The sequence below is a fragment of the Maribacter sp. Hel_I_7 genome, assembly GCF_000688315.1.
In the GTDB taxonomy this organism is placed as follows: Bacteria; Bacteroidota; Bacteroidia; order Flavobacteriales; family Flavobacteriaceae; genus Maribacter; species Maribacter stanieri.
Genome location: NZ_JHZW01000003.1, coordinates 2,076,170 through 2,133,840, shown reverse-complemented (window position 1 = coordinate 2,133,840; position 57,671 = coordinate 2,076,170). Strand labels below are relative to the sequence as shown.

46 protein-coding genes and 2 riboswitches (2 of these 48 running past the window's edge) are annotated in these 57,671 nt (G+C 35.0%); of the genes, 39 read left to right on the top strand and 7 right to left on the bottom strand.

The genetic code is table 11. From position 1 onward, the window contains the following. Window positions 1–2,341, top strand: the 3' portion of a protein-coding gene (locus P178_RS0120910; RefSeq protein ID WP_027068075.1) for a sodium-translocating pyrophosphatase. Its footprint begins 83 nt before the window's first position; 2,341 of the gene's 2,424 nt are visible here — the last part of the coding sequence; its start codon lies off the left edge, out of view; the stop codon is at window positions 2,339–2,341. Between the two features lie 60 nt (window positions 2,342–2,401). Here the strand turns inward: P178_RS0120910 and P178_RS0120905 are convergent, their stop codons facing one another. After that, window positions 2,402–3,103, bottom strand: a complete 702-nt coding sequence (locus tag P178_RS0120905) for an energy transducer TonB (protein WP_027068074.1) — start codon at window positions 3,101–3,103, stop codon at window positions 2,402–2,404. Between the two features lie 207 nt (window positions 3,104–3,310). Here P178_RS0120905 and P178_RS0120900 point away from each other — a divergent pair, with 207 nt between their 5' ends. Next, window positions 3,311–4,339, top strand: coding sequence for an App1 family protein (locus P178_RS0120900; RefSeq protein WP_316930017.1), 1,029 nt, complete (start codon window positions 3,311–3,313; stop codon window positions 4,337–4,339). A 3-nt stretch (window positions 4,340–4,342) separates the two neighbouring features. Here P178_RS0120900 and P178_RS22490 read toward each other — a convergent pair whose 3' ends face one another. The 3 genes from P178_RS22490 to P178_RS0120885 are packed head-to-tail and all read right to left on the bottom strand — an operon-like array spanning window position 4,343 to window position 6,544. Next, window positions 4,343–4,945, bottom strand: a complete 603-nt coding sequence (locus P178_RS22490) for an aminotransferase class IV (RefSeq protein WP_051638387.1) — start codon at window positions 4,943–4,945, stop codon at window positions 4,343–4,345. After that, window positions 4,929–5,903, bottom strand: coding sequence for an aminodeoxychorismate synthase component I (locus P178_RS0120890; protein WP_027068072.1), 975 nt, complete (start codon window positions 5,901–5,903; stop codon window positions 4,929–4,931). Before P178_RS0120890 ends, P178_RS22490 begins: the two co-directional genes overlap by 17 nt. A gap of 26 nt (window positions 5,904–5,929) precedes the next feature. Continuing rightward, window positions 5,930–6,544 (bottom strand): deoxynucleoside kinase, encoded by a 615-nt coding sequence (locus tag P178_RS0120885; protein ID WP_027068071.1) that lies wholly within the window; start codon window positions 6,542–6,544, stop codon window positions 5,930–5,932. Window positions 6,545–6,739: 195 nt separating this feature from the next. Between P178_RS0120885 and P178_RS0120880 the strand changes: the two genes are divergently transcribed. The 10 genes from P178_RS0120880 (at window position 6,740) to P178_RS0120835 (ending at window position 24,642) form a co-directional block, all read left to right on the top strand. Next, window positions 6,740–7,591, top strand: coding sequence for a GLPGLI family protein (locus P178_RS0120880; RefSeq protein ID WP_051638386.1), 852 nt, complete (start codon window positions 6,740–6,742; stop codon window positions 7,589–7,591). Between the two features lie 40 nt (window positions 7,592–7,631). Continuing rightward, complete coding sequence (locus P178_RS0120875) at window positions 7,632–10,310, top strand: TonB-dependent receptor (protein ID WP_027068069.1); 2,679 nt, start codon at window positions 7,632–7,634, stop codon at window positions 10,308–10,310. A gap of 262 nt (window positions 10,311–10,572) precedes the next feature. After that, window positions 10,573–11,829: a methionine adenosyltransferase gene (metK, locus tag P178_RS0120870; protein ID WP_027068068.1), complete on the top strand. Its 1,257-nt coding sequence runs from the start codon at window positions 10,573–10,575 to the stop codon at window positions 11,827–11,829. Window positions 11,830–12,252: 423 nt separating this feature from the next. Further along, window positions 12,253–12,450: a hypothetical protein gene (locus tag P178_RS0120865; protein ID WP_027068067.1), complete on the top strand. Its 198-nt coding sequence runs from the start codon at window positions 12,253–12,255 to the stop codon at window positions 12,448–12,450. 426 nt (window positions 12,451–12,876) lie between these two features. Next, on the top strand, window positions 12,877–14,820 hold the full coding sequence (locus tag P178_RS0120860) for a CocE/NonD family hydrolase (protein WP_036147271.1): 1,944 nt from the start codon (window positions 12,877–12,879) through the stop codon (window positions 14,818–14,820). Window positions 14,821–14,884: 64 nt separating this feature from the next. Continuing rightward, window positions 14,885–16,312 (top strand): amidohydrolase, encoded by a 1,428-nt coding sequence (locus P178_RS0120855; RefSeq protein ID WP_027068065.1) that lies wholly within the window; start codon window positions 14,885–14,887, stop codon window positions 16,310–16,312. A 78-nt stretch (window positions 16,313–16,390) separates the two neighbouring features. Then, a complete protein-coding gene (locus P178_RS0120850) occupies window positions 16,391–18,013 on the top strand; it encodes a sulfatase (RefSeq protein ID WP_027068064.1) in 1,623 nt (540 codons plus the stop codon). Window positions 18,014–18,402: 389 nt separating this feature from the next. Beyond that, window positions 18,403–18,506, top strand: a riboswitch (SAM riboswitch). 119 nt (window positions 18,507–18,625) lie between these two features. Beyond that, the gene (locus P178_RS0120845) at window positions 18,626–19,900 is read left to right on the top strand and encodes an O-acetylhomoserine aminocarboxypropyltransferase/cysteine synthase family protein (protein WP_027068063.1); all 1,275 of its coding nucleotides are present in this window, start codon (window positions 18,626–18,628) and stop codon (window positions 19,898–19,900) included. A 146-nt stretch (window positions 19,901–20,046) separates the two neighbouring features. Further along, window positions 20,047–23,433: a bifunctional aspartate kinase/homoserine dehydrogenase I gene (gene thrA / locus P178_RS0120840; RefSeq protein WP_027068062.1), complete on the top strand. Its 3,387-nt coding sequence runs from the start codon at window positions 20,047–20,049 to the stop codon at window positions 23,431–23,433. Between the two features lie 36 nt (window positions 23,434–23,469). After that, complete coding sequence (locus tag P178_RS0120835) at window positions 23,470–24,642, top strand: trans-sulfuration enzyme family protein (RefSeq protein ID WP_027068061.1); 1,173 nt, start codon at window positions 23,470–23,472, stop codon at window positions 24,640–24,642. Window positions 24,643–24,711: 69 nt separating this feature from the next. Here the strand turns inward: P178_RS0120835 and P178_RS0120830 are convergent, their stop codons facing one another. Further along, complete coding sequence (locus P178_RS0120830; protein ID WP_027068060.1) at window positions 24,712–25,239, bottom strand: lipocalin family protein; 528 nt, start codon at window positions 25,237–25,239, stop codon at window positions 24,712–24,714. Window positions 25,240–25,327: 88 nt separating this feature from the next. Between P178_RS0120830 and P178_RS0120825 the strand changes: the two genes are divergently transcribed. The 21 genes from P178_RS0120825 (at window position 25,328) to P178_RS0120725 (ending at window position 50,136) form a co-directional block, all read left to right on the top strand. Further along, complete coding sequence (locus tag P178_RS0120825) at window positions 25,328–25,738, top strand: RrF2 family transcriptional regulator (protein WP_027068059.1); 411 nt, start codon at window positions 25,328–25,330, stop codon at window positions 25,736–25,738. A gap of 198 nt (window positions 25,739–25,936) precedes the next feature. After that, window positions 25,937–26,200, top strand: coding sequence for a DUF2061 domain-containing protein (locus tag P178_RS0120820; protein WP_027068058.1), 264 nt, complete (start codon window positions 25,937–25,939; stop codon window positions 26,198–26,200). Window positions 26,201–26,214: 14 nt separating this feature from the next. Further along, entirely contained in the window at window positions 26,215–26,838 is a 624-nt protein-coding gene (locus P178_RS0120815) for a phosphoadenosine phosphosulfate reductase family protein (protein ID WP_027068057.1), read from the top strand. Window positions 26,839–26,885: 47 nt separating this feature from the next. Then, on the top strand, window positions 26,886–27,836 hold the full coding sequence (gene cysD / locus P178_RS0120810) for a sulfate adenylyltransferase subunit CysD (protein ID WP_051638385.1): 951 nt from the start codon (window positions 26,886–26,888) through the stop codon (window positions 27,834–27,836). 83 nt (window positions 27,837–27,919) lie between these two features. After that, window positions 27,920–29,167: a sulfate adenylyltransferase subunit 1 gene (locus P178_RS0120805; protein WP_027068055.1), complete on the top strand. Its 1,248-nt coding sequence runs from the start codon at window positions 27,920–27,922 to the stop codon at window positions 29,165–29,167. Between the two features lie 113 nt (window positions 29,168–29,280). Continuing rightward, window positions 29,281–31,371 (top strand): HEPN domain-containing protein, encoded by a 2,091-nt coding sequence (locus tag P178_RS0120800; protein WP_027068054.1) that lies wholly within the window; start codon window positions 29,281–29,283, stop codon window positions 31,369–31,371. 3 nt (window positions 31,372–31,374) lie between these two features. Then, entirely contained in the window at window positions 31,375–32,193 is an 819-nt protein-coding gene (gene cobA / locus P178_RS22485; protein WP_051638384.1) for a uroporphyrinogen-III C-methyltransferase, read from the top strand. A gap of 94 nt (window positions 32,194–32,287) precedes the next feature. Next, the gene (locus P178_RS0120790) at window positions 32,288–33,349 is read left to right on the top strand and encodes an NAD(P)/FAD-dependent oxidoreductase (protein ID WP_027068053.1); all 1,062 of its coding nucleotides are present in this window, start codon (window positions 32,288–32,290) and stop codon (window positions 33,347–33,349) included. A gap of 158 nt (window positions 33,350–33,507) precedes the next feature. Further along, window positions 33,508–33,620: riboswitch (SAM riboswitch) on the top strand. 118 nt (window positions 33,621–33,738) lie between these two features. Next, entirely contained in the window at window positions 33,739–34,743 is a 1,005-nt protein-coding gene (locus P178_RS0120785) for a homocysteine S-methyltransferase family protein (RefSeq protein WP_027068052.1), read from the top strand. 48 nt (window positions 34,744–34,791) lie between these two features. Then, entirely contained in the window at window positions 34,792–35,139 is a 348-nt protein-coding gene (locus P178_RS0120780; RefSeq protein ID WP_027068051.1) for a four helix bundle protein, read from the top strand. Further along, complete coding sequence (gene metH, locus P178_RS0120775) at window positions 35,136–37,865, top strand: methionine synthase (protein ID WP_027068050.1); 2,730 nt, start codon at window positions 35,136–35,138, stop codon at window positions 37,863–37,865. The genes P178_RS0120780 and metH overlap by 4 nt, the downstream gene beginning before the upstream one ends. 176 nt (window positions 37,866–38,041) lie before the next feature. Then, entirely contained in the window at window positions 38,042–38,995 is a 954-nt protein-coding gene (gene metF / locus P178_RS0120770; RefSeq protein WP_027068049.1) for a methylenetetrahydrofolate reductase [NAD(P)H], read from the top strand. Between the two features lie 215 nt (window positions 38,996–39,210). After that, a complete protein-coding gene (locus P178_RS0120765; protein ID WP_027068048.1) occupies window positions 39,211–40,308 on the top strand; it encodes an acyloxyacyl hydrolase in 1,098 nt (365 codons plus the stop codon). Between the two features lie 10 nt (window positions 40,309–40,318). Then, on the top strand, window positions 40,319–41,113 hold the full coding sequence (locus tag P178_RS0120760; protein WP_155941679.1) for a head GIN domain-containing protein: 795 nt from the start codon (window positions 40,319–40,321) through the stop codon (window positions 41,111–41,113). Then, window positions 41,110–42,240: a serine hydrolase domain-containing protein gene (locus P178_RS0120755; protein WP_027068046.1), complete on the top strand. Its 1,131-nt coding sequence runs from the start codon at window positions 41,110–41,112 to the stop codon at window positions 42,238–42,240. The genes P178_RS0120760 and P178_RS0120755 overlap by 4 nt, the downstream gene beginning before the upstream one ends. Window positions 42,241–42,313: 73 nt before the next feature. After that, on the top strand, window positions 42,314–43,633 hold the full coding sequence (locus P178_RS0120750) for a hypothetical protein (protein WP_027068045.1): 1,320 nt from the start codon (window positions 42,314–42,316) through the stop codon (window positions 43,631–43,633). Window positions 43,634–43,932: 299 nt separating this feature from the next. After that, the gene (locus P178_RS0120745; RefSeq protein ID WP_027068044.1) at window positions 43,933–44,760 is read left to right on the top strand and encodes a prephenate dehydratase; all 828 of its coding nucleotides are present in this window, start codon (window positions 43,933–43,935) and stop codon (window positions 44,758–44,760) included. Then, entirely contained in the window at window positions 44,757–45,905 is a 1,149-nt protein-coding gene (locus P178_RS0120740; RefSeq protein ID WP_027068043.1) for a pyridoxal phosphate-dependent aminotransferase, read from the top strand. The genes P178_RS0120745 and P178_RS0120740 overlap by 4 nt, the downstream gene beginning before the upstream one ends. A gap of 32 nt (window positions 45,906–45,937) precedes the next feature. After that, the gene (locus P178_RS0120735; RefSeq protein WP_027068042.1) at window positions 45,938–46,804 is read left to right on the top strand and encodes a prephenate dehydrogenase; all 867 of its coding nucleotides are present in this window, start codon (window positions 45,938–45,940) and stop codon (window positions 46,802–46,804) included. A 5-nt stretch (window positions 46,805–46,809) separates the two neighbouring features. Further along, window positions 46,810–47,892, top strand: coding sequence for a bifunctional 3-deoxy-7-phosphoheptulonate synthase/chorismate mutase type II (locus P178_RS0120730; RefSeq protein WP_027068041.1), 1,083 nt, complete (start codon window positions 46,810–46,812; stop codon window positions 47,890–47,892). 153 nt (window positions 47,893–48,045) lie between these two features. Beyond that, the gene (locus P178_RS0120725; protein WP_027068040.1) at window positions 48,046–50,136 is read left to right on the top strand and encodes a DUF5723 family protein; all 2,091 of its coding nucleotides are present in this window, start codon (window positions 48,046–48,048) and stop codon (window positions 50,134–50,136) included. Between the two features lie 61 nt (window positions 50,137–50,197). Here the strand turns inward: P178_RS0120725 and P178_RS0120720 are convergent, their stop codons facing one another. Together P178_RS0120720 and P178_RS0120715 are read right to left on the bottom strand one after the other, a co-directional pair. After that, entirely contained in the window at window positions 50,198–50,638 is a 441-nt protein-coding gene (locus P178_RS0120720; protein ID WP_027068039.1) for a hypothetical protein, read from the bottom strand. A 193-nt stretch (window positions 50,639–50,831) separates the two neighbouring features. After that, complete coding sequence (locus tag P178_RS0120715) at window positions 50,832–51,644, bottom strand: hypothetical protein (protein ID WP_027068038.1); 813 nt, start codon at window positions 51,642–51,644, stop codon at window positions 50,832–50,834. A gap of 107 nt (window positions 51,645–51,751) precedes the next feature. On the opposite strand from P178_RS0120715, the gene rsgA reads away from it, so the two are divergent. From rsgA to P178_RS0120690, 6 genes are all read left to right on the top strand, one after another. Continuing rightward, complete coding sequence (gene rsgA / locus P178_RS0120710; RefSeq protein ID WP_027068037.1) at window positions 51,752–52,705, top strand: ribosome small subunit-dependent GTPase A; 954 nt, start codon at window positions 51,752–51,754, stop codon at window positions 52,703–52,705. Continuing rightward, complete coding sequence (dtd, locus tag P178_RS0120705; RefSeq protein WP_027068036.1) at window positions 52,702–53,154, top strand: D-aminoacyl-tRNA deacylase; 453 nt, start codon at window positions 52,702–52,704, stop codon at window positions 53,152–53,154. Before rsgA ends, dtd begins: the two co-directional genes overlap by 4 nt. A 78-nt stretch (window positions 53,155–53,232) precedes the next feature. Then, window positions 53,233–55,125 (top strand): DUF3857 domain-containing transglutaminase family protein, encoded by a 1,893-nt coding sequence (locus tag P178_RS0120700; RefSeq protein WP_027068035.1) that lies wholly within the window; start codon window positions 53,233–53,235, stop codon window positions 55,123–55,125. 5 nt (window positions 55,126–55,130) lie between these two features. Continuing rightward, the gene (locus tag P178_RS22825; protein WP_051638382.1) at window positions 55,131–55,517 is read left to right on the top strand and encodes a hypothetical protein; all 387 of its coding nucleotides are present in this window, start codon (window positions 55,131–55,133) and stop codon (window positions 55,515–55,517) included. 38 nt (window positions 55,518–55,555) lie between these two features. Next, a complete protein-coding gene (locus P178_RS22480; protein ID WP_051638381.1) occupies window positions 55,556–57,148 on the top strand; it encodes a hypothetical protein in 1,593 nt (530 codons plus the stop codon). Window positions 57,149–57,220: 72 nt separating this feature from the next. Further along, window positions 57,221–57,671, top strand: the 5' portion of a protein-coding gene (locus tag P178_RS0120690; RefSeq protein ID WP_027068034.1) for a DUF3857 domain-containing protein. 1,526 nt of this gene lie beyond the right edge of the window; only the first 451 of its 1,977 coding nucleotides appear in the window; it begins with the start codon at window positions 57,221–57,223; its stop codon lies off the right edge, out of view.

Below are 57,671 nucleotides of genomic sequence, written 5' to 3'. Positions count from 1 at the left end.
GAAACAACATGCCGGAGATGGAAAAATGAAAGAAATTTCAGATTATATTTATGAAGGCGCCTTAGCTTTCTTAAGTGCAGAATATAAGCTTTTGGCTGTATTCGTAGTAATTGTAAGTGTTTTGCTTGCTATTGTTTCTTTCGTAGTGCCAACTACACATTGGTTAATTGTTGTCTCATTTATTTTCGGAGCTATCTTTTCTGCTTTTGCAGGAAATATAGGAATGAAAATCGCTACAAAAACAAACGTTCGTACAACACAGGCAGCCCGTACAAGTTTACCTAACGCATTAAAGATTTCTTTTGGTGGTGGTACGGTAATGGGACTAGGTGTTGCAGGTTTGGCTGTACTTGGACTTACTGTATTTTTTATCGCGTTTTTTCAATTCTTTATGGGAGGTGTTTGGACATCTACTATGGATATGACTATCGTTTTAGAAACCCTTGCAGGTTTCTCTTTAGGAGCAGAGTCAATAGCATTATTTGCACGTGTAGGTGGTGGTATTTATACCAAAGCTGCCGATGTAGGTGCAGATTTAGTAGGAAAAGTAGAAGCAGGGATTCCAGAAGATGATCCACGTAATCCTGCTACAATTGCAGATAATGTAGGTGATAATGTAGGTGATGTTGCGGGTATGGGAGCAGATTTATTTGGGTCTTATGTAGCAACAGTGTTAGCTGCCATGGTTTTGGGAAATTATGTTATTAAAGATATGGGTGGTAGTATTTCTGATGCTTTTGGTGGTATTGGTCCTATTCTATTACCAATGGCAATTGCAGGTGTAGGAATCATAATTTCTATCATCGGTACTATGTTGGTGAAAATAAAAGATAACGACGCAAAGGAAGCTCAAGTTATGGGAGCTTTAAATATAGGTAACTGGACATCAATTATTCTTGTTGCTATTTCATGTTACGGATTGGTGACATGGATGTTGCCTGAAACTATGAAAATGGAGTTCTTTGGTGAAGGGGTATTGGAAATATCTTCTATGAGGGTATTCTATGCTACTTTGGTAGGTTTAATTGTAGGTGCGGTAATTTCTTCGGTGACAGAATATTATACGGGTCTTGGTAAACCTCCTATTTTAAAAATTGTACAACAATCTAGTACAGGTGCAGGTACCAATATTATTGCTGGTTTGGCTACGGGAATGATCTCTACTTTCCCTTCTGTGTTATTGTTTGCTGGTGCTATTTGGGCATCTTATGCCTTTGCTGGTTTTTACGGTGTTGCATTAGCGGCATCTGCAATGATGGCAACTACGGCTATGCAATTGGCTATTGATGCTTTCGGACCAATTTCGGATAATGCTGGTGGTATAGCTGAAATGAGCGAACAAGAACCAATTGTAAGAGAAAGAACAGATATTTTAGATTCAGTGGGTAATACTACTGCTGCAACTGGAAAAGGTTTTGCCATCGCTTCGGCGGCATTAACGTCTTTAGCATTGTTTGCAGCTTATGTAACTTTTACGGGAATTGACGGAATCAACATTTTTAAAGCTCCGGTATTGGCCATGTTATTTGTAGGTGGTATGGTGCCTGTAGTATTCTCGGCATTAGCTATGAATGCAGTAGGTAAAGCGGCAATGGAAATGGTGCAGGAAGTTAGACGTCAGTTTAAGGAAATTCCGGGAATTATGGAAGGTACTGGGAAACCAGAATATGATAAATGTGTGGCTATCTCTACACAAGCTTCTTTGAAAGAAATGATGTTACCTGGTTTATTGACGATTGGTTTTCCGTTGGTAATCGCATTTTTTCCTATGTTATTTGGAATGAATAAACTGGCGATTGCAGAAATGTTAGGTGGCTATATGGCTGGTGTAACGGTATCTGGTGTATTGTGGGCTATCTTCCAGAACAACGCTGGTGGTGCTTGGGATAACGCAAAGAAATCATTTGAAGCAGGTGTTGAAATTAATGGTGAAATGACTTACAAAGGTTCTGAAGCACATAAGGCAGCAGTAACTGGTGATACTGTTGGTGATCCTTTTAAAGATACTTCTGGTCCTTCAATGAACATCTTAATTAAATTGACTTGTTTAATTGGTTTGGTAATTGCTCCAATATTAGGTGGGCACGCAGAAGAAGGCGTTGCTATGCTGAATAGTACTAATGAGGTTGCTATTGAAATGAATGTAGAAAGTGCAGATCTAGCGGAAGCTATTGTTACATATTCTACAACTGTTAATGGTGAAGCTATAACTGAAAAAGTAGTCTTTAACGGAACAAAAGTAGAAGTTGAGGCTCAACTAGTTGAATTCGAAAAAGCGAATGGTGAGAAAAAAGGAACTGCGACGGAAGTAACTATAGAAAAAGTAGAGATTAATAAGTAATTTATTTACATTCAATATATAAAAACCATCAGCAAAGCTGATGGTTTTTTTGTTTTAGAGCTATTGTAATTGAAATGTTATCGGAATAGCGAAAGAAACTTTTACGGCTGAACCTCTTTGTTTACCAGGAGTCATTTTTGGCAGTTTAGACAAAATTCTAACAGCTTCTTTTTCTAGTACATCATGCGGGCCTCTTTTTCGAATAGTACCGATAGTACCATCATTGTTGATCATAAATGTAGTATTGACTCTACCTTCAATGTTCATTTCTTGGGCTAATTCTGGGTAGCGAAAGTTTTTGCGAATATGCTTTTGCATCATCTCATTAAAACAGGCTCTTTTATCTTTTTCATTCTCACAACCAGGAAAAACAGGAACTTCTTCAATTGTACTCCAGATAACTTTCACCTCTTCCTCTTCTTCTACAACTTCAAAATCTTTAACGTCTACAATCTCGGTTTCGATGTTGACTTCAATAGCTATGATTTCTGTTTCTTCAACCTCTGTATCATTCTCTTCAATTTTTATTTCTTGAGGTAAAACTTGTTTTATTTTGGGTTGTTCAATTTCAAATTTTTCAATATGTTCTTCTTCAATTCCATCCTCTGGGGTATTCATTGCGAAATCGATATTGATATCCGACTCAAATGATTTCCATTCTAAGGCGGTGTATACCATAGTTAGTACTAATAATAGTCCGACTACAAAGAACATTCCGCTCTTTTTGTTCAGGTCTTTCTGTGGATTCTTTTTTGGTTTCATAATGTTAAAATTTAGACTTGTGTAAACAAGTAGGGTTATTATTCATTTTACTTATCTAAATCTATATCAAAGAGCGTTGGTAGAAAATGAGTAATGAGTTAACGCTGCTTTTGAATGAGTGAAAGAGATATTCATTTAAAACAGACGCACAGAATGATTGTTTGTAGGTAGTAAAATCAATAATTCTTGAAATAAAAATTTTAAAGGTTGCGGAAAGACCGTAATTTTAACGCCATGGGTATTTTTAAGAAAGATAAACTTCAAATTATCAACTTCCAATCATACGGTAATGCTACTCGACTGTACGCGAGAGGTAGGGCTATTGAAGATGAAAATATCGATTTGGACCAAAAAGGTATTTTTAATTTAATGCAGAATACTTGGAAGCGGTTTGAAACTGATGAAATAAAAAACTCCCTAGTTAAGATTACTTTTTCTAATGGTCATACGGTAGAAGGTAAAACCGATAATGATGGTTATTATTTAATTGATGAGCATGTAGAAGGACTGCAGAGTCTTGCAAATGATGAGGGTTGGGTGAATTTTGAGCTGTCTTTTGCGAATACAAAACTAAAAAGGGAAATATTGCTTCAAAATCGTTTTCCTGGCGAAATGTTAATACCAAGCATTCATGCCAAGTTTGGGGTAATTAGTGATATAGACGATACTATTTTACATACTGGAGTAGTGTCTTCTTTAAAATGGAAGGTGATTATCAACACCATGTTTAAAAGGGCAACCAAGCGATTGCAATTGGAAGGAGCATCTGATTTCTACACAAAACTTCATCAGGGAAAAACCGGGCAAGAAGCTAATCCCATATTTTATGTAAGTCACAGTCCGTGGAATTTATATAGATATCTTGAGCTCTTTTTAAAGACGAATAACTTCCCTAAAGGTCCTATATTATTGCGAAGTATGGCAAGTTTTAAAAGGAGGTCTAAAAGTGATGAAAAGCCTCAAAAGCAAAAAGAAATTAATAATTTATTAAAAGCCTATCCTGATCTGCCATTTATCTTAATTGGTGATAGTGGTGAAAAGGATGGGGATATTTATCAAGAAATTTCTACATTATTTCCTGGTAGAATAAAAGCCATTTACCTACGTAGCGTAAATCATTCTAAGCGAATGAAACGAGTTGAAAATCTATTTTCTGACTTTAAGGATATTCCCTTTTTAATGGTGAATAAAACGGAAGAAGCAATTGAACATGCTAAGAAAAACGGTTTCATTTAAAAATTAACCTCTTTGTATGTTAGAAATTGGTACCCATCTAGTATCATCAAAATCATTTAAAGCATTTACTAATTGAAAGCTTTTAAAATTTTGAATGTCACTTTCTAAAATGTGAGCTTCGGTAATTTTGTTATCATCTAAAAGTCTAGCTCTACATGTACCTTGAAGCAATGGGGTAGAAGGCGTAGTTATTAGCTTGCCATCTGTAAAAAGGATGTTAGAGTAAGAGGCGTCTGTAATCAATCCATTTCTTACAATAAGCACATCTTCAGAGTTTCCTCTTTGATCAAAAAGTTGATTTAGTTTTTTACGATTATTCCTTTTTAAAGAATAATTTATGGTGTCATCATTTACTAATTGTAATGATGTAGGTATGCTGTTTTCGTATAAGGAAATAGAATAGCGGGTACCATGTTGCTTGTAGCCAATTCTCAACTTATATTTTAGAGCGTTGTCTAAATTAGTTAAATGAATTCCGTCAAATAAAGAGTAGTTAGGGTGGGTTTTGTATTGTTGAATATAGGAACTTCTAAATCGGGATTCGTGGTAATGTTCATTCTTAATTTGACTATTTTCAATGCAAACAGATTCAAATAATGGGTACATAAATTTTTTCTAAAAGTTCTTGATATTCTTCTTTCATCTCGCTTAAATGGGTAATTCCACCGCCACTTTTGTAAAAAAGCTTTTTGTTGATTTTTTCGATAAACCGAATGCTTACGGCACTGTCAATTTGTTGACCATCAAATATTCCAAAAATACCTGTGTAAAATCCACGTGGCGCAATTTCTGCTTTTGAAATAATATCTAGGGTTTTCTTTTTAGGTGCCCCGCTTATGGAACCTGCTGGTAATGTTTTTAATAATAACGACGAAAATTCATCTTTCCAGTTCTCAGGTAACTTTCCCTGTATTTCGGTACTGGTCTGCAGCAGTTCTTGATTTCCTTTTTTAATCGTGTTTACAAATCTAAACTTATTTACGCTAACATTTTTGGCAATCATAGAAAGATCGTTTCGTATGAGGTCAACAATGGTATTATGTTCGTATAATTCCTTTTTATTAGAAAGTAATAATTCTTCGGCATTGGGCACACTACTATTTATTGTGCCTTTCATAGGATAAGAGAATACGTTGCCGTCCTTAATTTTTAAGTAGCATTCTGGCGAAAAAACAACAAAGTTATCTTTATAGAGAAGCTTATATGGAGCATGTGCTTTTTTGTAAATTTCGTGAAGTTCTACGTTGGTATCAAGCGCGGTAGGAAAAGTAAGGTTTAGCAAAAAACTATTACCATTGTTTAATTCCTGCTTAACCGTGTTAAAGGCCTTCTCATAAATATCTTTAGAAATGAGTGTAGGTTTTAAATCTATAATTTTATCGTCTAACTGATTAAACGTAAGGTCATTGTCATTACTAACACCGTTTATGTTAAAGTAAATTTTTTCTTGTAAAGCCTCTTCAAACGTAAAAACTTGTTTTACAGATTTTTCAAAATCGATAATGAAGAAAAAAGGAGTTTCATCTTGAAGAAAGCGCGTGACTTTTTTTTCAAAATTTTCCAAATTTTTAGGGTTTTGAGAAGATGAACTTAAAATAGACCGTTTATTTGAGCGTCAATTTTATTCAAAATAATACCTAAGTCTTCAGGTTTATCAACAAAGTCTAAATCATCTACATCAATAATCAACAAGTTGCCTTTTTCATAACCATGTACCCAAGCTTCATAACGTTCATTTAATCGGCTTAAATAGTCAATTGAAATTGTGTTTTCATATTCTCTACCTCTTTTATGAATTTGCTTCACCAAGTTTGGAATAGAGCTGCGTAGATAAATTAGAAGATCTGGCGGATCTACCAGACTCTCCATTAAATCAAACAAGCTAGAGTAGTTTTGAAAATCACGGTTGGTCATAAGACCCATTGCGTGTAAGTTAGGAGCAAAAATATGTGCATCCTCATAAATAGTTCTATCCTGAATAATTTCCTTTCCACTTTCTTTAATCTGTAGAATTTGACGGTATCTACTATTTAAAAAGTATATCTGAAGGTTAAAACTCCAACGTTCCATTTGATTGTAAAAATCATCTAAATATGGGTTCTCAACTACATCTTCAAAATGAGGTTCCCAATTATAATGTTTAGCAAGTAATCTAGTTAGGGTCGTTTTTCCTGCACCGATATTTCCGGCAACTGCTATGTGCATAGACGTAAATTGATTAATGGTTGTGTTCTAATTCTCAACAAGATTAGATGGTACAAGATACAAGATAACTACAGGAAGTAAAAACATATTTGTTGTATGGCACAAAAAAAATGACCTCAATCCAATTCTTTGCAAAATGCAATTAAACCAAAATCATATTTTGATGTCATACTACCATTCTAATACATAAGCAAGATGAGATATAAGTGGTTCATAGGTTTAATGATTGTATGCATGGGCGTAAGCTTACAAGCGCAAGATTTTCAAGGCAAGGCAATTTACCAAAGTAAAACACCGGTAAATTTCGATTTTGGAAATAGAAACATTCCTGAGGATAGAAAAAAGGAAATGATGGAACGCATGAAAAAAGCGAACGAAAAAACCTTTATTCTTAATTTCCATAAAACGGCATCTATTTATAAAGTAGAGGAAAAATTAGAGCAGCCCGGAGAAAGAGGTGGTGGTCGTGGTCCACGTTTTGGAGCAATGGCAGGTAATGATGGGGATTTATACAAGAATATTCAGGATCAAAAGTATTTGGTGAAGAATGAATTATTAGGTAAAATTTTTCTGATTGATGATGAGTTGGAGGCATTAGATTGGAAAATGGAGAGCGAGTCTAAACAAATAGGAAATTATACGGCATTTAAGGCAACGGCTGTAAAGACTATTAAGCGACCGAATATGAGCGCTATTTTTAGAAGACTTGGTAGGGGAGAAGAAAATGATGAGGAGAAAAAAGGGGAAGAGTTTATTATAAAAGAAGTTGAAATAGTTGCGTGGTATACTCCAGAAATACCAATAAATCAAGGTCCTGGTTTGTATTGGGGACTTCCGGGTTTAATTTTGGCTGTAAACGATGATGTTACTACAATCGTTTGTTCAGAAATCACATTAAATCCTTCAGAGAAGATTGAAATAAAAGCACCTAGTAAAGGAAAACAAGTTACCCAGGCGGAATATGATCAGATCTCTCAAGAGAAAATGAAAGAAATGCGAGAGAATTTCAGAAACCGTGGTGGTCGTGGTGGCGGTAGACCAAATTAATTAAAGTACTTCTTAATTTATTTCTATTTACACCTTTCCTATGAAACATAATGTGCTTGTTATTCTTTCGCTATTATTAGCTACTATTGGTGCTGCCCAAGAAATTTCATTATCGGGAACGGTAAAGGATAGTCTAGGTGTTGGTATAGATATGGCGAATGTTATTGCCATAAATACGGAGACCAAAGGCTTAGAATCTTATGGGATTACCAATCATGCGGGGCTATTTAAATTAAAACTGAAAACTGGTCAGCAATACACGGTAAAGGTCAGTTATTTAGGGTTTAAACCAGAGTCTTTTACATTTACAGCAGGTGAGAGCGATGCTGTAAAAAATATTATAATGCAAGAGCAAGCAGCGCAACTAGATGAAGTGGATGTAACATACGAAATGCCGGTTTCGGTAAAAGGCGATACTATTGTGTACGATACCGATGCATTTGTGTCGGGCACGGAAAAGAAACTGAAGGATGTTCTAGAAAACCTTCCGGGAATTGAAATAAACGATGATGGTCAAATAGAGGTAGAGGGTAAAACCGTAAGTAAGATTATGGTAGAAGGTAAAGATTTTTTTGACGGAGATACAAAGCTTGCGGTAGAAAATATTCCGGCTAACGCCTTAAGTAAAGTTGAGGTATTGCGTAATTTCAATGAGGTGTCGCAAATGAAAGGTCTTACCAATGACGATGATAATGTGGCTTTGAACATTAAGTTGAAGGAGGGTAAAAAGAACTTTTGGTTTGGCGAATTAACTGCAGGGTATGGTCCGGATGATAGGTATTTGGCACATCCTAAATTGTTTTACTACAGTCCAAAGTACAGTATTAATATTATCACCGATTTAAATAATATTGGCGAAGTACCTTTTACGCGAAACGACTATAGAAATTTTACGGGAGGATTCAGAAATATCAATTCAAGAGGAGGTAGTTCTATTGCTACTGGTGTAGATGGGTTGGGGCTTTCTTCTGCACAAAATAATAGGGCAAATGACATTGATACAAAATTTGCTGCCGCCAATTTTAGTTATGCGCCTATAGAAGGGTTGGATTTAAGCGGATTTGGTATTTATTCTTATACAGGAACTCTTATGAAATCTGAAGGGAGCACCTCTTATATAGCAAGTAATGATGTAGAAAGCACAACATCAAATACAGATCAGACCATTCATTTGGGTTTAGCAAAGTTGAGTGCGAAATATAAGCCCAATGAAGATTTTCAATTAGATTATGATGCGCTTTTAAAACAATCGGATGATACGGAGGAAGTAGATGTGCTATCAATATCCTCTATTACCGATCAAATTGCAGAGGTAAAAAAGCAGAAGCCGTTATCTGTAAATCAGAATTTAAATATCTATTACACCTTAAATGAGAAGAACATTTTTGCGGTAGAAGCACAGCATTTATATCAAGATGAAGATCCTTTTTATGAGGCCCTTAGAAGTGAGTTCGCCTTTGTTGATATTTTTCCTGTAGATGAAAATCAGAACGTATATAATATCAACCAGGCAAAAAATATAGTAACCAATAAGGTTGATGCCAAGGTGGATTATTATAGGGTTCTTGGAAATAAAAGCAACATAAATCTAACATTAGGTACCACGCAAAGCAATCAGAATTTTAATTCAAGTATATATCAAATTTTAGATAATGAAGAAACTTTGAATATGAATGGTGATGCGTTTGGCAATGAAGTCGCGTTTCATGTGTCTGATGTTTATGCAGGCTTACATTATAAAGTTATTTCTGGAATATTCACCTTTAATCCTGGGGTTACGGTGCATCAATTCAATGTAAAAAATGAGCAGCTAGGTACAGTGGTCGAAGATAATTTGACGTCGTTATTGCCAGATTTATATATTAATGCACAACTTAAGAAATCGGAGAATATTCGTTTTAATTATCGTGTAACCCGTTCGTTTACAGATGTCAGTAATTTTGCACAAGGCTATGTGTTAAACAATTACAATTCGCTTTATAGTGGAAATCGAGATTTAGAGAGTGCACTTAACCATAACGTTTCGCTTAATTTCTTCAGTTTTAATATGTTTAATTTCACTAATATATTTGCGAACATAGCGTACACCAAAAGAATAGATGCTTTAAAAAGTGGCGTTGATATTATTGGTATTAACAGAGTAAGTAGTACCATCAATTCAAATTTTGAAGACGAATCATTAACCGCAAGCGGAAAATACGAACGTACATTTGGTAAAATAAAAGCATCTGTACAAGGTAATTTAGGTTGGTCTACAACTAACAACCTTGTTGATAATCAGCAGCGAACCTCAAATTCATTGACGCAGAATTATACAACCGCTTTATCTACTAATTTTAAGAATGCGCCAAATTTAGAATTAGGGTATAGATACACCGTTAATAATTATGAAAACGGAGATTTAGAAACAACCTTCTTCACAAGTAGACCTTATGCTCGTTTTGATGCCAGTTTTTTAAAGAACTTTATTTTCAACGTAGAGTATGATTATTATAATTATTCGGATAAGGAAGATACGATATCCAATACCTATAGTTTTCTAGAATCTACCCTAACATATCAGAAGAAAGATAGCCGATGGGAATATGGTATTAAAGGCACTAATTTATTGAATACTACAACACTGAATAGAGATAGTACAAATGAACTGTTTTTTAGCACACAAGCCTATTTTGTGCAACCACGCTATGTGCTACTGTTTGTGAAATATGATCTTTAAAAATTGAAAATTTAGGGTGCGAATTATCAAATCTTTTAAATGCGTTAATAAATAACATCATATTAAGATATTGAACTGAACATTTTTTCTATTTTTGCACCATAATTAAAATAAAGAGGAGGGATTTGACTGATTGCAACCTCTGTTTTAACCTAAGGGTATAAAACAAAAAAAATGCTAAAGCAGTTGATGCTGATACTTCATCGCATCACACTTCTTTTCGGCATTCGTTCAAATCCTTTTAAGAATAAAAAAGATTGTTATGCCATATTTATTTACATCAGAATCTGTTAGTGAAGGACATCCGGATAAAGTTGCGGATCAAATCAGTGATGCGTTATTAGATAATTTTCTTGCTTTTGATCCAGAAAGTAAAGTAGCCTGCGAAACATTGGTTACTACAGGTCAAGTAGTATTAGCTGGGGAAGTAAAAAGTGATACGTATTTAGATGTACAGAACATTGCCCGTGAAGTCATTAATAAAATAGGATATACCAAAGGAGAATATCAGTTTAGTGGAGATTCTTGTGGTGTTATTTCTTTGATACATGAGCAGTCTCAAGATATTAACCAAGGTGTAGATCGTGGTTCTAAAGAAGAGCAAGGTGCAGGTGATCAAGGTATGATGTTTGGTTACGCAACTAGCGAGACCGAGAATTACATGCCGTTAGCGCTAGATATTTCACATAAAATTCTGCATACTTTGGCAGAAATGCGTCGCGAGAATAAAGAGATTACTTATTTAAGACCAGATGCTAAGGCACAGGTTACTATAGAATATTCAGATGCCAATGAGCCAATACGTATAGATACTATCGTAGTTTCTACACAGCACGATTCTTTTGATGCAGATGATGAGAAAATGTTGGCGAAGATTAAGTCTGATATTATTTCCATTTTAATTCCAAGAGTAAAGGAACAATTACCAGCAGATACTCAGAAATTATTTGATGATCAAATCAAATACCATATTAACCCAACTGGGAAATTTGTAATTGGCGGTCCTCATGGAGATACCGGATTAACTGGTAGAAAGATTATTGTTGACACTTACGGTGGTAAAGGAGCACACGGTGGTGGAGCTTTTAGTGGAAAAGACCCAAGTAAGGTAGACCGTAGTGCAGCTTATGCAGCGCGTCATGCAGCAAAGAATTTAATAGCAGCTGGTGTAGCAACTGAAATTTTAGTACAAGTAAGTTATGCTATTGGTGTGGTTGAACCAACATCAATTTATGTAGATACTTACGGTACGTCTAAAGTTGGTTTAAGTGATGGTGAGATTGCAAAAAAGGTAGCTCAGATTTTTGATATGAGACCGTTTGCAATTGAAGAACGTTTAAAGCTAAGAAACCCAATTTATTTAGAAACTGCCGCTTACGGACACATGGGGAAAACACCTGTAACTGTTACCAAGGTTTTCGAATCTCCTTATAATGGTCGTATAGAAAGAGAAGTAGAGCTGTTTACATGGGAAAAGTTGGATAAAGTAGATGAGATAAAAGCAGCGTTTAATCTTTAACGTTATTGCTAGTTGCCGATATTAATAAATAAAAAAATGCTCCGTGATACACGGAGCATTTTTTTTGCATTTTTTATAGATCGTACATCAAACGTCATTGCGAGATACGAAGCAATCTACCGCTCAGAACTCTCAGGTTAAAATCAGCTCACAACACAATTAACATCTCTTCACAACAAGTATTATGCATTTTACCACAAAATATATTTTGTAGGAAAAAGATTACATATATTTGATATATAATAATTAGAGAACCCCAAATCTCGCCACCTAAAAGATGAAATATTTTGTACTGGTATAAACCAAATATAGATGGTATTAAGTTCAAGTTGAAGCCCCAAAAGTCAACCTGATTTTAAAACTATTTAAAAGTATCGAGTCTTTAAAAAACCTATTAAAAATATAACTTAACCTACGAATGCCATGTTAAAACGATTTGCTTTTCCCTTAGCGGTATTTCTATGTATTGTACTGCAATCTTGCACAAAAGAAACAGACCTTATTTCAGGGTATGTTGTTTTAGATGCAACGAAAAAAGAATACCGTTCTTTAAACGTTAATCCAGATTTTAAAATTGAAAAATCTGAAGGAACAGTTGCATTGATTCCTTTTTCTGATTAGATTTAAATCCAGCTAAAAACAATTTTAATGAAAGACCAATTAATTCAAGACAATACAATTCAAGTTTATAAAAGTGATTTTTTCTCAGGCATTCTTATGCTGGCCAGAAAGTTATTTATGATATAATTTTAATCGTAATTGCGTGCAGTGCTACCGAAAGGTGGTAATCTGAGAAAAAATCTGACTATTTGGAGCATGCCATTTACATGTATGTAAAATGAAGCCTTTTCAATTTATGTAGAGCTTGTTAGAAAAACTTACACTTTCTATTTTAGCCTATTATTTTGTTTTAAAGTAGGTGCCTCCTTCGATTAGGAATATGCGGTCCAAATTTTTTTTGGTAGTTTTTATCCGTAATTCTGGTCATGTTAAAATCTAGATAATCGAGTAAACTTTCTTAGATTTAAGACTTCAAACTCTTAAGACATGCCAAAGTTTACCATCAAACATTTTTTTACCCTAATTTTTCTTTCTACACTGATTATTTCCTGTAGAAAAACAGCACCTAAAGTTGCAGATGCCGAAGTCTCCGAAACTTATGTAGCGGATAACTACACCAAAAAAGAGGTAGATATCACTATGCGAGACGGCTTAAAACTCCATACCACAATTTATTCTCCAAAGGATACTTCAAAAGAATATCCTATTATTATGCAAAGAACTCCTTATAGCTCTCAGCCATATGGAGCAGGGAAGTTCAAAGAAAAAATTGCACCAAACATTCACATGATGCAAGATGGCTATATTGTCGTCTATCAAGATGTGCGAGGGCGTTGGTTAAGTGAAGGGCATTATGAAAATATGCGTGCTTACAAGCCAAATAAAAAAACCGATCAAGATATTGATGAAAGCTCAGACACCTATGATACTATTGAGTGGTTGGTGAACAATGTAGATAACAATAATGGCAATGTAGGTATTTGGGGAATTTCATATCCGGGTTATTATTCTACTTATGCAGTAGTAGATGCACACCCAGCTTTAAAAGCAGCTTCTCCACAGGCAAGTATTGCCGATTTCTTTTTCGATGATTTTCACCATAACGGAGCTTATTTATTAAGCTATTTTAGAGCAACCTCTTTATTTGGTACACCAAGACCAGATGGTGATAAACCAATAGATACGGCATGGTATGTATTACCAGAATTACCCACCGAAGATCAATACCAATTCTTTTTAGATGAAGGTCCGTTAAAGAATTTAGATCGCTTCTTTGAATATGAAACTACAGATACGCCACGTATGGCAAAAGAAGGTGTTACAGATGATTATTTCTGGAACGAGTTAAAAGAGCACCCTAATTACGATGAGCTTTGGCAAAGTCGCGGATTAATTCAGCATTTAAAAAATGTAAAACCAACGGTAGCCACAATGGTCGTTGCAGGTGAGTTTGATGCCGAAGATTTATACGGACCATTAGAAACCTACAAGAATATTGAAAAGTACAATGCCGAAAATTACAACACTTTGGTTTTTGGACCGTGGGATCACGGCGGATGGGCAAGAAGAAAAGGGCAGAACATTGTTGGTAACTACTATTTTGGGGACGGAATTTCAGAATTTTTTCAAGAGAATATAGAAACTAAATTCTTTGATCATTTCTTAAAAGGAAGTGGAGATAAGAATAGCGGACTTCCGGAAGCTTATGTATTTGATACCGGAAAGAAAGATTGGAAGACGTATGATACATGGCCACCAGAAGGTGTAGTTAAAAAAGATATGTACTTATCTTTTGATCAAGAACTGACTGCCGAGCCAAAAGCAGTAGAGGAAGTGAAGTTCATTAGTGATATTAAAAAGCCTGTTCCTTATTCAGAGGATATTAAAACGGTTTTTACACCAAGAAAATATATGACCGATGATCAGCGTTTTGCAGCTCGTCGTGGCGATGTTTTGGTTTTTGAAACCGAAGTCATGGAAAATGATATGACCCTAGCCGGTGACATTCTAGCAAAGCTAAAAGTAGCCACTACAGGTACAGCCGCAGATTGGATTGTAAAAATCATTGATGTACACCCAGCCGATGAGCCTGCTTATGAAGGCATGCAAGACCACTTGAAAATGAGCAACTATCATTTAATGGTGCGTAGCGAAGTTTTGCGTGGGCGTTTTAGAAATAGTTTTGCTGAACCTGAGCCATTTGTGGCAAACCAAAAGACAGATGTAAACATAAAGCTGCAAGATGTTTTTCATACCATTAAAAAAGGACACAAATTACAGGTGCAAGTACAGAGCACGTGGTTTCCATTGATAGATTTAAATCCGCAGACTTACGTAGATAATATTTTCAACGCAGATGAGTCAGACTTTAAAACTCAAACACATACCGTTTTTACAGATTCTAGTATTGAGTTTTCGGTGTTGGAGTAGCGGTTTTAACCTATTTATGTTCTTATTTTTAAACTAAACAAACCACCAGACAAAAACTACTAAAATGAAAAAAGTAATCCAAACAATAGCGGTTATATTATTACTGATACCAGTAACTGCTGAAGCACAAAAAAGCAAAAAAGAAATAATTAACAAATTAGATTCTCAATTTGAAGTCTACAAAGGTATTGCAAATCAACTTTGGGAAAATCCTGAATTAGGATATCTAGAGGAGAACAGTTCAATTCTTTTACAAGAAAAACTTAGTGCAGCCGGATTTAAAATTGAAAAAGGTGTAGCAGGAATACCTACTGCCTTTACGGCTACTTATGGCTCAGGTTCGCCTGTAATTGGTATATTAGGAGAGTTTGATGCTCTGCCAGGTATGTCTCAATCTGCAGAGCCATTCAAAAAATCTAGAGTTGTCGATGCACCTGGTCAAGCTTGTGGTCATCATTTGTTCGGTACTGGTTCAATGGCAGCAGCAATAACAGTTAAGAATTGGCTGGCTGATTCTAAAAAATCAGGAACGATAAGATTTTATGGAACTCCAGCGGAAGAAGGAGGTTCCGGAAAAGTTTATATGGTCAGAGCTGGTCTTTTTGATGATATTGATGCTATTGTTTCTTGGCATCCAGGCGATGAAAACACTTCAAATCCTAGCACGAATTTGGCAACGATATCTGGAAAATTTAGATTTAAAGGAGTTTCTTCACACGCTGCTGCAGCACCTGAATTAGGTCGTTCTGCCCTTGATGGGGTAGAAGGAATGAACGATTTGGTGAATATGCTTAGAGAACATACTACCGAATCTACCCGTATTCATTATGTAATAACTAAAGGAGGAGATGCGCCAAATATTGTACCTGAAGAAGCTGAGGTTTATTATGTTGTTCGCCATTCAAATAGAAAAGAAGTTAAAGCGGTTTGGGATAGAGTTATTAAAGCAGCAGAAGGAGCTGCCATAGGAACGGAAACAGAAATGTCTTACGAGATTATTGGTGGAACTTATGAGCGTTTGCCAAATGAGGTTCTTGCAACATTAATGCATGATAATATGAAATTGGTTGGTGGTGTAAACTACACCAAAGAAGAAATAAAGTTTGCCGAAGAAATCCAGAAAACTTTAAAAACACCAAAACTTATCGAAAGTGCCAGTGAAATTAAACCAATGGTATTCACTTATGGTAAAGCATCTGCCGATACCGGTGATGTTAGTTGGAATGCACCGACAGCTGCCGTAAGAGCTGCCACTTGGGTGCCAGGAACTCCTCCTCATAGTTGGCAAGCCGTCGCAGCTGGCGGAACAGATATTGGATTCAAAGGAATGATGGTTGCAGCTAAAACAATGGCGTTAACCGCAATTGATATTTATGAAAAACCGGCAATTTTGAAAGAAGTGAAAGCCGAATTTGAGAAAAGAAGAGGGGCTGATTTTAAGTATGAAGCTTTATTGGGAGATAGAAAACCAGCTTTAGATTATAGAAAGTAATGAGTTTATAAATCAGGAAGAATTCCATAAAAATCTTCTTATTTTTAAAACTATCAAACTTACCAAACAACAACAAAAATGAAAAAACTATTACTAGCTGTAGCAAGTATACTATTCTTGCTGCCAATTACTACTGAGGCACAAAAGAGTAAAAAGAAAAAGCCCAATATTATTTTCATCATGTCAGATGATCATGCGTACCAAGCAATTAGCGCGTATGATGATAAACTGTTGAACACACCTAATATTGATCGTTTGGCAAAAGAAGGTATGCTGTTTACCAATGCGAGTGTTACCAACTCCATTTGTGCACCATCAAGAGCTACGATTCTTACGGGCAAGCATACACATATTAATGGGAAAGTAGATAATTACTTCCCGTTTGATACTACACAAACGACCTTTCCGCAGATATTTAAAAAGAACGGTTATAAAACTGCCATGTTCGGCAAGCTTCACTTTGGTAACAATCCAAAAGGGGTAGATGAGTTCATGATTTTGCCAGGTCAGGGGCATTATATTAATCCCGATTTTATTGTAACCAATGGCGATACCATCACCAAACAAGGGTATGTAACCGATATTATTACAGATGTATCTTTAGATTGGTTAAAGAAAGAAGCGTCTGACGACGAACCGTTTATGATGATGTATTTGCATAAAGCACCGCATCGCCCATGGTGGCCAAGACCAGATAAGTTTAAGGAATTCACTAAGAAAACATTCCCAGAACCAGAAACACTTTTTGACGATTACAGCAATAGAGGTTCGGCGGCGAAAACAGCCGAAATGAATTTGTTGACGCACATGATGTATAGTCATGACAGCAAAATAAGACCAGAAACTTTAGCTAAAATGGAAGGCACTGTTTTTCCGGTAGTTGAAGAATTTCCAAATAGTTTTTATGGACCATATGGTCGTGCAACTGCAGAACAAAAAGCACTGTATGATCCAGTTTTAGATTCAATCAATGATTTTTTCTACGAGAATTGGCCAAAAATGAACGATACCGAGAAAATGAAATGGAAATACCAAAGGTATATGCAAGATTACCTAGGTAGTATTTCTTCGGTGGATGATAACGTAGGTCGCTTGTTAGATTATTTAGATGAAACTGGATTGGCAGAGAATACTATTGTTATATATACATCTGACCAAGGTTTTTACTTAGGTGAACATGGTTGGTTCGATAAGCGGTTTATATATGACGAATCTTTTAAGACTCCGTTATTGGTGCGTTGGCCTAATGTGGTGAAGCCAGGATCAGTGGAAAATGAAATGGTACAGAATTTAGACTTTGCACAAACCATGTTAGAAGCTGTGGGTATTAAAGCTCCAAGTGATATGCAAGGAGAAAGTTTAATTCCGTTATTAAAAGGTGAAAAAGACAAATGGACACGTGATGCGGTGTATTATCAGTATTATGAATATCCATCGGTACACATGGTAAAGCGCCATTACGGCATTGTAAACAAAGAATTTAAGCTAGTTCATTTCTATTATGATGTAGATGAATGGGAATTGTATGATAGGTTAAATGATCCTAATGAAATGAACAATGTATATAACGACCCAGCTTATGCTGACACCGTTAATAAACTAAAGAAAGATTTAGTCGCTTTGCGTAAGAAATACAAAGACTCACCAGAACAAGATCAAAAATACATTGATAAATACAAGAGTGCGGGAATGATTAAATAATCGTTTTCAATTTCGTATTTGTAAATACCCTGTTATTCGAATGCTTTCTATCTAATTATGAAATTGGATAGAAAGTATATCGAAAATCTATAAGATTATCATTGTTCTATTAATGATGAAGGATAAATTCGATTTTAATTAATCTTTTTAATATAATTTCCGTTCACATTAAAATTGCAAAGACCAATTGAAGTGACATCTTTCCATAATTTAGTTTTTCTAGCAAAAACGCAAATAATCATCAAGAATGAGCGATTATTTGCGTTTTTAGTTACAAACAGCCCTTTTAGGTACACAACTTGTTATTTTATTCAAATTTTTAGAAATGATTAGGTTTTTAAATTTCTCTGCCCTTATATTTGTAGCTCAAAGTTCACACACTTATTGAATAGTTATCAAGAAAGGTGGAGGGATTAGACCCTTTGAAACCTTAGCAACCCTTTGTTCCATACAAAGAAGGTGCTACATTCTACCCTTAGGGGATGGATAACAGTAATCGATTTTTTATCGATATTACTTTCTTATAACTTTTTGATTTTACCTACCCGCAATTTATATGGGATTAGGACGGGGCTTTTTAATTATTTAAATAATTTTAAAAACAACAAAATCATGAGTAACTACAAATTAGCAACAAACGCATTACACGCAGGTCACGACACAACTACCAATGGAGGTACAAGAGCAGTGCCTATTTATCAGACGTCATCATATGTTTTTAATGATACGGAGCACGCCGCAAATCTTTTCTCATTAAAAGAGCTTGGATTTATTTACACGCGTTTAAACAACCCAACCAATCAAATCTTACAAGATAGATTAGCTGCTGTAGAAGGAGGAATCGGAGCAGTGGTTTTTGCATCGGGTACAGCTGCAATCTCAACAGGATTATTGACATTGTTAAAAGCAGGTGATCACATTGTGGCATCAAGCAGTTTATATGGAGGTACGTTTAACTTATTAAATGTTACCCTTCCAAGATTTGGCATTACGACGACGTTCGTAGATGCTTCTGATCCTGAAAACTTTGGAAAAGCTGTACAGGAGAATACAAGAGCATTCTTTGTGGAGTCTTTAGGAAATCCGAAATTGGATGTATTGGATTTGAAAGCGATTTCTAAAGAATCGAAAGCAGCGGGAGTACCTTTTATAGTAGATAATACAGTAGCAACTCCTTCATTATTAAATCCAATAGAACATGGGGCAAACTTGGTAATACACTCGTTAACAAAATACATTGGCGGACAAGGAACTTCTTTAGGAGGTGCTATTATTGATGCTGGTACGTTTGACTGGACCAACGGAAAATTCCCGGAGTTCACAGAACCATCTGCAGGATACCACGGTTTGGTATACAGCGAGGCATTAGGTGCTGCGGCATTTACTTTCAAATTAATATTGGAAGGGCTGCGTGATTTTGGAGGAGCATTAAGTCCGTTTAACGCATTCCAAATCATTCAAGGTTTAGAAACTTTGCCGGTACGTATAAAGCAACACAGTGCAAATGCATTAGAATTGGCTACTTGGTTAGAAGGAAGGGAAGAAGTGGCTTGGGTAAATTATCCAGGGCTTAAAAGTAACAAGTACAACGCATTAGCGAAAGAATACTTGCCAAAAGGACAAAGTGGATTAGTTACCTTTGGAGTAAAAGGCGGATTTGATGCTGCTAAAAAAGTAACCGATGCTACGAAGATATTTTCTTTGCTAGCTAATATTGGAGATACGAAGTCATTGATCATTCACCCAGCAAGTACTACGCACCAGCAATTGACTGCAGAGCAACAAGAAAGTGCGGGTGTTGGTCAAGATTTAATTCGTTTATCTGTTGGTCTAGAAGATATCGAAGATTTAAAAGCCGATTTAGAACAGGCATTTGCTAGTCTTTAATTTAGACTACTGAACAAGGTATAAGCAAAAAAGACTAAACAATCGGTTGCTGCGTAAAGCTCAAGTGACCGATTATTTGATAATAAAATACTAGTGCTGGTGGCTGAGCGAAGTCGAAGCCGAGCCATAAATTGATTTTGAAATAGATGCTACATCAATTACAGATTAAAAAATACAAGACCTTAAGCGGGATCTCTCAAGACATTCAATTGTCTTATCAGGTATTCGGTAAAAAGTTGCACACTGCACCCATAATTTTGGTAAACCATGCATTAACGGGAAACTCTAATGTTACTGGAGATGATGGTTGGTGGTCTGCACTTATTGGTGATGGTAAATGTATTTATACTGAAAAATATACCATTTTGGCATTCAACATTCCGGGTAACGGTCATGATAAATTTGTGATTGAAAATTATAAGGATTTTGTAGCGGGTGATGTAGCTAGAATGTTTTTGTTAGGGTTACAGCAGTTGAAAGTGGAACGTTTATTCGCTATAATTGGTGGCTCGTTAGGAGGAGGAATTGCTTGGGAAATGGCGGCATTAAGACCAGATTTGTCAGAGCATTTAATTCCTGTGGCATCCGATTGGAAATCGACCGATTGGTTAATTGCCAATTGCCAGATACAAGAACAGTTTTTGGTGAACTCAAAGCAACCGGTACACGATGCTCGCATGCATGCAATGTTATGCTATAGAACTCCGGCTTCTTTTAAGGAGCGCTTCAAAAGAAGTACTAATGAAGAGCTGAAGGTTTTTAATGTAGAAAGCTGGTTAATGCATCATGGCGATAAGCTGCAAGAGCGTTTTCAATTATCTGCCTATAAATTGATGAATCAGTTATTGAAAACTATTGATGTAACTAGAGATGGTGATGAGAATTTCATCAAGCTTCAGAATAGTAATACCAACATACATATTATAGGGGTAGATTCTGACATGTTCTTTACTGCGCAAGAAAATAAAGATACGTTTAAGCAATTGGCGCAAGCAAAAAGTAACGTTACTTATGGGGAGGTTCAGTCGCTACATGGGCATGATGCTTTTTTGATTGAGTTTGATCAAATGGAAAAATTGCTTACCGGTATTTTTAATACCAACGGCAATATCCAAAAAATTAAGATTTTAAAGTTTGGAGGTAAATCTTTGAGTAATGGTGAAGGTTTAGAACGTGTTTTAGATATCGTTACCCAGAAGGTGAAGAATGATGAGAATGTTGCTATAGTTCTATCTGCAAGGGAAAAAGCTACTGACCAACTAGAAGATATGTTGGAAAAGGCTGCCAAGGGAAAAGATTATAAGTCAGATTTTGAGGCCTTAGAAAAATATCAGAAACATACCTATTCTAATGTCAACCTATCAGCGGAATTCAAAGGTTTGGCAAAACTGTATGAAGGTGTCTCTTTATTGGGAGATTACAGTGCAAAAATAAAAGATGAGGTTTTAGCCTATGGCGAGCTAATATCAGCCAAATTGGTCACTAAATTATTAATTGGTAAAGGCATAAAAGCCAAATTGGTAGATACCCGTGAAGTAATTAAAACTGACAATACGTTTGGTGATGCTAAAGTTCTGGAGGCGGAGTCGAAAGAAAAAGTATTGTTGAAGTTTGCTGAAATTCCAAAAGATACCGTAGCGGTAGTTACCGGTTTTATTGCTTCTACGTTAGAAGGAGAAACAACTACTTTGGGTAGAAATGGCAGTAACTATTCTGCGGCTTTGATAGCAAACTTTTTAGATGCGGAAGAATTACAGAATTACACGCATGTTGACGGAATTTACACGGCTAATCCTGATTATGTGCCAGAAGCAAAAAAACTCGCGAATCTATCATATGCGGAAGCAAATGAATTAGCGAATTTTGGAGCTACCATTTTACATGCTAAAACTATTATTCCATTAATTGAAAAGAATATTCCGCTACGTATTTTAAATACGTATAACGATGATAATGAAGGAACATTAATTAGTGCTAAGTCCAGTAAAGAAGGCATTAAATCACTTTCTGTAATAGAAGATGTTGCCATGATCAATATTGAAGGTCGTGGTTTGTTGGGTAAGGTTGGAGTAGATGCCAGAATTTTTAAGGCATTGGAATCAAGTAATATCAGTGTAAGTATTATATCTCAAGGGTCTTCGGAAAGAGGCATTGGTCTTGTAGTAAAAAAGGATAAGGCTAAAAGAGCAAAGTTGGCTTTGGAGAATGAATTTAGCAATGACTTTGAATCGAAAGATGTGAATATGATTACGGTAATAGATGATGTATCTATTATTTCGATTGTAGGTCAAGATTTAAGCACATTCCATAATCCGTTCAATGCTTTAATTAAGAACCAGATAGTACCGTTATTGTTCAATAATACGTTATCGGGTAAGAATGTTAGTTTGGTGGTTAAGAAAACTGATTTACATAAAGCTGTGAATGTTATGCATGGGCAGGTTTTTGGGATCAGTAAAAAAATAAATATTCTTGTCTTTGGGCATGGAAATGTTGGTGGCACTTTAATTGATCAGATTCTGAAATCTGCAAAAACCATTAAGGACCGTAAAAAATTAGATCTTAGAGTATTTGGAATCGCGAATTCCAAGAAGATTTTGTTAGATGAAAAGGGAATTACCAAAAGCTGGAAAACGAATCTAAAGCAAAAAGGAAAAGCATATCAAGTTAATGATGTGTTTGAATTTGCAAAACGTCACCATTTAGAGAATTTGATAGTTATAGATAATACGGCAAGTAAAGATTTTGTAGCCAACTATTTTGAATTTGTAGATCACGGCTTTGACATTGTGTCTTCGAATAAAATTGCCAATACCTTACGATACGATTTCTATCAGCTATTGCGCGAAGAGTTACAGAAGAATCAAAAGCAATATTTATATGAAACCAATGTAGGTGCAGGGTTACCATTAATAGATACCATTAAGTTATTGCATTTATCAGGAGAAAATATTACTAGAATAAAAGGAGTATTCTCGGGGTCATTGAGTTATATATTTAATACTTTTTCAGAAAGCGACCTGCCATTCTCATCTATTTTAAAAGATGCAATGCAACAAGGATTTACAGAGCCAGATCCACGTGAAGATTTATCTGGAAATGATGTAGGTCGTAAATTATTAATCTTAGCACGTGAGCTAGATTTGCATAATGAGTTTGGTGATATACATATTGATAATCTTATCCCTAAGAAATTACAAGAAGGAGCGGTTGATTTCTTTTTAGAGAATTTAGATGTATTAGATGCTAAATTCAATGAAATTAAAAAGAATCAGAAGCCTAACCACGTTTTACGTTATGTAGGTGATTTACATGGAAATCTTCAAAAAGAAAAAGGTGTGTTAGATGTAAAGTTGATTTCCGTTCCAAAAGAAAGTGCTTTAGGGCAAGTAAAAGGGTCAGATTCTATCATAGAAATCTATACAGAATCTTACGGTGAAAATCCGTTAGTAATTCAAGGAGCAGGTGCAGGAGCAGCTGTTACAGCTAGAGGAGTATTTGGAGATATTTTAAGAATAGCGGAAAAAGGGTAATCGTTTGGTTGAAGCAAACGCCAAAAAAAATAAGAAATGAATAAGAACAATAATAAATTTGAAACCAACGCGATACGTACGCAACTAAAGCGAACAGAGAACTTGGAACATTCTGTACCGTTGTATTTAACATCTAGTTTTGTATTTGAAGATGCAGAAGATATGCGCGCATCGTTTGCAGAAGAGAAAGAACGTAATATTTATTCTAGATACTCTAATCCCAATTCATCTGAGTTTATAGAAAAAGTGTGCCAGATGGAAGGTGCAGAGAGTGGCTTTGCATTTGCATCGGGTATGGCGGCTGTGTTTTCTACTTTAGCGGCATTATTAGATAGTGGTGATCATGTGTTATCGGCAAGAAGTATATTTGGTTCAACACATTCATTATTTACCAACTTCTTCCCGAAATGGAATATTGACCACACCTATTTCAAGATAGATGCATTAGAGGAAATAGAAAGTTTAATCACTCCGAAAACAAAAATAATCTATGCAGAGACGCCTACGAATCCTGGTGTGGATGTATTGGATTTAGAAGTGTTGGGTAAGATTGCAAAACGTAATAATTTAATTCTGGTAATCGATAACTGCTTTGCATCTCCTTATTTACAGCAGCCAATTAAATTTGGTGCAGATTTGGTCATTCATTCAGGCACAAAACTAATGGATGGTCAAGGCAGAGTGTTAGCGGGTATTACGGTAGGTAGTGCAGAATTAATGGATAAAGTATATCGTTTTTCTCGTATTACAGGTCCGGCGTTATCACCATTTAATGCATGGGTGCTTTCTAAAAGTTTAGAAACATTGGCAGTACGTGTAGATAGGCATTGTGAAAATGCATTGAAGTTGGCTGAATTCTTGGAGGAAAACGAAAATGTAAATTGGGTGAAGTATCCATTTTTAAAATCGCACCCTATGTATGAGGTAGCCAAAAAGCAAATGAAAGCTGGTGGTTGTGTAGTAGCTTTTGAGGTAAAAGGAGGGTTAGACGCAGGTAGGGAGTTTTTTGATTCCATTAAGCTGTTGTCCCTTTCTGCCAATTTAGGAGATTCAAGAACAATAGTAACGCACCCTGCATCAACGACGCATAGTAAATTAAGTGTTGAAGAACGTGCAGCTGTTGGTATCTCTGACGGAACCGTTAGAATTTCTGTAGGTCTAGAACATATAGATGATATCATCGCAGATATAGCGCAAGCTTTAGGATAAATATCTAACTAGTACAAATAAAGAATGCCCGGTATGTACCGGGCATTTTTATATATAATAATGTTGTAATTATTTACTTAGTGTCATGTTATATGTTGCAGTAACGGTAGATACTCCAAATAAAGATTCTACAGTTTCGTTCAACTCATAACGAAGAGACATTTTAGAATCTGTAAGTTCAATGATAGTAAAACCAACTTCTTCTTCATCAGCCCCAAAGTATAAAATACTTCCGTCTAATCTCCATTTTTCAGATTCAAAGAAGTCTTCACCTTCTTGTTCTTGTGTTTGGTTTTCTCCACCTATAGTGGTACTTAATACTGTAGTGTAAGAACCTTCACTTACTACGGTTTGTGGATCTTCAGAAAAAGTTACAACAGTTTGAAAATCTTTACCTACGGCTTCAAAAGTGGCAGGAATTACGGTTCCTTCAATTGTTGTTTCGGATCTGCCATTGGTAGCTTCTAGTGCTGTTAAATTCCATACACCCACAATTTCTTCTTCACTTGCGTTAGAAACTGCATCTTCATCATTTGAACATGATATGAAAACTAGCGTAAAGGCAGTGATAATCGATAATAAGAATATTTTTTTCATAAATTAATTTAATGGTTGCGATTTTATAACGGCAAATTGTGAGTTCAAGTATTTAACACATATTTTAATATTTGGTTATCTTAGCAATATGCTCTCAAAAAAGACAAAATATGGGTTAAAAGCGCTAGCGTACTTAGCAGCGCAGCCTGATAAAAAACCAGTTCAGATTTCAGAAATTGCTGAAAATGAGAACATTTCCCAGAAATTCTTGGAGAGTATTTTATTGAGTTTAAGAAAAACTGGCTTTTTAGGTTCTAAGAAAGGCAAGGGTGGGGGCTACTACTTATTAAGAACTCCCGAAGAAATTTCTATGACCGATGTAATGCGAGTGTTAGAAGGACCTATTGCTATGGTACCCTGCGTTAGTCTAAATTTCTACGAAACCTGTGATGACTGTCCAGATGAGCATACCTGTTCTGTTCATAAATTAATGCTTCAAGTACGTGATAGTGCCTTAGATGTGTATAGAAATAATACATTGAAGGACATCATTTCGTAATTTTCATTTTTTTTAATTCTAGGTTTCGCAATTACTCAATCTATTGCGAAAAATAAATTTTTCATGCCCATTTGTTATTAATCTACTAAATCTATAGGGTAATGGAAATTTATTTTGATTTTACCCGACTACTTTCAAAATATATACTATTTTTGAAAACTCTATTAAATTAGTAGGGTAATAAAAATTAAGTAAAAGATGATTTCAGATCAACTTATTTTAAATAAAAAAGAGTCTAAAACTACCTATAAAGAAGATAAAACTTCAGAGAAACCTATGCGTAGTATCGCTAAGGCTTTTAGTTGGAGAGTCATAGGTACGTTAGATACTTTAGTTATTTCATACTTGCTTACAGGTAAAATATCACTTGCTGCCTCAATTGCGTCTATAGATTTTGTAACGAAAATGGTGTTGTACTTTTTTCACGAAAGAATTTGGAATCTAGTAAAGTGGGGTAAATAATAAAGAAAAGGATAATGGCATTAACAGAAGCACAAGTTCAGAAGTTAAACATACAATTTAAAGGTATTCCGCCAGAAGAAATTATTTCTTGGGCCGTAAAACATGCAGAAACACCTGTAGTAACTACAAACTTTAGACCATATGAAGTAGCTATTTTACATGCGGTATCTGGAGTAAGAAATGATATTCCGGTAGTTTGGTGCGATACGGGTTACAACACTCCGAAAACGTATAAACATGCGGAAGAGTTAATTGAAAAATTAAGTTTAAACGTAAAGTTATATGTGCCTAAGCAAACTACAGCACATAGAGATGCTGTTATGGGTATTCCGCAAATTGATGATCCAAGACATGCAGTGTTTACGGAACAAGTAAAGTTGGAGCCTTTTAAAAGGGCAATGGCAGAATTTAAGCCAGATGTTTGGTTTACGAACCTAAGAAAAGGACAGACTGCACATAGGGACAGTTTAGATATTTTAAGTCTAAGTAAAGACGGGGTTTTAAAGGTGAGTCCTTTTTATCACTGGAACGATACGCAGCTAGATACCTATTTAAAGAAATATAATCTACCTAATGAGCATAACTATTTTGATCCAACCAAAGTTTTGGAAAATAGAGAATGCGGGTTACATAGTTAAATCTAGGTAGTAGAAAAGAATAAAGATAATTTATCTAAAAAATTATAATGAGTAATACAAGCACGGAATTGGAAGTAACACCATCCCTAGAACTTTTAAAAGATACCTCTAATATAAATGCTCTTGAGAATGAAGCAATTTATATCATTAGAGAAGTAGCGGCTCAGTTCGAGAAGCCTGTTCTTTTGTTTTCAGGAGGAAAAGATTCAATTACATTGGTTCGTTTGGCGCAAAAAGCATTTTGGCCATCAAAAATACCTTTCCCATTAATGCATATTGATACGGGACATAATTTTCCTGAGACTATTGAATTTAGAGATAGATTGGTAGAAGAATTAGGTTTGGAGTTAATTGTACGCAATGTTCAAGACTCGATTGATCAAGGTAAAGTAAAAGAAGAGTCAGGTAGATATTCAAGTAGAAATAGTCTTCAAACAACCACGTTGTTAGATGCTATTGAAGAATTCAAATTTGATGCCTGTATTGGTGGTGCACGTAGAGATGAAGAAAAAGCACGTGCTAAAGAACGTATTTTCTCGGTGAGAGATGATTTTGGTCAATGGGATGAGCGTAACCAACGCCCAGAGTTATTTGATATGTTGAACGGACAAATAGAATTGGGTCAGAACGTAAGAGTTTTTCCAATATCTAACTGGACAGAATTAGATGTTTGGTCTTATATCAAAGAAGAGCAAATTGAAATTCCATCAATCTACTTTGCACACAAGCGTAAAACATTTTTAAGAGATGGTATGATCTGGTCTGCAGAAGACGGTATTGTATTTAGAGAAGAAGATGAGGTTGTAGAAGAACGTTTAATTCGTTTTCGTACAGTAGGTGATATGTCATGTACTGCCGCAGTGCTTTCTGATGCTGAAACTATAGATAAAGTAGTAGAGGAAATTAGAGATTCTTCTATTTCAGAACGAGGTGCACGTATAGATGACAAGCGTTCTGAGGCAGCAATGGAGAAGAGAAAACAACAAGGATACTTTTAAAAGAGGCAGTATTCAGTAACAGTAAGCAGTTTTATAATAATTGCAACTGCAAACTGTAACTGCCAACCGAAAACTAAACAAAAATGGAAGTACTAAAAATAGCAACAGCAGGTAGTGTAGATGACGGTAAAAGTACCTTGATCGGTAGAATACTGTATGATACAAAATCATTGACCAGCGATAAGTTAGAGGCGATTGAAAAAACCAGTAAGCAAAAGGGATATGATTATTTAGATTTCTCTTTGGCAACAGATGGTTTGGTAGCGGAACGTGAGCAAGGAATCACTATTGATGTTGCCCATATTTATTTCTCTACGGCAAAGAAAAGTTACATTATTGCAGATACCCCTGGGCATGTAGAATATACGCGTAACATGGTTACGGGTGCCTCTACTTCACAGGCGGCGATTATATTGATCGATGCTAGAAAAGGTGTAATTGAACAAACAAACAGACACTTTTTTATTAATAATTTACTACGCATAAAAGATGTGGTAGTGGCAATTAATAAGATGGATTTGGTTGATTATTCTGAGGAAACGTATAACGCTATTAAAGCTGATTTTCAAGAATTGATGGCAAAACGCGATTACCAAGACCAGAAAATCACCTTCATTCCAGTAAGTGCATTAAAAGGAGATAACGTAGTAAATAAAACGGACAAGACACCTTGGTATACAGGTCCTACTTTGTTAGAACATTTTGAAGCCTTAGATAGAAAAGATATTTTCAATGTAGGAACACCACGTTTTCCAGTACAATATGTTATCCGTCCAAAAACAGATGAGCATCATGATTTTAGAGGATTTGCAGGTAAGGTATATGGTGGCGAGTTAAGTGTTGGTGATGAGGTAGTAGCACTTCCGTCGCAAACACGTTCTAAGATAAAGGACATTTATTTTCACGATAAAAAATATAAAACAGCTTCTAGACGTTCATCGGTAACAATCACATTAGATGATGAAATTAATTTAAGCCGTGGAGACATGTTAGTGAAAGCCAATGATTTACCAACAGTAGATAAGCAATTTACAGCTACAATTTCTTGGATGGATTCATTGCCTTTAGCAACAGGAAATAAATATATAGTACAACACGGTGTCAACAAAGTATTGGCAAAAGTAGAACAAGTACATCATAAAATTGCTCCGGATTATTCGGGTATCGATACAGAAGCAGATTCTTTGGGTATGAATGATATAGCCCAGGTTAGCTTTCGTTTAAATAAACCAATCTTCTATGATCAATTTAAGAATCACAGAACTAACGGTTCGTTTATTTTAATAGACACCAAATCTAATAGTACCGTAGGAGCGGGATTCATTAGTTAAATATAAAAGGTCAATTTTAATATTGACTGTTTTCAATAAGTCTATAAAATCTATAGGCAAAATATAGTAATAATTTATCTCAGTACGTAGTGCTGAATACTTAATACCGAACGATGCAGAGTTTTAGAACAGAAATAGAGAATCAAGTAGTTGCGAATGATATTTTAGAATTGGAACGCAAGATTCATGAGTTCCATGGCGGCAAATTAGATGAGGAGAAATTTAGAAGCCTACGTTTGGCTCGTGGAGTATACGGTCAGCGTCAAGAAGGGGTTCAAATGATTCGTATCAAATTACCATACGGTAAGGTAACTTCTAAGCAATTGCTTCGTATTTGTGATGTATCAGACGAGTATTCTACAGGTAGGTTACACATTACTACGCGTCAAGATATACAGATTCACTATGTGGATTTGAACAGGACTCCAGAGTTATGGTCAGAATTAGAAAAGGATGATATAACATTAAGAGAAGCATGTGGTAATACAGTACGTAATGTAACGGCTAGTGAAACTGCAGGTATAGATGTAGATGAACCTTTTGATGTTTCGCCTTATGCACATGCATTATTCCAGTATTTCTTAAGAAATCCTGTGAGTCAAGAAATGGGACGTAAGTTTAAGGTTTCTTTCTCTGCAAGTGATGCCGATACCGGACTTTCATACATGCATGATTTAGGTTTTATTGCTAAGCTTGAAAATGGAGAGCCAGGTTTTAAAGTAATGCTTGGTGGCGGATTAGGTTCTCAGCCAAGACATGCAGATGAGTTATATAGCTTTTTGCCAGCAGACCAAATTATTCCTTTAATGGAAACGGTAATACGTGTTTTTGACCGTTACGGTGAGCGTAAGAGTAGAGCAAAGGCTAGAATGAAGTTTTTGCTGAAGGATTTAGGTCTTGACGGATTCAAAGAATTATTGGCAGCAGAGAAAACAGCTGTGCCTTTTGATACTTTTCCAATTAATCCAGAAGAATATCCGAAGATAAAAGTTTCACAATTAGAAGTTCCTAAAGTAGAAATTTCTAATCAGAAAGAATTTGAGCAGTGGAAATCAACGAATGTAGTACCACAGAAACAACCAGGTTATGTTGCTATTGGTATCAAAGTTTTATTAGGTGATTTTTATACTGATAAAGCACGCTTATTGGCGAATTTGGTACTGAAATATGCTGCAGGAGAATTAAGGTTGTCGCTACGTCAGAATATTTTAATTCCTTTCGTAAAAGAAGAAAATATTGAATTTTTCTATACTGAATTAAAAGAATTAGGCTTTACAGATGCTGGCTATAACAAGGCATTAGATATTACTGCTTGCCCAGGTACAGATACGTGTAACTTAGGTATTGCTAGTAGTACAGGTATTGCAGAAGAATTAGAAAGAGTAATTAAAACAGAATATCCAGATTATATCAATAACGAAGATGTTGTAATAAAAATTAGTGGATGTATGAATGCCTGTGGACAACACAATATGGCAAATATTGGTTTTCAAGGGATGTCCGTTCGTACAAAAGATAAATTGGTTGCACCTGCACTTCAGGTTCTATTGGGAGGAAGTACAGATGGTAACGGTCAAGGACGTTTTGCAGATAAGGTGGTAAAAGTACCAAGTAAAAGAGGTCCGGAAGCATTACGTTTAATATTAAATGATTTTGATGCGAATGGCGGCGATTTATCGTTCCCTGATTATTATGCAGAAAAAGGTCAAATGTATTTCTATGATTTTCTTACGCCACTTTCATCAATTGATGATTTAACGCCGGAAGACTTTATAGACTGGGGAAATACGGAGCGTTATGAAAAAGCTATTGGAGTAGGTGAGTGTGCCGGAGTTGTAATTGATTTAATTGCGACGCTACTTTTTGAAAGTGAAGAGAAAATACAAAACGCTCAAGATATGTTCGATGCAGAAAAATGGTCGGCAAGTATATACCACGCATATTCTTCAATGGTAAATTCAGCGAAAGCGATGTTAACGTCAGAAAATACGAAAGTAAATACGCATGTAAGTATCATTAAAGATTTCGATGAGAAATTTGTAGCCGATGGAAGAATTGCTGTTGTAGGCGGATTCGAGAAATTGGTTCTTCAATTGAATCAAAATGAGCCATCAAAAGCTTTTGCAGCATCGTATATTAAAGATGCAAAAACGTTTTTAGAGACTGTTGCGAAATTTAGAGAACAGGAATTAGCAGAAGCATAAATCATGGCAGATAGTAATTTACATAAAAATAGACAGGCAAAATTAACCGTAGTAGGTGCAGGACCTGGTGATATAGAATTAATCACTTTAAAAGCGATTAAGGCATTGGAAAATGCCGATGTTGTGTTGTACGATGCTTTGGTAAATGAAGATTTGCTAGACTACGCTAAAAATGCAGAATTAATTTTTGTTGGTAAACGCAAAGGATGCTATGCCTATCAGCAAGAGCAGATTAATCAGCTCATTATAAGTAGGGCAAAATCGCACGGACATGTAGTTCGTTTAAAAGGTGGAGATCCGTTTGTATTTGGTCGTGGTTCTGAGGAAATGGAATATGCAGCATCGCATGGTTTAGAAGTTGCCATGGTTCCTGGTATTTCCTCTAGTTTAAGTGTACCGGCATATCAAAATATTCCAGTAACAAAAAGAGGAGCGTCAGAAAGTTTTTGGGTAATTACAGGAACAACAAAAGAGCATAAACTATCAACCGATGTTGCTCTAGCAGCTAAAAGTAGCGCTACTGTAGTAATACTCATGGGAATGTCCAAACTACCACAGATAGTAGCATTGTTTAAAGGCGAAGGTAAGTCAGACATGCCTGTTGCAATTATTCAGAATGGAACTCGTGAAAATGAAAAGGTAGGTATAGGCACTATAGAAACTATTGTTGATGTAGTGGAAAAAGAAGAGTTATCTAATCCGGCTATTATTATAATAGGGGAAGTTGTAAGGCATAGAGAATCACTGATGAAGGCAAAGCTTGAATATTCAAGTAATGAGAATGTCAGGTTGAGTCCAGTAGAAACCTCATTGAGTAAATAGTAATAAGTAAGTAGTTTAAATATAAAGTAGAATTTAAAGAAGTAGCATAGGGAGTGAAGACTCAATTCTAGCTGCTTTATATCAATAAATAGTTATGATTAAAACAGATATGCTCATTATAGGAGCGGGACCAACCGGATTGTTTACGGTGTTTGAAGCAGGATTGTTAAAATTAAAAACACATTTAATAGATGCGTTGCCACAACCAGGTGGACAATGTTCAGAGATATATCCAAAGAAGCCTATTTATGATATTCCGGCATTTCCAGAAATCCTTGCGGGTACTTTGGTAGATAATCTAATGGAACAAATAAAACCTTTTGAGCCAGGATTTACGTTAGGCGAAAGAGCGGAAACTTTAGATAAATTGGAAGATGGTTCTTTTGTAGTAACGACAAATAAAGGAACGCAGCATAATGCGCCAGTAGTAGTGATTGCTGGTGGTTTAGGTTCTTTTGAACCAAGAAAACCACCTATCGAAAACATTGTAAATTTTGAAGATATAGGTGTTTCTTATATGATTAAGGATCCAGAAGTATATCGCGACAAAAAAGTGGTGATTGCCGGTGGTGGAGATTCAGCTTTAGACTGGGCTATATTCTTAACCGATGTAGCTTCAGAAGTAACCTTGGTGCATAGAAGAGATGAATTTAGGGGCGCTTTGGATTCTGTTGAAAAAGCAGCTGAATTGGCTAAGCTTGGTAAAATAAAATTGATTACTAAAGCAGAGGTTAAAGAATTACATGGTAAAGATCAACTTGAGGCTGTAGTTATAAAACATACGGATAAAGAGAAAGAAGATACCTATTTAGAAGTTGATAATTTTATTCCGCTTTTTGGTTTATCACCTAAATTAGGTCCGATAGGCGATTGGGGCTTAGATATTCATAAGAATGCGATTAAGGTAAACAACGCAAAAGATTATCAAACAAACATACCGGGAGTATATGCAATTGGCGATGTAAATACATATGAAGGTAAATTGAAATTGATATTGTCAGGTTTCCATGAAGCTGCAGTAATGTGTCAGTATGCATACCAACAAATCAATCCGGGTAAACGATATGTAATGAAGTATACGACCGTTGGCGGAGTCGAAGGATTTGATGGTTCTAAGAAAGAAGCTAAGAAAGAAGTAGTACAAAGTATAGCCTAAAATACTTAAGTAATATGGCCGAAACCTCTGATTCTTTAATGATTCAGAGGTTTTTTTATGACAATTCCCCAGAATTTCGTTAACTAAATAACCTATTGAAGTTTTGGATAAGAGCATACTGTGCCGTTACTTTGCAATTAGTTCATAAATATATTGAAACGTTATCAAGAAAGGTGGAGGGACTAGACCCATTGAAACCTTGGCAACCCTTTCCAATATGGAAAAGAAGGTGCTACATTCTATCTTTATTCTGCTTACTTCTGCAGAATGTGTTATTTAAAATAGCATTACAAAAGACAGATAACTTAAGAAAAGGCATCTAGCCTAACTTTCCTTACTTGATTTCGAATTAGTTTTTTATTGGATGTAGAATCTTTTTACAACGTAAAATGAAGGATATAAAAGAAATTTTAAAAGAGCGAATTCTCATATTAGATGGTGCCATGGGTACGATGCTACAACGCTATAAATTTACTGAGGAAGATTTTAGGGGAGAACGCTTTAAAGATTATGAGCACCCATTACAGGGTAATAATGATTTATTGTCTCTAACTCAGCCTGAAGCAATTGCTGAGGTTCATCGTAAATATTTCGCTGCAGGTGCCGATATCGTAGAGACCAATACATTCTCTGGAACCACGATAGCAATGGCAGATTATTACATGGAAGATTTGGTGTATGAACTTAACTATGAATCTGCACGTATTGCGAAAAAAGTAGCTGATGAATTCACGGCGAAAGAACCTAATAAACCACGATTTGTAGCTGGTAGTATAGGACCCACAAATAAGACGGCAAGCATGTCTCCAGATGTAAATGACCCAGGATATAGAGCCGTGTCTTTTGATGAATTAAGAATAGCCTATAAACAACAAGTTGAAGCTTTGTTAGATGGTGGTTCAGATTTATTATTGGTAGAAACCATATTTGATACCTTAAATGCAAAAGCTGCTTTATTTGCTATAGAAGAAGTAAAAGAGGAAAGAAATATTGATGTGCCAATTATGGTGAGCGGTACAATTACCGATGCTTCGGGTAGAACATTGTCCGGACAAACAGCGGAAGCTTTTTTAATATCCATTTCACATATTCCAATTTTATCGGTAGGTTTTAATTGCGCTCTAGGCGCAAGTCAGTTGGTACCTCATTTAGAAGTATTATCTAAAAAGAGTGAGCATGCAGTTTCTGCACACCCTAATGCAGGTTTACCTAATGCGTTTGGGGAATATGATGAGACTCCAGATCAAATGGCAGCGCAAATAAAAGAATACGCAGAAAAAGGATTAGTAAATATTGTAGGAGGTTGTTGTGGAACAACACCAGAGCATATTACGGCGATAGCTGAAATAGTGGCTAAATATGAACCTAGAAAGTTAACGGTTGTTAGTAAATAAATCGTTTTTCGTTTCTCGTTAACGGTTTATCGTAGTTATAAGAATTAAATGGATTATAAAGATTTAGACATTTGGAGGCAGGCTAGAGTACTTGTTAAAACAGTTTATGTTTTGACAAAGTCCTTTCCAAAAGACGAACAATTTTCTTTAACCTCGCAGGTTAGACGATGTGTTATTTCTGTACCATCAAATATTGCAGAAGGTTGTGGAAGGCAATCCAATAAGGAGACTATTCATTTTTTACATATAGCGAGAGGTTCTTTATATGAGCTGGAAACGCAGTTGATTTTAGCCGGAGATTTAAATTACATTTCAGAAATAAATAACGTTTTGAAAGAAATAGAAAGAGTTAAAAAGTTGTTGAACGGATTCATAAACTATTACAAGAAATTATGAGTACAAAAAACGAACAACGAGCAACGAGCAACGAGCAACGCTTTTTAAAACTAAGCGGATTAGAACCCTTAATAGTCACTCCCGAGACTAACTTTATCAATGTTGGTGAACGAACAAATGTTGCAGGTTCTAAAAAGTTTCTTCGTCTTGTTAAGGAGGAGAAATTTGAAGAGGCACTGGCGGTTGCAAGAGAGCAAGTGGAGAATGGAGCGCAGGTTATCGACATAAATATGGATGATGGTCTGATTGATGGGAAAGAGGCCATGGTCAAGTTTTTGAATTTGGTCATTGCCGAGCCAGATATTTCTCGTGTTCCTATTATGATAGATAGTTCTAAATGGGAAATCATTGAGGCTGGTTTACAAGTAGTGCAGGGTAAGTGTGTAGTAAACTCTATTAGTTTAAAGGAAGGTGAAGAGCAATTTTTGCATCATGCAAAATTGATTAAAAGATATGGTGCTGCGGTAATCGTGATGGCATTTGATGAGGTTGGACAAGCAGATAATTATGACCGACGTATTGAAATAGCAAAGCGTTCTTATGATGTTTTGGTAAATAAAGTCAATTTTGCACCAGAAGATATCATTTTTGATTTAAATATTTTCCCTGTTGCTACAGGTATGGACGAGCATAAATTGAATGCTCTCGATTTTATCAGAGCTACAAAATGGGTTCGTGAAAACTTACCACATGCAAGTGTTAGTGGAGGTGTCAGTAATGTTTCGTTTTCGTTTAGGGGAAACAATCCTGTGCGTGAGGCAATGCATTCTGTTTTCTTGTACCATGCTATTAAAGCAGGTATGAATATGGGTATCGTTAATCCAAGTATGCTAGAGGTTTACGATGATATTCCCAAAGATTTATTAGAACGTGTAGAAGATGTTATTCTTAATAGAAGAGATGATGCAACAGAGCGTTTATTAGATTTTGCAGAGTCTGTAGTTGGTAAAACAAAAGAAAGTAAGATAGATTTATCATGGCGAGAAGAGCCGTTACAAGATAGAATTACACGAGCCTTGGTAAAAGGTATTGATCAATACATAGTAGAAGATGTAGAAGAAGCCAGATTAGCTGCTGATAAGCCAATTCAGGTTATTGAAGGAAATCTAATGACGGGTATGAACGTTGTCGGAGATTTATTTGGAAGCGGAAAGATGTTTTTGCCACAGGTAGTAAAATCTGCCCGGGTAATGAAGAAGGCGGTAGCGTATCTATTACCATATATAGAAGAAGAAAAGTTATTGAATCCGCAAGAAGGAGATTCTGATAATGCAGGTAAAATATTGATGGCAACCGTTAAAGGTGATGTGCATGATATTGGTAAGAATATTGTTGGTGTTGTTTTGGCATGTAACAATTATGAGATTGTTGACTTAGGAGTCATGGTGCCACCAGAAAAAATAATTGCAGCCGCCATTGAACACAATGTAGATATAATAGGACTTAGCGGATTGATTACGCCGTCATTAGATGAAATGGTTCATTTGGCGAAGGAAATGGAACGTAAAGACTTCAAGATTCCGTTGTTAATTGGTGGTGCAACCACAAGTAAAGCACATACGGCAGTAAAAATTGATACGCAATACAATGAAGCTGTAGTGCATGTAAATGATGCTTCTAGGGCGGTAACCGTTGTGGGAGATTTGCTTCAAAAAGATACTTCAAAAGGCTATAAAAAGAGCATTAAGGATGATTATGATGTTTTTAGGGAAAAGTTCTTAAATCGTTCTTCAAGTAAAACCTATAAGCCTATTTCTGCTGCACGTAGAAATAAATTTAAGATTGATTGGAAATCCTCTGAGATAGTTAAACCAAACAAATTAGGTATTCAGGTTATTGAAGATTTAGATTTAAATATACTAGTACCATTTATTGATTGGACTCCGTTTTTTAGAAGTTGGGAATTACATGGTAAATTCCCTGCTATACTTACCGATGAGGTAGTTGGAGAACAAGCGACCGAATTATTTGCAGATGCTAAAGCAATGCTGAATAAAATTATTTCTGATAAGAAATTGAAGGCAAAAGGTATTTTTGGATTGTTCCCGGCAAACTCAATTAATGAAGATGATATCGATATCACTTTAAGTGAAGTTGAAGGACGAGATGAAGAGCATTTTACATTTAGAACACTTCGCCAGCAATTACAGAAAAGAGAGGGTGTTGCAGATTATGCTTTGGCAGATTTTATAGCACCTAAAAAATCTGGTAGGCAAGATTATATGGGTTGTTTTTGCGTATCTACAGGGTTTGGTACTGCAGAATTAGCCGCTAAATATGAAAAAGATTTAGATGATTATAATTCCATTATGGTAAAAGCCTTAGCAGATCGTTTGGCAGAGGCTTTTGCAGAATATTTGCATAAAGAAGTGCGTATGAAACATTGGGGTTATGCTGCAAATGAAGATCTGAGCAATGAAGATTTAATTAAAGAATCATACAAAGGTATTCGTCCTGCACCAGGTTATCCTGCTTGTCCCGATCACTTAGAGAAATTGACCATTTGGGATATTTTAAAAGTTAATGAAACTATAGGGGTAGAATTAACGGATAGTTTGGCAATGTGGCCAGCAGCATCGGTTAGTGGATATTATTTTGGAAATCCGCAAGCACGTTATTTTGGATTAGGTAAAATTAAGGATGATCAGGTTAAAGATTTTGCCGAACGTAAAAATATACCAATAGAGAAGGCAGAAAGATGGCTAGCGCCGAACATAGTTGATTAGTGCGTTAGGGATAGAAGCGGCATCTTTTTCTATTTAAATTGATGTTCACTAAGATTAAAGAGTGAATTATAAATAGAAAAAATAGAGCTGAAAGCCCGCCCGAACGCCCAAAAGAATAAAGTATAAGTAATAATGCCTCCATGGAGGTTGCTCTTAAAAGGGTAATAGTATAGAACATGAAAGTAACAGACCATATTACAAACGCTAAAGGAAAAACGCTTTTTTCATTTGAAATTGTACCTCCGGTAAAAGGGCGCAATATTCAAGAATTATATAATAATATAGACCCTTTAATGGAGTTTAATCCTCCGTTTATTGATGTAACCACATCTAGAGAAGAGACTATATACATAAAGAAAGAAGGATTGTTAGATAAGAAAACCACCCGTATGCGACCAGGTACGGTGGGTATTTGTGCCTCTATTCAACATAAATATAATGTTGATACGGTGCCACATGTAATATGCGGTGGATTTACTAAGGAGGAGACCGAATACATGTTGGTCGATTGTCATTATTTGGGCATACAAAATGTAATGGCATTGCGTGGTGATGCCCGTAGTGAGCAAAAATATTTTGAACCTACCGATGGTGGGCATCCGTTTGCTATAAACTTGGTAAAACAGATTCAAGATTTAAATTGTGGCAAGTATTTGCATGAATCTATAGAAAGTGAGCATTGCAGTGAATTTTGTATTGGCGTAGCCGGATATCCTGAAAAGCATTTAGAATCACCTTCATTACAATCAGATTTAAAGCGTTTAAAAGAAAAAGTAGATGCAGGTGCCGATTATGTGGTAACACAAATGTTCTTCGATAATAAAAAGTATTTTGAGTTTGTTGAAGCAGCCAAGAATATTGGAATTACAGTACCGATCATACCAGGTATTAAACCAATTGCGGTAAAGCGACATATGCAGTTGTTGCCACAAGTGTTTAGAATAGATATGCCACAAGATTTAATTGAAGCTGTTGATAGTTGCGCTACCAACAAAGATGTACGTGCGGTAGGTATTGAATGGGCAATTCAACAATCTAAAGAATTGAAAGCTGCAGGAGTACCTGTTTTACATTACTACTCTATGGGTAAATCTGATAATATAAAGGCAATAGCAGAAGCACTTTTTTAGTTTTCAGGAAGCTAGTTTGTCAGTTCGAGTGTTTTTATATCGTAGAGTAACGGAGATATGAAAATGTGTCGAGAACCTTTGTAACGAGGGGGCTTTTCGATAAAAATTTCTTGGTGCCTCAAAAAATCACTCGAAGTGACATTATTACTTTTGTAATTACATTATTTGTAAGAAAGAACTTGGTACTTCGTACTTACTACTTATTTTTGCCCTCAATGAATTTCAAGTTTTTTTCTATTTTACTGTTATCAGTTTCTTTTTGTTTTGCACAGGAATCTACTGAGCTTAAAAAATATACCCTTGATGCAAGTCAGTTTTACGGGTCTATTATTTTACATAATCCAGATATATCGCATTTAATTACTTCGCATCCGGAAGGTGTGATTTTGAGCTATAATCGTAAAACGTATGGTGCAGAGGAATGGGAGGAATTATATAATTATCCTGATTTAGGATATTCTTTCATATACCAGAATGGCAACAACAGTACTTTGGGTGATAATTACGGACTTTATGCCCACTATAATTTTTATTTTTTTAAACGTAATGTACAGTTTCGTGTGGGGCAAGGTGTGTCTTATGCCTCTAACCCATATGATAAGGAAACCAATTTTAGAAATAATGCCTACGGGTCTGACATATTGAGTTCCACCTATTTAATGTTCAATTATCACAAAGAAAATATTTTTAAAGGATTAGGGTTTAAGGCTGGCGCTTCTATCATTCATTATTCAAATGCGAATTTTAGAGCTCCAAATACATCTACTAATACCTTGGCGTTTAATGCTGGTTTTGTGTATGATTTAGATGGAGGAAAAGAAATAGAATATGTGCATCGTGAAAAAGAAAAAGTAACCGAGCCATTACGTTACAACTTTGCGTTAAGAACAGGTATAAATGAAAGTGATGTTATTGATTCTGGTCAGTACGGGTTTGTTGTACTCTCTGCCTATGCCGATAAAAGAGTAGGTAGAAAAAGTGCGTTACAATTTGGGGTAGATGCTTATTTCTCTAATTTTTTAAAGGAGTTGATTCGCTATCAAAGTATCGCTTTTCCTGAAAATGGTGTTGAAGCAGATGACGATTATAAAAGAGTGGGTGTATTTATGGGGCATGAATTGTTCATTAATAGCATGTCGGTAATTTCTCAGTTTGGATATTATGTCTATTATCCGTTTGATTTTGAAGGGCGTACGTATCTGCGTGTTGGTTTAAAACGTTATTTTGGCGACAAACTGTATGGCGCGGTAACCTTAAAGTCTCATGGGGCAAAAGCGGAAGCAGTAGAATTTGGAATAGGAATAAGATTGTAAGATGATAGAAATGATATATAAATTAAAAAGTAATCTGGTAGAGGGCAGTCGAGGTCTTTTAGTCTTGTCTGGGATACTATTATTTTTATTTATTTCATGTGATTCGGAAAATGCATCTGATTGTTTTCAGGAAACTGGAGCTATTGTCAAGGAAGAAGTTAATGTAGATGCATTTAGTGCCATAACTGTATTTGAAAATGTAGCCTTAGTTATTAAACAGGGCGATACCCAAAAAGTTGAAATTGAAACCGGAGAAAATTTACGTAATGAGGTAGATGCTGTGGTTGAGGATGGGAATTTGTTACTAACAGATACTAACGATTGTAATTACGTACGTGATTATGGTACAACAGTGGTTTATGTTACTACTCCCAATTTAACAAGTATTAGAAGCAGTACCGGTTTTCCAATAACCAGTGATGGCGTTTTAAGTTTTGATAGTCTAAACTTGTTGTCTGAAAGTTTTACAAATCCGGAAGCAGAAACAACGGATGGAGAATTTAATTTAGAATTAAACGTAACTAGTTTAAGTATTACAAGTAATGGAATTTCCTACTTCAGATTAAAAGGGACTGCAGAAAGTTTTAATATGAGCATAGCTGCAGGAGATTCTAGAATAGAAGCTGAAGAATTAATAGCAGAACGCGTAAATCTAAATCATAGAGGGTCTAATGATTTATTGGTGAATCCGCAAACAAGCCTTACTGGAGTATTAAGGGGGACAGGAGATGTACAAAGTTTTAATCGACCTGAAATTGTTGCCGTTGAAGAATTATATAATGGTCGCTTGATCTTTGTGGAATGAACCCTATCCTTAAATATCTAAAAAATGTTTTTGCTGCCAAGCGTGTTTTAGGAGATGACACTTATTTATCTGGTTTGGTAAAAGCAGATTTTTTGTTACAACAATTAATAAAAGAAGAAAAAGCCCCTGGAATTGCTATTACCGTATTAAAAGAGGGTAAAACCTTATTTCAAAAAGGTTATGGTTATGCAGATCTGGAGCATAAGCAATTTGTAAATCCAATAAAATCAATTTTTAGAATAGCTAGTGTGTCAAAACCTATTGCAGCAACGGCATTGGCACATATGGTTCAAGAGGGCATTATTGATTTAGATGAATCTTTTTATACCTATCTGCCAGATTATCCAAAGAAGGAATGGGATTTTACTATTCGTCAATTAGCTAGTCATACGGCAGGAATTAGAGTATACAAAGGCAAGGAGTACGGATTAAACAAACCTTTGTCCATAAAAGAAGGTTTAGATATATTTAAAAATGACCCTTTGGTTTATGAACCTGGTACCGAGTATTTGTATAATAGTTTTGACTGGGTAATGATTTCTGCAGCAATGCAAAAAGCAAGCGTAATTCCATTTGAAAAGTATGTGCAAGAGAAGGTGCTGAATCCGTTAGGGATGAAAAATACATGTATTCCAAAATCTCATTCTGACCGTAACCAAAGACAAACAGGAGGTGTTAATTTTATTTCTACATCCGAAAAACAAAACCTGGTAACCAAATTTTACACAAAAGGTACAACAGGATTTAGAAAAGCAATTCCTGTTGATAATTTTTACAAATTAGCAGGCGGCGGATATTTGTCCACCTCTGAAGATATAGCAAAATTCGGACAGGCATTTTTAGATAAGAAAGTTGAAATCAGCGAAGAGATTCTCAATCAATTCTTAACCGCGCAAGAAGTTGAAGGTAATTCTACATATTACGGTTTAGGCTGGCAGGTAAGTGAAGATGCCAAAGGAAGAAAGTTCTTTGGGCATGTTGGTAATGGAGTAGGAGGGTATTCTAATTTCTTTGTCTATCCCAAAGAGCAGCTTGTATTTTCAATTTTAATTAACTGTACAGATCCTAAAGTGCAGAAAAGTTTAGATGCAATTGTAGATTGTTTTTTCAACGAGTGTAATACCTAGTTATCTAATTATTTTTTTAGTTTTAAAGAAAGGGTATATTAGTCTCACTAACCATGGAAATTGTTAATACAGAATGAGCTTACCACCAGAAACCACCTCAGTTGTAGAAAATAAAAAGAATATTAAATGGCTCCAACGATTAAAGGAAGAGAGTTGGGAAGCAGAGTTATTAGTTTCTGCAATTGCCATTTTTGGTACGTTTCAATTATTTGGGTTAATAGAATGGGCTACAAACAAATACATTGATTTATTACCTGTTGAACAATACATTTATGGGTATATGATTGTTTTTTTAGGTTTGCTAGCTATTAGCATACTGGTATCTATGTTTGTAATTCATTTTGTTTTACGAGCGTATTGGATCGGATTGGTGGGGTTAAACTCCGTTTTTCCAGATTATAGTATTGAGGATAGTGTATACTCTAGAATTTATACAGAGAAGATTTTAGCTATACTGCCAAAGCAAGAAGATACTATTCGGAAAGTAGATGATTTATGTAGCGTAATTTTTTCTTCGGCATTTACTATTCTATTGATTTACACATATATGTCTTTATTTTTAAGTATTTACATGCTTATTTACAATATGTTATTAGACTATATCCCGAGTTATATACTGTTAATTCCTTTATTTATAATCTTAAGTCTTCTAGTGTTACAAATGATTTTTAGTGTCATTGGAAATTTAAAAAAGTATAAAAATAATGTACGGGTACAAACATGGATGTTTAAATTGGTTAGATTGACATCAATGGTAACCTATGGTCCTCTTTACCGTAATTTACTTCAGGTATCAATGGTTTTTGGATCGAATTTTAAAAAGAAAAAGTCGCTAGTATATCTCGTGCTAGCGTTTTTTGCATCCGGTATATTTTTGACGTTAGTGAAGTTTCAAGATACCAATATTCCTCATTTGATTTTACCAAAAAATCATGATGTAAATCTAATGTACTTGAGTTATTATAGTGATCAAAACTCTGATGAATCATTTTTGCTAACTCCTCAAATACAATCTGATATTATAGTGGGTGAGACTGTAAAGTTGTTTATTCCTATATTTCATCATGAACGTAATTATCAAGCTGAGACATGTGGGGAATATCAGGAAGACGATAGTTTGTCCAGTGAAGAGGAAAGAGTTAAATCTAGAAAGTTTTATCTAGACTGTTATGAAAAATATCATAAGGTTACCCTCAATGGTACTTTATTAAATATTAATTTTCTAAAGAAAGACCATGCGGTTTCAGAGCAGTTTGGTATCGTAGGTTTTATAGATAAGGAGTTGTTGAAAAAAGGCAATAATACCTTGGTAGTCACTAAAACTTTGGGTGTTGTAAAAAAATTTACATGGTCTATTCCCTTTTATTATCAGCCAAATACGTTACAAAATTAGTAGTTATTGATTTTGCACTATTGAAAAATTCACTGAACATTTAACACAAAACCATTACATTTTGAGAAAGAAATTGATTTTTTCAAAAAAATAAAATGGAAAACAACCATTTTTAAATATAATTACTACATTAGCCAAAGTTTACAAGGACAATGACAAAACAATATTTCTGGAACGGTTTTTATTTTTACTTCTTTTTTAAGAGAGGTACGGGACTGTTCTAGCATATTTTAAATATAAAATAGAATTCAAGTTCCGATATATGTCGGAACTTTTTTTTTGAATAAAATTGAGCAAAAGTGAGTTTAAAAATAGCCATACAGGGAATTAAAGGTAGCAACCATCATCAAGTTGCAAAAGATTGTTTTGGTGATGATATTGAGTTAGTAGAATGTCTTTCTTTTGATGCCTTGGTAGACAAATTATTGTCTAAAGAAGCAGACCAAGGTGTAATGGCTATAGAGAACTCGATCGCAGGATCTATAATACCCAATTATGCATTGGTCAATCATAATGACTTGCACATAATTGGGGAGTATTATTTGAATATCCACCATAACTTAATGGTATTGAAAGGGCAGAAAATTGAGGATATTACAGAGGTAAGTTCTCACCCTATGGCGCTGTTACAATGTAAGGAATATTTCAGGCAATATCCGCACGTAAGATTGGTAGAAGATGTGGATACGGCAGAGACGGCAAAACGTATACAAGAGCAAAAATTAAAGCATGTGGCAGCTATTGCACCTAATGTAGCGGCAGAATTATATGGGTTGGACATCGTAGCGAACGACATACAGACGATACAAAATAACGCTACTCGTTTTATCATTGTAAAGACAAAAAATAATGTGTTGCCAGAAGCTGAAATTACAAAGGCTTCATTGCGGTTTATAACCGACCATAAACGGGGAAGTTTAGCTGCTGTGCTTAATGTTATGAGTGATTGCAGATTGAATTTGACTAAGATTCAGTCGTTACCGGTAATAGAAACACCATGGAAATATGCCTTTTTTGTTGATGTTACTTTTACGGAATATAAAGACTTTGTGAAAGCAAAAAGTCTTTTGGACATCATGGCAGAGGATTTTAAAGTTTTAGGTGAATATAAAAATGTAAGACAATGATACGTACGGCCGAAAGGTTAAATACCATACAGGAATACTACTTCTCAAAAAAATTAAGAGAGGTACGCGGCTTAATGGCACAGGGTAAACCTATCATAAATATGGGAATTGGAAGTCCAGATTTGGCTCCGTCTCAAGAAGTGTTAAATGCAATACGGGAAGCTGTACTGGAAAGTGGTGCGCATCAATATCAAAGTTACCAAGGGCTACCACAATTAAGAGCTGGTATAGCCAATTTTTATAACAATAAATTCAATGTAGCTGCAAACCCAGATACAGAAATTCTGCCTTTAATGGGGTCTAAGGAAGGTATCATGCATATTAGTCTTGCTTTTTTAAATGAGGGAGATGAAGTATTGATTCCTAACCCAGGTTATCCTACATATACATCGGTTACAAATTTGGTTGGCGCAGTGCCTAAATTTTACGATTTAACTGCAGATAACGGTTGGTTTCCAGATTTAGAAGCATTGGCAAAACAAGACTTGACTAAGGTCAAGATTATGTGGTTAAGTTACCCACATATGCCAACGGGCGCTACGGCAACTAAAGAACAATTTGTAAAGATTGTTGATTTTGCCAAAGAGCATAGCATTCTATTGGTGAATGACAATCCATATAGTTTTGTATTAAATGCAGAACCTGCAAGCATCTTAAGCATACCAAATGCAAAAGAAGTGTGCCTAGAATTAAATTCTTTGAGTAAAACTTTTAATATGGCTGGTTGGCGCGTAGGTTTTGTGTTAGGTAGTGAAGAGCACATTAATGCTATTTTGAAGGTGAAGAGTAATATGGATTCTGGAATGTTTTACGGAATTCAGAAAGGAGCAATTGCAGCACTCAACAGTAGTGATGATTGGTTTAAAGAACTAAATAAAGTATACGGCGATCGAAGAGAATTAATTTTTCAGCTGGCAGAAACACTTGGGTGTACTTTTGATAGAGATGCAGTAGGTATGTTCGTTTGGGCAAAATTACCTGAAGGCAGTGTGTCATCAGAAGAATTTATTGATGACATATTATATACAAAAGATTTGTTCATAACGCCAGGTACTATATTTGGTAGTAATGGTGAAGGTTATATTCGCTTTTCGCTATGTATTACTCAGGATAAAATAAAAGAAGCAATTAAAAGATTTGAATAATTAGATCAAACGACTAAAGCGTAGCTTTAAAAATGAATGTATTTGTAATTGGTATCGGTTTAATAGGAGGTTCTTTAGTAAAGGATATAAAGTCTGCTTTTGACAATGTAACTGTATATGGCATAGAATCTAATGAGGCAAATATAGCTGAGGCATTGACTTTGGGTATAATCGATCAGAAAGCGACCTATCAAGATTTACAATTGGCAGATATGGTCATTGTAAGTATACCTGTTGATGTTATGGTAACAGAGCTTCCTGCCATATTAGATGCTGTTAATGAAGATTGTGTAGTTTTTGATGTTGGATCGACCAAAGCACTAATTTGTAAAACTTTAGAGAATCATCCGAAGAGAAGAAATTTTTTAGCATGTCACCCAATTGCAGGAACAGAATTTTCAGGTCCGTCTGCGGCTATACATAATTTATTCAAGGACAAAACGAATATTATTTGTGAGGTGGAATTAACTGCATTTAAGCTTCAAGAAAAGGCATTAAAAGTTTTTCAGGCAGTAGGAATGAGAATTCGCTACATGAATCCGGTGGCACACGATAAGCATATTGCCTATGTGTCACATTTATCGCACATAAGTGCCTTTATGTTGGGTAAAACGGTAATAGAGAAAGAAAAGAACGAGCGCGATATTTTTGATATGGCGGGCAGTGGGTTTGAAAGTACGGTGCGTCTGGCAAAAAGTTCGCCAGCCATGTGGACACCAATTTTTAAACAGAATAAAGAGAATGTAGTAGAAACATTAGAAGAGTACATTCAAAATCTTACGGCATTTAAAGATTTGTTGCTGAAAGATGATTACGAGGGCATTTATAATGAAATGAATAATACGAATAAGATTAAAGGAATATTAAAAAAGAATACCGTTAAACAAGAAATAGAATAATTAAAATGGAAAATTCAAAACAAATGAGAACATGGTTGGATGACTTAAACCTAGACCATCCACTAGTAATAGCAGGGCCATGTAGTGCGGAAACAGAGGAACAAGTGTTAGGTATAGCACGCTCCTTAAAAGATACCGATGTAAATTATTACAGAGCCGGTATCTGGAAACCACGTACTCGCCCAGGAAATTTTGAAGGAGTAGGCGCTTTAGGTCTTAAATGGCTTCAGAAAGTTAAGGCTGAAACAGGTATGAAAACAGCAACAGAGGTTGCTAACCGTGCGCACGTTGAGTTGGCTTTAGAGCATGATATCGATTTGTTATGGATCGGAGCAAGATCAACTGTTAGTCCGTTTATTATGCAGGAATTGGCAGATGCACTAAAAGGTACCGATAAGATTGTATTGGTGAAAAATCCAGTAAATCCAGATTTAGCTTTGTGGTTAGGTGGTATCGAAAGATTGCACACTGCAGGTATCAAAAGATTAGGAGCAATTCATAGAGGATTTTCTACTTACGAAAAAACGAAGTATAGAAATATACCAGAATGGCAAATGGCTATTGATTTCAAAAACAAATTTCCAGATTTACCTTTAATAAACGATCCTTCGCATATTACCGGTAATCGTGATATGATTTTTGATGTTTCGCAAACTGCTTTAGATTTGAATTTTGACGGTTTAATGATTGAAACACATCATGATCCAGATAATGCTTGGAGTGATGCTGCACAACAGGTTACCCCAGATAAATTGGTACAGATTATGAGAGATCTTAAAATCAGAAAAGAAAGTGATCCAGAAGCAGAGTACAATTCTCAGTTGAGTAATTTAAGAGCTCAAATTGATGTTATTGACAGTCAGCTTATTGATACTTTAGGTAAAAGAATGAAAGTTTCTGACGGTATAGGTGAGCTTAAAAAGCAGAAAAACGTTGCCGTTCTTCAATCTAACAGATGGAATCAGATTTTAGGAGCTATGATTTTAGAAGGGGAAAGTAAAGGACTTAGTGAAGAGTTTATTCTTCGTATGTTCAAAGCTATTCACCAAGAATCTATAAATCATCAAGAGAAGATAGTAAACGCGTAAAATTTGCTCAATTTCATAAATATAAAACATCCGCATATTGCGGATGTTTTTTTGTGGCTAATTTAAAATTGTAAGAAAAGGTATACGTTTTAACAATATACGTAACGGTCATCCGTTAGGGGTTTATAAAATCATTTTAACCAAACCAAGAGTATGAAAAAAGTATTATTAGTAGGTATTATGTTGATTGCATCAATATCGGCAAAAGCACAATCCTATATAGGCTATTTGACCGATAACTATAGTGGTGTAAATAGTGTAATCTCTAACCCTGCGAATATAGCGGATTCTCGTTTTAAGACAGATATCAATTTAGTAGGTGCAAGTGCATTTTTAGCCAATGATTATATAGGAGTAGGTTTCTCTGAATTAGTTTCTAGTGATTTTGACTATGATACTGACGCCAATTTAATGCTTTCAAGCAATAATAACTTCTCGGGCAACGTAGATATATTAGGGCCATCCTTTATGTTTAACGTAGGTAGAACATCATCTATAGCCGTTTTTACAAGAGCAAGAAGTTTTGTTACAGGTAATGAATTTAACGGCGAAAGTATAGATGATCTTGATGACAGTATAGATGAGAGTCAAGATTTTATAGTAAACGAAGGAGATTTCTTTGCATCAGGACACGGTTGGGCAGAAGTAGGTCTTACCTATGCACAAGAGTTGATGAATAAAGAAGAACATTTCTTAAAAGGCGGTCTTTCTTTAAAGTATTTAAAAGGTTTTGGTAATGCATATGTTACAGGTAGAAATGTAACTATAGATTATGATGCCGACGGTGCAACATTGCCTGATAGCTCAACTATAGGAACTTTAGAATCTACAGGTGATTTAATTTATGGTCGTGCAGATGATTATGATGATGATAATTACGAGTATGAAGTACCAAATGCAAAAGGTTTTGGTGTCGATTTAGGTTTTGTATATGAATGGAGACCTAATTACGAAGACTATGTGGTTACAGGCGCAGACGGTGAAAAAACCGTTCTGAAGGACAAGAATAAATACAAGCTTAAACTAGGCTTGTCTCTTACTGATATTGGGTCGGTTAATTATAAGGGTAGTTTAATTGATAATTACAATATCAACAACACCATTACCCAAGATGATTATGACAATATTGAAGATTCTGATGATTTACAGAACCTATATACGTTTACACAAGCTACAGAAGATATGAAAGCTGGTTTACCAACTGCCCTTCATTTTAACGCAGATTGGAATATTAAGAACAATTTCTATTTAAATTTCAATACAGATTTATCAATGCGTTCTGCTGGTGAAAATGTTTTAAGAACAGCAAATGTGTTTTCATTGACGCCACGTTTTGAAAGCAAATGGTTCAGTTTCTATTTGCCGGTTAGCAGCTATCAATATAGCGGACTTCAAATAGGTGCAGGTTTACGTGCGGGTCCACTTTACATTGGTTCAGGTTCTCTAATATCTACATTTACTAAGAATGAGATTCAAGGAGCAGATGTGTATGCAGGTTTAAAAATACCGGTATATTATGGTCAGCCTAAAGATTCTGATGGTGATGGTATTCCTAATAAAGAGGATGGTTGTCCTAAAAAAGCAGGACCAATTGAAAATAATGGTTGCCCATGGGGTGATACTGATGGAGATTCTGTAATGGATAATGAAGATAAATGTCCAGAAGAAGCAGGTCTAGTAGAAAATAACGGATGCCCATGGGTAGATACTGATGGTGATACTATATTGGATAATGAAGATCAATGTCCAGATGAGGCAGGTCCGGTAGAGAATAATGGTTGTCCTTGGGCAGATTCTGATGGCGATTCAGTTATAGATAAAGATGATGAATGTCCTAATGAAATGGGTACGGTTGCAAACAACGGTTGTCCAGAGCCAGTAGTTACTGCTGAGGTTCAAAAGTCTTTGAACGAGTATGCAAAAACAATTTTGTTTACGACAGGAAAATCTACGCTTAAAGATGAATCTACACCAGTGTTGGTAGATATTATTGGGATATTGAATGAATACCCAAATGCTAACTTCACAATTGAAGGGCATACCGACAGTATAGGTTCTGAAGCTACCAATCAAAAATTATCAGAGAAAAGAGCACAAGCCGTATTGCAGTTTTTAATTACTGGTGGTATTTCACCATCAAGGTTAACTGCTATCGGTTATGGTGAAAGTAAGCCAATCGCTACCAACATGTACAAAGATGGTAGACAGAAAAATAGACGCGTTGAAATAAATTTAGCGCAATAGTCATAGAGTATATTTAATAAAAAAGCCCGGTCAATTGACCGGGCTTTTTTTATGTGTTCATTTATCTTTTAAAAATATAACGGGTAATAAAAATACCTGAAGAATCACCTTTACCACCGTCACTTTCAACAGCGCTAGTTACAAATGCGAGTTCCCATCCTTCGGCAACCATTGCATTTATCTTTGAAGTTATAACGGCATCATTGGCAGCTATATTCTGAAAACGGATGCCTCCAATATTGAAGAAATTTAAAAGTTTGGTTTCGTCAAAATCTCTTACCCTAATTTCATCTCTTTTAGATTTGTTACGGCTATTGTCATCTTCGGTTTGGGTTGTGGTAAATTCAGCATAATCCTTTTCTTCATTACCATCTATAATTCTAGAGCGTCCCATTCCACTTGATACGATAGATTCTACACTTGTAATAACTTTAAACTCTTGTGCGCTTAAACTTAGGGCGCCACTGAAAATTAATAGAAGACTAAAAATACTTTTTTTCATGATTTTGGTTTTTTAATAATTGGTCATCTTTTCGATGATTATGAATTACTAACACTTCAAAACATGTTTAATTGCATTTAAAAGCCTGAAATTTATTGTTATATAAATTTTGGGCTTGATAAGAATGAGTAAAAGAAATAAAAAAGACCCGATGTTTTTGGCATCGGGTCTTTATATAAAATATGTTGTTTTTCTATTGAATAGAGAAATCAAATACAGATTGATTCTCTCTACCTTGAGGTACTTGACCTTGGTAAATAAAGCAATATTCACCTGGCTCTAATGAATCAGGAGTAACTTTGAATTTATTTCCTTCAATTTCCTCTATAGCGAAGTTAAGGGCGTATTTTGGGTCTATACCACTACTACTAGTGATCCAGCTACTTTTACCTGTAATAACTTCTCTAAGATTCTTTTTCTCTTTTACGGTAAGTTTTACCAAAACAAACTCGTTAGGGTTACTTGCCATTCTAAACCACCAGTTAAAAATACCTGCATCGCTACCTTGGTTGTTTTGCATATTATCAACTTGAGTAACACTAGGGTCAAAAATAAAAGTAAATTCAGGTTGACTTTGACGAATAACGTTATTAGATTGTGTTTTTGGTAATTGTGCTTTTTGTTTAGCGTTGATTAGACCAGAAACCAATTTTTGTGCAACTTGGTTAGAGTTAGCTCCAGAAAATACACTTGGTTGAACTAATTTGTCTTCACCACTTGCATCGGTATAATAAATACCAGTTTTAGACATTGTGTTCTGTTTAGACTTATCCATAATTAAAGACAAAACTTCAGAAGAAACACCTGCATTTTTCATTGCACCTAAAGCAGTAATAGAAGCATCGAATTTTACATCCGAAGTGTTTATTTTATCAATAATCATATAATCGTCGAAACCAAGCTCGACCATTTGTACTACAGATTCGTTTGTAATTGTCTCCTGGGCTGCCCCAAAAGTAAACGCTGATAAGGTTAGCGTCAGCAATAAATTTTTAACGGATTTCATTTTCTTGATTTTGGTTATTTTTTAATGTTATAGTTCTAAATCCAAATTTATGTTAATTTTTATATTTAAAGCAGTTACTTTGTATAAAAGGAAGGTATTTTGGATAAATGGTAGGAATTGTATACAAATCTACGGGAAGTTGGTACACTGTTAAGGCAGATGATGGCGATTTTTATGAGTGTAGAATAAAAGGAAAGTTTAGAATAAAAGGTATAAAAAGTACAAATCCTATTGCGGTTGGGGACTATGTGCGTTTTGAAGTGGAGACTACTGGCGATGATACCTTTGGTATTATTAATGAAATAGAAGATCGTAAAAATTATATCATTCGTAAATCTGTTAACCTATCTAAGCAGACCCATATTATAGCGGCCAATTTAGACCAAGTATTTTTATTGGTAACATTAAACAATCCGCCAACCTATCCGGTTTTTATAGATCGATTTTTAATTACGGCCGAGGCATACGAAATTCCTGCGATTTTACTATTCAATAAAGTAGATACATATACGCCGGAAGAGTTAGATGAAATTAAATTCTTAGCGGCATTATATCGAAAAATAGGGTATACCTGTATTGGCATTTCGGCAGCGACAGGAAAAAATGTAGACAAGGTAAAAGAAATGATGGTAGGTAAGACCTCAATGTTTTCTGGACATTCGGGTGTTGGTAAGTCTACATTAGTAAATACTATTGAGCCTAATTTAGATATTAAAACAAAACAGATTTCTGAGCAACATTTACAAGGTCAGCATACGACTACGTTTGCAGAAATGTTCGATTTAAGTTTTGATGCCCGTATTATAGATACGCCTGGAATAAAAGGGTTTGGTATCGTTGATATGGAAAAAGAAGAAATTGGGAACTATTTTCCAGAGTTTTTTAAATTGAAACAAGAATGTAAGTTTAATAATTGTATTCATGTAGATGAGCCAAAATGTGCCGTTAAAGATGCTTTAGAAACAGGTGATATAGCTTGGAGCAGGTACAATAGTTACCTGCAAATGATAAAGGGCGAAGATGAGCATTACAGAGTAGATATACATGATGATAAGAAATGAGAGCAGTATTACAACGTGCATCAAAAGCCAGTGTAACGGTTAATGGAGAAAAGATAAGCGCCATTGAAGAAGGTGTTTTAATACTTATCGGAATTGAAAATTTAGATACTCAAGAAGATATAGATTGGCTCACGAATAAAATAGTCAATCTCCGTATTTTTAATGATGAAGAAGGGGTAATGAACAATTCTCTACTAGAAACAAACGGAGATGCTATTGTGGTAAGTCAGTTTACCTTGCATGCAAGTACAAAAAAAGGAAATCGCCCATCTTATATAAAAGCAGCAAGACCAGAAGTAGCTATTCCACTCTACGAAGCATTTATTGCTACCATAGAATCTAAATTGGATAAAAAAGTTGGTACAGGTGTATTTGGAGCAGATATGAAAGTTGAGTTACTGAATGATGGTCCTGTTACAATTTTGATAGATACTAAAGATAAAACTTAGGGTTCAATAATTTTTCTGTATTTTTTGTAAGAAATATACTGTTTTTGTCGTTAAGATAGAAACCAGCTTACCAAACTTATGCGCTTATCTTTTTTTCTGTTCTTCTTCGCGATAACTCATATCGCGATTGCCCAAGAATACAGTTTTTCTAAAATAGAACCCTCCTTTTTAAAAAATTCAGATGCTGTTGTTCGTTTAGATGAAAGTACTGTTTTAGTTAAATCTTCTGATTTTATGGAAGTTACATCTAAAAGAGTGGTCACCGTATTAAATGAAAGTGGTTCTAAGCATGTAAATGCCAAAGTGTTTTATGACAACGAGACCTCGATAAAGGATCTTGAAGCCATAATACTTGATGCTAATGGCAAAGAAATAGAAATGTTTAAAGAAAAGGATTTCATTGACCAAACTGCTACTGGTGAAGGAACTTTGTATTCTGATTCTAGAGTAAAATATCTCAGATACACACCTACTAAATATCCTTACACAGTTGTTTTAACCGAAAAGCATACAACATCTGATACAGCGTTTATGCCACGTTGGTTTTTTATGGATGGTTATAGACTAAGTGTTGAAAAAAGTGAATTCAATTTGAATTTGCCTTCAACAATTAAATATAGATATAAGGAAAATAATCTTGCAGATTATAATGTGATACGTTCAGAAATAGAATCTGGCGTAAATTATACAGCGGTAAATTTAAAAGCATTAGAGTCAGAAGATTTTGATCCTGAGTTTATAGAATTTGCACCTAATGTACAATTCGCACTTGAAGATTTTCATTTAAAAGGGGTAGAGGGTCATGCAACTTCATGGAAAGAATTTGGAGGTTGGATATACAATTCTCTATTAAAGGGGCGAGGGGAACTTAACGCTTCAACCATTCAAAAAGTACAGACTTTAGTTAGGGGAATAGAGGACCCAAAAGAAAAGATAAAAATAGTATATCAATTTGTTCAGGATAACACCAGGTATATCAGTGTACAAATGGGTATAGGTGGATGGGAGCCAATAAGCGCTATTGAAGTAGATAGAGTCAAGTATGGTGATTGTAAAGGTCTTACTAATTATACAATGGCTTTGCTGAAAGCAGTTGGTATAGAGTCATATTATACTATTGTTTCGGCAGGTCCAAATATGCGAAGTTTAGATTTTGACTTTCCGTCTTTACAAGGTAATCATGCTTTTTTGAACGTACCATTGGTCGATGAGGAAATTTGGTTAGAATGTACCAGTCAAGTAGTACCTGCAAATTTTTCAGGAACATTTACAGATAATAGGTATGTATTAAAAGTGGGTCCTGATGGTGGTGAAATGGTAAAGTCTAGGCAGTATACATCTGAACAAAGTAAACAGATGACTACGGCAAATATAATAATAGGAGAAAGTGAGATTAATGCGCAGTTAAAGATAAAAAGTACTGGTATACAGTACAATCAAAAATATGGCTTGTCGAATGATAGTAAAGAAGATGTGGAGAAGTACTACAAACGTCATTGGGATTACATAAATGATGTACATATTCTAAACCATGATATAGTAAATGACAAGGATAATATTGAAACAATCGAGAACATAGATATAAAAACATCTGGATATCTGTCAAAAGCAGGTGACCGCCTTCTTTTTGCTCCAAACATGTTGAATAGAAAAGAATATGTGCCCAAAAGGGATAAAGAGAGAAACCGAGATATAGTTATTAATAGAGGGTATTTAGATGAAGATGAATTTATAATAGAAATACCAAATGGTTATGAAATAGAATCTTCATTAAAGCCAGTAAAATTAAAAAATGATTTTGGTGAATTTGAAGTCAATGTAGAACAATTATCAGAATCTACATTACATTTCAAAAGGAGATTATTAATGAAGCCTGGTAAATTCTCAAAAACCAGTTATAATGATTATCGAGATTTTAGAAAGACCATTTCTAGAGTAGACGCATCAAAAATTGTACTTATTAAAATATAAAATTAATGAAATTATTTTTTTCAATCACCTTAGCTTTTATTTCATTTTCAATAAATGCACAATCTAGTGCCGTAAAGTTTGGAAAGGTTTCAATGGAGCAAGTTGCTCAGAAACTACATGCTATTGATAGTGATTCAGAGGCAGCAATATTATATAAAAAAGAAAGACTTTTTTACAATTATTCTTCTGGCAAAGGATTTAATACAACCAGAGAAGTCCATCTAAGAATTAAAATTTATAACAAGGCTGGTTTAGATTGGGCTACTAAAGTAGTATCCTTATATACCTCTAATTCTGGGGAACAAAAAATATATAATATTAAAGGGTTTACATATAATCTTGTTAATGGTAAAATAGAAGAAAGTAAGCTTAAAAAAGAAGGGATTTTTTAGAAAATGTAAGTAAATATCGCAACAGTGTTTCTATCACTATGCCGAATGTGAAGGTGGGTAGTGTAATGGATATAAGATATGACATTAGTTCTGATATGGTAGGTTATATGGATGATTTTACTTTACAATACGGTATACCTTTAGATTATGTAGAATTAAGCGTAGAGGTGCCAGAGTATTTTAATTTTAAAAGATTTACAAAAGGTTTTTATCCTATATCATTAAAAGAATCTCAAAAGAATCGAAAAATCAATTATAATTATAAAACAAAAAGAGACGATAGTTTTGGGTCTGTTGGGTCAAAATCAACAAACCAGTTGGCTGAACTTGAATTTTTTGAGAAGCATTATGAAATCAACGCAGAAAATATACCTGCTCTAAAAGAGGTTGATTACACTAATAATATTGAGAATTATAGAAGTGCAATTGTATTTGAACTAGAGTCAACAAAATTTCCAAACGCTGGTTTTAAAATATATAGTAAGTCTTGGGAAGATGTTGCAAATACAATTTATAAGTACGATGATTTTGGGGAACAAGTTAGTAAGAATAGATTTTATAGAAATGACTTAGACGTGCTTATAGCGGAAAATAAAGATGCTAAATTGTTGATATCTGAGATTTATAAATATGTTCAGAATAGAATGAGTTGGAATGATTATTATGGTGTGGGTTGTAGTGTTGGTGTAAAGAAAGCATATGAGGAGAAAAGGGGTAACGTTGCAGAAATAAATTTAATGCTAACATCTATGTTGCGATACGCGGGTATAAAAGCTAACCCTGTTTTAGTAAGTACAAAATCTAATGGTATTCCTATTTTTCCTACCACCAGTGGTTTTAATTATGTTATAGCCGCCATAGAAAATGGTGAAGATTTTATTGTATTAGATGCTACTGAAAAAATGTTGGCAGTAAACGAGTTGCCAAGTCGAGCTATGAATTGGATGGGTCGATTAGTTAGAGAAGATGGTACTTCAAAAGAAGTTTCATTAGCGGCTAAATCTATTTCTAATAAATTTGTTTTTATGCAAGCCAACATAAAGGAAGATGGCTTGATTGAAGGGGAAATGAAAATTCGTTTAAGTAATCATTTAGCTTTCGAGCATAGAATGGATAATCATGATAAAACCGAAGAGGAAATTTTTAATAATTCTTCATTATACCAAAATATAGAAGTAGATGATTTTGAGCTAAAAAATGGCAAAGCTCCAGATCAGCCTTTAGAGTATTCTTTGTCGTTTATTAATGATGAACAAATAGAGGTAATTGATGACAAATTATATTTCAATCCATTATTATTTTTAAGCTTAAATGAAAATCCTTTTAAATTAGATTCAAGAGAATACCCTATCGATTTTAATTATCCTTCTTCCAGTAAGGTGAGCATAACTTACACCATCCCTGATGGTTATAAGGTAGAATCTTTGCCAGAGAAAATAACAATAGGGCTACCTGATAAAATTGGCACTTTTAACTTCGCTATTAAACAAAATGGAAATCTATTACAGGTTGTTAGCACCACAAAGATTCAAGAAGCATTAATACCTGCTTTTTATTATGAATCTTTAAAGGAGTTTTATAATCAAATGGTACTGAAACAGACAGAAAAAATTGTTTTGTCAAGAGTATAAATGTTGTAGAGATTAACTTAAATAGTATTTAAGTAAGTGTTTGTTAATTTGTATTTTAAATAAGAAATAATAATGTTCAATACCATTAGAAAAAAATATTATTTGATTTTTATATTGTGTACTTTATCTCTTGTTGCTCAAGAAAAACCAGAATTTGGTACTATCTCACAATCGGAAAGTTCATTTACTTCTTATGATAAAGATAAAGAAGCAACAGCTGTTTATTTGTCTGAATACGGACACAATTATTTTGATGTAAGAGATAATTACATTTGGCTGATTACCAAATACCACGCTAAAGTGAAGATTTTAAACAAAGATGGTTTTAAACATGCGGATATAGAAATACCATTATATCATTCAAAAAAAAATAAGGAAAAAATAGTAAAAATTAAGGCTGTCACACACAATAATGGCATGCGTATACCCGTCAAAACTACAGAATTTTATGAGGAAGAAATAAATGAAAAATGGACTCAATTAAAATTTACATTTCCAAATGTACAAGAAGGGGTAATAGTGG

Bases quoted from the DNA above. Each gene is read 5' to 3' on its own strand.
- P178_RS0120740 (WP_027068043.1), top strand. From the start codon at position 44,757: ATGATACGTACGGCCGAAAGGTTAAATACCATACAGGAATACTACTTC.
- P178_RS0120750 (WP_027068045.1), top strand. From the start codon at position 42,314: ATGAGCTTACCACCAGAAACCACCTCAGTTGTAGAAAATAAAAAGAAT.
- P178_RS0120865 (WP_027068067.1), top strand. From the start codon at position 12,253: ATGTTAAAACGATTTGCTTTTCCCTTAGCGGTATTTCTATGTATTGTA.
- P178_RS0120805 (WP_027068055.1), top strand. From the start codon at position 27,920: ATGGAAGTACTAAAAATAGCAACAGCAGGTAGTGTAGATGACGGTAAA.
- P178_RS0120760 (WP_155941679.1), top strand. From the start codon at position 40,319: ATGATATATAAATTAAAAAGTAATCTGGTAGAGGGCAGTCGAGGTCTT.
- metK (WP_027068068.1), top strand. From the start codon at position 10,573: ATGCCATATTTATTTACATCAGAATCTGTTAGTGAAGGACATCCGGAT.
- rsgA (WP_027068037.1), top strand. From the start codon at position 51,752: ATGGTAGGAATTGTATACAAATCTACGGGAAGTTGGTACACTGTTAAG.
- P178_RS0120755 (WP_027068046.1), top strand. From the start codon at position 41,110: ATGAACCCTATCCTTAAATATCTAAAAAATGTTTTTGCTGCCAAGCGT.
- P178_RS0120720 (WP_027068039.1), bottom strand. From the start codon at position 50,638: ATGAAAAAAAGTATTTTTAGTCTTCTATTAATTTTCAGTGGCGCCCTA.
- P178_RS0120830 (WP_027068060.1), bottom strand. From the start codon at position 25,239: ATGAAAAAAATATTCTTATTATCGATTATCACTGCCTTTACGCTAGTT.
- P178_RS0120725 (WP_027068040.1), top strand. From the start codon at position 48,046: ATGAAAAAAGTATTATTAGTAGGTATTATGTTGATTGCATCAATATCG.
- P178_RS0120845 (WP_027068063.1), top strand. From the start codon at position 18,626: ATGAGTAACTACAAATTAGCAACAAACGCATTACACGCAGGTCACGAC.
- P178_RS0120885 (WP_027068071.1), bottom strand. From the start codon at position 6,544: ATGCACATAGCAGTTGCCGGAAATATCGGTGCAGGAAAAACGACCCTA.
- P178_RS0120815 (WP_027068057.1), top strand. From the start codon at position 26,215: ATGGCATTAACAGAAGCACAAGTTCAGAAGTTAAACATACAATTTAAA.
- P178_RS0120875 (WP_027068069.1), top strand. From the start codon at position 7,632: ATGAAACATAATGTGCTTGTTATTCTTTCGCTATTATTAGCTACTATT.
- P178_RS0120700 (WP_027068035.1), top strand. From the start codon at position 53,233: ATGCGCTTATCTTTTTTTCTGTTCTTCTTCGCGATAACTCATATCGCG.
- P178_RS0120765 (WP_027068048.1), top strand. From the start codon at position 39,211: ATGAATTTCAAGTTTTTTTCTATTTTACTGTTATCAGTTTCTTTTTGT.
- P178_RS0120735 (WP_027068042.1), top strand. From the start codon at position 45,938: ATGAATGTATTTGTAATTGGTATCGGTTTAATAGGAGGTTCTTTAGTA.
- P178_RS0120855 (WP_027068065.1), top strand. From the start codon at position 14,885: ATGAAAAAAGTAATCCAAACAATAGCGGTTATATTATTACTGATACCA.
- P178_RS0120780 (WP_027068051.1), top strand. From the start codon at position 34,792: ATGGATTATAAAGATTTAGACATTTGGAGGCAGGCTAGAGTACTTGTT.
- P178_RS0120790 (WP_027068053.1), top strand. From the start codon at position 32,288: ATGATTAAAACAGATATGCTCATTATAGGAGCGGGACCAACCGGATTG.
- P178_RS0120905 (WP_027068074.1), bottom strand. From the start codon at position 3,103: ATGAAACCAAAAAAGAATCCACAGAAAGACCTGAACAAAAAGAGCGGA.
- P178_RS0120820 (WP_027068058.1), top strand. From the start codon at position 25,937: ATGATTTCAGATCAACTTATTTTAAATAAAAAAGAGTCTAAAACTACC.
- dtd (WP_027068036.1), top strand. From the start codon at position 52,702: ATGAGAGCAGTATTACAACGTGCATCAAAAGCCAGTGTAACGGTTAAT.
- P178_RS0120850 (WP_027068064.1), top strand. From the start codon at position 16,391: ATGAAAAAACTATTACTAGCTGTAGCAAGTATACTATTCTTGCTGCCA.
- P178_RS0120800 (WP_027068054.1), top strand. From the start codon at position 29,281: ATGCAGAGTTTTAGAACAGAAATAGAGAATCAAGTAGTTGCGAATGAT.
- cysD (WP_051638385.1), top strand. From the start codon at position 26,886: ATGAGTAATACAAGCACGGAATTGGAAGTAACACCATCCCTAGAACTT.
- P178_RS22825 (WP_051638382.1), top strand. From the start codon at position 55,131: ATGAAATTATTTTTTTCAATCACCTTAGCTTTTATTTCATTTTCAATA.
- cobA (WP_051638384.1), top strand. From the start codon at position 31,375: ATGGCAGATAGTAATTTACATAAAAATAGACAGGCAAAATTAACCGTA.
- P178_RS0120860 (WP_036147271.1), top strand. From the start codon at position 12,877: ATGCCAAAGTTTACCATCAAACATTTTTTTACCCTAATTTTTCTTTCT.
- metF (WP_027068049.1), top strand. From the start codon at position 38,042: ATGAAAGTAACAGACCATATTACAAACGCTAAAGGAAAAACGCTTTTT.
- P178_RS0120880 (WP_051638386.1), top strand. From the start codon at position 6,740: ATGAGATATAAGTGGTTCATAGGTTTAATGATTGTATGCATGGGCGTA.
- P178_RS0120835 (WP_027068061.1), top strand. From the start codon at position 23,470: ATGAATAAGAACAATAATAAATTTGAAACCAACGCGATACGTACGCAA.
- P178_RS0120825 (WP_027068059.1), top strand. From the start codon at position 25,328: ATGCTCTCAAAAAAGACAAAATATGGGTTAAAAGCGCTAGCGTACTTA.
- thrA (WP_027068062.1), top strand. From the start codon at position 20,047: ATGCTACATCAATTACAGATTAAAAAATACAAGACCTTAAGCGGGATC.
- metH (WP_027068050.1), top strand. From the start codon at position 35,136: ATGAGTACAAAAAACGAACAACGAGCAACGAGCAACGAGCAACGCTTT.
- P178_RS0120730 (WP_027068041.1), top strand. From the start codon at position 46,810: ATGGAAAATTCAAAACAAATGAGAACATGGTTGGATGACTTAAACCTA.
- P178_RS0120715 (WP_027068038.1), bottom strand. From the start codon at position 51,644: ATGAAATCCGTTAAAAATTTATTGCTGACGCTAACCTTATCAGCGTTT.
- P178_RS0120785 (WP_027068052.1), top strand. From the start codon at position 33,739: ATGAAGGATATAAAAGAAATTTTAAAAGAGCGAATTCTCATATTAGAT.
- P178_RS22480 (WP_051638381.1), top strand. From the start codon at position 55,556: ATGCCGAATGTGAAGGTGGGTAGTGTAATGGATATAAGATATGACATT.
- P178_RS22490 (WP_051638387.1), bottom strand. From the start codon at position 4,945: ATGTACCCATTATTTGAATCTGTTTGCATTGAAAATAGTCAAATTAAG.